Here is a 55,593-nt window from a genome sequence, read left to right on the forward strand (position 1 = left end):
TGGGCAGCCGGGAGGCGGCGATGAATCGAATCGTCACGATGTACCTCGGAGGAAGACCACGGCGTTGCCGACGAGTGAAGGCTCATTCTAACAGGAAGGCCGGGCAGGCTCACCGTATGCGTCACGGGGCTCATCCCAGGCGCCTTCGATGGGGTACAATGGCGCCCACATTTTCCGTGGACGAGTGTGCGCATGGAACTCAAGAACGACCGCTTTCTGCGCGCCCTGGCGCGTCAACCCGTCGACCGTACCCCGGTCTGGATGATGCGTCAGGCCGGTCGCTACCTGCCGGAGTATCGTGAGGTGCGGGCCCAGGCCGGCAGCTTCATGGATCTGTGCCGCAACCAGGAGCTGGCCTGCGAGGTCACCCTGCAGCCCCTGGAGCGCTATCCGCTGGACGCGGCCATCCTCTTCTCGGACATCCTCACCATCCCCGACGCCATGGGGCTGGGGCTCTACTTCGAGACCGGCGAGGGGCCGAAATTCCGCAAGCCGGTGCGCACCGCGGCCGAGGTGGACGCCCTGGCGGTGCCGGACGCCGAGCGCGACCTGGACTACGTGATGCGGGCCGTCTCGACCATCCGCCGCGAACTGGGCGGCCGGGTACCGCTGATCGGCTTCTCCGGCAGCCCCTGGACGCTGGCCACCTACATGGTGGAGGGCGCCTCCAGCAAGGACTTCCGCCACGTCAAGACGATGCTCTACGACGCGCCGGATGCCATGCACCGGCTGCTCGACAAGCTGGCCCACGCGGTCACCGACTACCTCAACGCCCAGATCCGCGCCGGGGCCCAGGCGGTGCAGATCTTCGATACCTGGGGCGGGGCGCTGTCGACGCCGGCCTACCTGGAGTTCTCGCTGCGCTACATGGAGCAGATCGTGGCCGGCCTGATCCGCGAGCACGAGGGGCGCCGGGTGCCGGTGATCCTGTTCACCAAGAACGGTGGCCAGTGGCTCGAGGACATCGCGGCGGCGGGCTCCGACGCCGTGGGCCTGGACTGGAGCACCGAGCTCTCCTCCGCCCGGGCGCGGGTCGGCCATCGCGTCGCCCTGCAGGGCAACCTCGACCCCAACGTGCTCTTCGCCCGTCCCGCGGCGATCCGCGCCGAGGTGGCGCGTATCCTCGACAGCTACGGCCAAGGCCCCGGGCACATCTTCAACCTGGGCCACGGCATCAGCCAGTTCACCGACCCGGACCACGTCACGGCCTTCATGGACGCCCTGCACGACCTGAGCCCGGCCTATCACCGCCAGATCGCCCAGGAGTGAACCGGCGATGGCGCCGGGCGTGACGAAAGATCAGGTGACATGGCGCCGCCTCTGGGCGGCGCTGGCCGTGCTGGCGGCGCTCACGATCGCCTGGGGCAGCCTGACCCCGGGCAGCGAGCTGCCCGCTTCGCTCCCCTGGGACAAGGCCAGCCACTTCATCGGCTACGGTGGCCTGGCGGGCCTGATCGGGCTCGCCGGGGTGCGCCTGCCCCTGGCCCTGCTGATCAGCGTGCTCTTCGGCGTGACCATCGAGGTCGCCCAGATCCCCGTGCCGGGCCGCTTCGGCGGCGACGGGCACGATATCCTCGCCAACACCCTGGGGGCGGCCTGTGCGGTGGTCGCGCTCAGGGTCCTGCGCCATCTGAAGGGGCGCCGCCCCACCCGGGGATAAGCCGGGAGGGGGCAGGCCGCGACGCCTGCCCCAGTCCCGCCCCTAGAGCCGCGGCTCGTTGGCCGCCGGCTCCGGCTCGTGCGGCCGGGCGAGGTCCAGGGTGGGCTCATCGGTGGCCCGGCGCACCACCCGCGGGGGGCCCACCACGTCCTCCTCGTCGGCGGCCCGGCGCGCCTCGCGGCTCCATTCGGCCTCGTCATACACCGCCGGGCGCCGTGCGTAGGAGCGGGTGACCACCGCGGCCGGGGCGAAACCCGGTCGCGGCGCCGCCTGGTGGTGGGGCAGCAGGGCGAGCTCGGCCACCAGGCGCAGCGCCATGGCGGCCAGCAGCCAGAGCCCGCCGCCCAGCGCCAGGGGGAGCCAGTCGTGGGGTGTCGCGTCGCTCATCGTGAGCCACGGCGCCTGGGGGACCAGCCACAGGGCGGCCGCGGCCAGCAGGCCGAGCTGCAGCAGCAGGTGGCAGGTCAGCACGGTGGCGCGAGCCAGCGGCCGGCGGGGAAACAGGAACTGTCGCATGGGGGATCCTCCCGGGGGAATGCACATCGCAGCGATGAGGCGCGTCGACCTCCGTGTCGGGCGAGCCGCGATGCTACCCCAGTTCCCGCCGCGCTGCAGTCCCGGCGTTGCCTGTTGACCAACCCCGGGGCGCTTGCCAAGGTGAAGTAGAGGCGAGGGCGGCTGTCCGTCGGACGGATCCTCGTCCACTCACCGGCATCGAGGAGCGACTATGACGACCTATATCGTGGTGGCGGATGCGGCGCGGGCACGCCTGTTTACCCGCGATGGAATCGCGATCAGCGAGCTGGATAGCCTGGTGCACGCCGAGGGGCGCCTGCACGAGGGCGACCTGGTCACCGACCGGGGCGGCGATGTCCACGAGTCGACCTCGACCACGGCCCGCAGCGCCGGCGGCGAGAGCGTGGCGACCCAGCACCACGAGGAGATGTTCGCCCGCGAGGTGGCCGAGCGGCTCTACCGCGCCCGCGTCGACAACAGCATGGAAAAGCTGATCCTGGTGGCCCCGCCGCGCTTCCTCGGCCAGCTGCGCGACAAGGTCGATGGCCCCACCGCCAAGCGGGTGATCCACTCCCTGGCCAAGGACCTGACCAAGGCCTCCGTCGCCGAGATCCAGGAGGCGGTTCGGGACCTGCGCTAGGCGCCCCCGCGCGATGAACGGCCCGGCCCCCTCGGCCGGGCCGTTGGCGTTTGGTCCTTTCGCGTCAGGGCACCTGGGGCAGGTCGATCTCGTCGCTGCGGCGAATGCCCTCGGTCATCTGCCGGCACAGCTTGAGGAACTCGCGCATGCCGGTGGCCAGGTACTTGTGGCGGTGCCAGATGAAGGTGAACTGGCGGCTCAGGTCGAGCTCCGGGGTGGCGATGGGCACCAGGCTGCCGCGGCGGAAGGCGTCGCGCAGCGCGAGCTTGGAGACGCAGCCGATGCCGAGTCCCGATTCCACTGCCCGCTTGATGCCCTCGGTGTGCTCCAGCTCGAGCAGGATGTTGAAGCGCCCGCGGCGGTGACGCGCGGCCTGCTCCAGGGTCAGGCGGGTGCCGGAGCCCTGCTCGCGCATGATCCAGGCCTCGCGCAGGAGCCGGTCGAGCTCCACCGGGCCGCCGTGGGCCAGCGGGTGGCGCGGCGAGCAGAACACGGCCAGCTCGTCCTCCACCCAGGGCTGGGTGATCACGTCTTCCTCCTCGCACTGGCCCTCGACCAGCCCCAGGTCGAGCTCGTGCTGGCGCACGCTCTCGATGATGGTGCGGGTGTTGCGCACCGAGAGGCGCACCCGGCTGCCCGGGTGGCGCTGCATGAAGTCGCTGATCAGCAGCGTGGCCAGGTAGTTGCCGATGGTCAGGGTGGCGCCCACGTCGAGGATGCCGATGCCCTGCTGGCCGCGCAGCAGCTCCTCCACCTCCTCGGCGCGGTCGAGCAGGGCCACCGCCTTGGGCAGCAGCTGGAAGCCCAGCGCGTTGAGCTTGAGGCGCTTGCCGAGGCGGTCGAGCAGCCGGCAGTCGAACTGGCGCTCCAGCTCGGCCAGGGCGGTGCTGGTCGCCGACTGCGAGAGCGCCAGGGCCCGGGCCGCCCGGGAGACGCTCTCGTGCTGGGCGACGGCGACGAAGACCTCGAGCTGACGCAGGGTGTAGCGCATGATGCTCCTTGGCGGGTTCGATACCGGGCTCAGTCTATCCAGAGTATAGATAAGCGTTATCCATACAATCCATTTAACAGATAATACCCCGGCTCTTAGAATTGCCGTATCGATCTACCAGGCAATTCTATTCGTTTTTGGAATATCAAAGGAGCCGGCATGAGCAAGTTTGCCCTCGAGGACGTTCTCAGCGTTCACCACTGGAACGACACCCTGTTCAGTTTCCGTACCACCCGGGAGCGCAGCCTGCGCTTCAAGAACGGCCAGTTCGTGATGATCGGCCTCGAGGTGAACGGCAAGCCGCTGATGCGGGCCTACTCCATCGCCAGCCCCAACTACGAGGACCACCTGGAGTTCTTCAGCATCAAGGTGCCGGACGGCCCGCTGACCTCGCGGCTGCAGCACCTCCAGGTGGGCGACCAGATCATGGTCAGCCGCAAGCCCACCGGCACCCTGGTCACCGACGACCTGCTGCCGGGGCGCAACCTCTACCTGCTCTCCACCGGCACCGGCCTCGCGCCCTTCATGAGCCTGATCCAGGATCCGGAAGTCTACGAGCGCTTCGAGAAGGTGGTGCTGGTGCACGGCGTGCGCAACGTCAACGAGCTGGCCTACGCCGACTTCATCCAGAAGGACCTGCCGGCCCACGAGTACCTGGGCGAGGAGATCAGCGAGAAGCTGATCTACTACCCCACGGTGACCCGCGAGGAGTTCCACACCATGGGGCGCCTGACCGACCACATCCGCAGCGGCAAGCTCACCGACGACAAGGGCCTGCCGGCCATCGATCCGAAGCAGGACCGCGCCATGATCTGCGGCAGCCCGGCGATGCTCGACGACACCAGCGCCCTGCTCGACGAGCTCGGCTTCACCATCTCGCCGCGGATGGGCGAGCCGGGTGACTACGTGATCGAGCGCGCCTTCGTCGAGAAGTAAGCGCCGAGCGTCGCCGAGCGCCACCGGCTGAGCGTCACGAATTCAAGGGCCCGCGATACTGTCGCGGGCCCCTTCGTTTGCGCGCTTTCTCGTCGAGCTGCCCGCGGCGGGGCGAGCGCTTCGCCCAGGAGCTCGGAGGCCGGCCAGCGGCTCGGCTCGTGGGCAGCGAACCCTCTGTTGTCCTTGTGATGCGTGCCGTGCCTGGCCGAGGGCCGTCGCCTCAGGCATCTCGGGTCAGCAGCAGTTCGACCCGGCGGTTGGCGGCGCGCCCCTCGCGACTGTCGTTGCTCTCCAGGGGCTGGGTGTCGGCGTAGCCGATGGCCCGCAGGCGCGACTCGGACAGGCCGCTCTTCACCAGGTGGCGCAGCACCGAGATCGCACGGCCGGTGGAGAGCTCCCAGTTGGAGGGGAAGCGACGCGTGGCAATCGGCACGTTGTCGGTATGGCCCTCGACCGAGATGCGCCCGTCGAAGTCCCGGAGCGTCGCCACCAGGCCCTGCAGCACGCCCTCCCCGCGGCGCGTCAGGCGCGCCTGGCCGCTGGCGAACAGCAGGTTGTTGTCGATGCGCAGGGTGATGCCGCCCTTGCCCTCGGCGACGCTGACCCCCTCCATCTCGAGGCCCTTGAAGCGCGGCTTAAGGCCCTCGTGGCGGGGCCTCAGGCCGGTGGCCCCGGGCGCCATGCCGCGGGCCACCGCCAGCGAGGCCGCCTGGGCGGCGGGCGAGATCGCCGGGTCGGCATGGGGGCTGTCGCTCCCGGCCTGGCCGTTACCCGCCATCGAGAGCAGCAGCACGAACAGGGTGATCAGCAGGGTCAGCACGTCCAGGTAGCTGGTCAGCCAGCCATCTCCATCGCCCTCGCCCTGGCCGGTGGGAGCGAGTGCCTCGCTGATCGACCGGTTATGCATGCTGGCCCTTCTCGCCCCGGTGCGGGCCCGCTTCACCCCCCTCTCGGCGTTCGGCGGGGCTCTGCGGGTCGCGGATCTCGTCGTGGTAGTTGGCGACGAAGGAGTTCAAGGTCTCCTCGATGAAGGAGGGCAGGCGCCGCTTGGTGATCAGCGAGATGCCCTCGAGCACCATGTTCATGGCGATCAGCCGCTCCTCGGTGCGCCGCTCCAGCTTCACGGCGATCGGCTTGAAGACCAGGTTGGCCAGCAGGATGCCGTAGAAGGTGGTGAGCAGCGCCACGGCCATGCGTGGGCCGATCACGTGCAGGTCTCCCGCCTCCATCACCTCCAGCATGTTCACCAGGCCCACCAGGGTGCCGATCATGCCGAAGGCCGGCGCATAGGTGGCCATGGTGCGAAAGATCTGGGCCTCGGCATGCTCGCGCGCCTTTAGCCGTGAGATCCGCCAGCGCAGAAGATCGAAGATCTCCTCTTCCTTGGTGTTGGCGATCACCAGCTGGATGCCGGTGCGCAGGAAGGGGTTGCGGGTGTGCTCCAGGGCGTTCTCCACCGAGCGCACGTCGCCCTTGAGCCACAGCCGGGAGAGGTCGACCAACTCGGCGATGTCGTCACGGATGTAGGTGTTCTCGCGCCGAAAGACAATGGCGACCAGTCGCACCACCCGCAGCACCTCCTTCAGGGGATAGCTGATGAAGGTCGCCGCCAGGGTACCGGCCACGACGATGGCGAGTCCCGGCAGGTTGATGAAGCTCTGCGGGGACTCGGCGGTAAAGAACAGCACGCTCGCGAGGAGCACGCAGCTGGCCAGTATGCCGATCAGTGTCGATGGATTCATTCACGGCTCCGGACCGTAGGTGAAAGGGGAAATACAGGGATTATCGGACGCCGTGCGGGATACTTTAACCCTCGCGCTTCAGGGCACGGACAGTCCTTTGGCTGGGGTGCTACTCTTTGCATCATAAAATCTGCTGGCAATGGCTCTCAAAAATAAGGTTCTTCGCAGATCAGCGTGAAACAGGCAGGGCTTGAGGCGAGGGCTGGATAGAGAAACGGCGGTGAATCCGAGTAAGCTGATATTCGCCAAAACGTCAGCCTACGGACACCGCCGTTGCCATGGATGCTACCCCGCTCAGCCTGTTCTGGAAAGGGTTCACTGTCGCCCACCACGAGTTCCTGGATCCTCAGACGCTACGGCTCCAGTTGGAGCCCGATGACCTGACCCCGCCTGTCTGCAGCGGCTGTGACCACGCCTGTTGCCTGGTCCATGACGTGCATCGCCGGCGCGTCCGCGAGGCGCCGCTGCTGATCTACCGAGTGGAGCTGGATGTCCCGGTGCGGCGCCTGCGCTGCCCGACCTGTGGTCCGACACGAGAGCGCATCGACTGGCTACCCGGGCGCTCGCCGGTCACCACCACACTGCGCCAGTGGGTGGAGCGCCTGGTCACGTTGCTGCCGATCCGGCATGTCGCGGATCTGGTCGGCTTGCACTGGCATACCGTCAAGACCATCGACAAGCAGCGCCTGCAACGCGACCTGCCGGCACCGGATCCGACACGCTTGCGGCGGCTGATGATGGACGAGTTTGCCCTGCACAAGGGACACCGCTACGCCACCGTGGTCGCCTGCGCCGACACTCAGCAGGTGGTATGGATCGGCGAAGGCCGCTCCCGCGAGTCGATCCGCCCCTTCTTCGCGTGGCTGGGCGAGGCACGAGAGCTGATCGAGGCCGTGGCCATGGACATGAACTCGGCCTTCGATTGTGAGGTGAAGGACCAGTGCCCCAACGCCGAGGTGGTCTACGACCGCTTCCACGTGGTGGCCAAGTACGGGCGCGAAGTGATGGATCGGGTACGCGTCGATCAGGCTAACCAGCTGCGCGACGACAAGGCGGCCCGCAAGGTGATCAAGGGCAGTCGTTGGCTGCTGCTGCGCAACGCCGACAATCTCAAGCCCGAGCAGGCGGTGAAGCTGGAGGAGCTGCTGGCGGCCAATGCGTCACTGACCACGGCGTACCTGCTCAAGGATCAGCTCAAGACCCTGTGGTTTGCCGACGACGAAGCCACCGCCCGAAACGCCTGGCAGGAGTGGCATGCCATGGCGACCAGCAGTGGCATCGAGGCCTTGGAACGTTTCGCCAAGCGGTTGGTCCCGTACCTCGAAGGGATCCTGTCCAGCGCCCGGCACCGGCTGAACACCAGCGTGCTGGAGGGCATGAACAACCGGATCAAGGTCATCAAGCGGATGGCCTACGGGTATCGCGACACGGCGTACTTCTTCCTGAAGATCCGTGCCGCATTTCCCGGCAAAGTGCGATGAACCAAAAATAAGTACTTCAGATATCAGTCTCAGGGAGTAATACCGCATGACAGGCCAGGGCGTGACGGAAGCCTTCACCATCGCACTGCATCCGATCCACGACGCCGACTACCGGCACGTCGCCGACCGGCTCGTCTACCCGCCGCCTGGTGACGGGGAGGAGGACCCGGTGGGCCACCTGGCGAAGGCGCTGAGCATCGTGATCTACGAGCTGGACGAGGCGCAGCGGCAGGCCGCCCGAACCCTGCTCATCGCGCTGCCCGGCGAGTGGCTGATGCGCCCGGAACTGCTGCCGACGCCGCCCGAGCGGGTGATCATCGGGGTGCCGGCCGAGCTCGAGATCACCCCGGCGGTGATCGAACGTCTCGAGCGTATCGCCGAGCGCCACTACCGCATCGCCGTGCCCGACCCGACGGGCCATCCCCTGGAGACCGAACTCTCGGCGCTGGCCGACATCGTCGAGATCGACGCCTCCGCGCCCTTCGACCTCGAACGCCTGCGCGCCCTCAAGGCGCGCGGCCACCGACTGCTGGTGGAGCACATCCCGGATCATGGGCGCCTCGAGCAGTGCCTCGAGCTTGGCTGCGACCTCGTCAACGGGCGCTACCTCTCCCAGCCGCACTACCAGGCCTCCCGGCCCCGGGGCCGCCACGGCAACCGGGCCGCCCAGCTGCGGCTGATCAACGAGCTCTACCGTGAGGACGCCGACCTGCTGCGCCTCCACGACCTGTTGCTGCAGATGCCCCACCTGCATGTCGCCATCCTGCATCGCGCCAACGCCAGCCACTTCGGCCAGCGCCAGCCCTCGTCGGACCTCAAGCGGGCGATGCAGGTGCTCGGGCTCAACGAGCTGCGCCGGCTGGTGATGACGATGTCGCTGGCCAGCGACCTGCCCTCGTCGCGGATCACCCTGCGCCTGGCGCTGATCCGCGGCTTCATGTGTCAGAACCTGGCGGAGCCCTTCCGCAACATCGACCCCGAGGACGCCTTCACCACGGGCCTGTTCTCGATGATGGGGGCGCTGCTCGAGGAGGATCAGGCGACGCTGCTGGCCCAGGTGCCGCTCTCCGACGTTGTCCAGCGCGCCCTGGCCCGCCACGAGGGGCCCCTCGGCGCCATCCTGGCGCTCTGCGAGGAGCAGGAGCGCATGCCCGGGGAGAGCGAGCCCGACCACCACCCGGCCGAGCGGCTCAGGGCCTGCTACCTCGATGCCCTGGAGAAGACCGCGGCCCTGATGGGGCGCCTCTAGCGTCCTGTCTCCCGCCTTCGGGCTCAAGTGACGCGCGGCGTCAGCCGGTCTCTGCGAGGCGCCCGCGCAGGCGGCTGACCGCCTGGCTGTGCAGCTGGCAGACCCGGGATTCGGAGACGCCGAGCACCGCGCCGATCTCCTTCAGGTTGAGCTCCTCCTGGTAGTAGAGGGCCATCAGCAGCTTCTCGCGCTCGGGCAGCGCCTCGATGGCCTCGACCAGCCGCTGGCGCTTCTCCTGGTCCAGCAGCTGCGCGAAGGGGCTCTCCTGGGCGCGGTTCTCGAGCCGCGACTCGCCGCCCTCGGCCATCAACTCCTCGAAGGGCAGGAGCTGGCCGCTGTTGGTGTCGTTGAGCAGGCGCCGGTAGTCGGCCAGCGGCATCTCGAGGGCCGCCGCGATCTCGGTCTCCTCGGGAGGGCGCCCCAGCTCCTGCTCCAGCCGGCGCACCGCCGCATCCACGGCCCGGGCGCTGCGCCGCACGCTGCGCGGCAGCCAGTCCCGGCTGCGCAGCTCGTCGAGCATGGCGCCGCGGATCCGCTGGCTGGCGAAGGTCGCGAAGCTGGCCCCCTGACCGGCGTTGAAGCGCCCCATGGCCTCCAACAGCCCCACGGTGCCGGCCTGGATCAGGTCGTCCAGCTCGATGCTGGCGGGCAGCCGAACCTGCAGGGCGAGCGCCTGGCGGCGCACCATCGGCAGGTACTCCGTCAGCAGTGCCCCCTGATCGATCTTCCCTTGTGCGGTATACATCCTCGTGCCTCACAGCTGGTCGACGGCGTCCCCGCGCTACGGGGGCGCCGCCGGGTTCGGTTTTACCGATGGTTCACGATCACCTGCAGCCCGCCGACCCTGACCGAGCGCCCGCCCCGGGGCAGCGAGAAGCGAAACGCCAGCGGCGCGTCGGCCACGAGCCCGGCCAGCGCGCGGGTAGTGCCGCGCCCGGCGGGCAGCGCCACGCAGCCCGCCGGGTGGCAGAGCCGCGCCTTCAGCTCGCGGCCCGGCGGCACCCGGTAGCGCCAGGCGACGCTGGTGATGGCCGCGCCCTCGGGCGGGGAGCCGCCCGGCCGAAGGGCGGCGGACGCCGTCTCGCGGCCGGCCAGGCTGACCGGGAACCCCGGCGCCTCGGCGACCCAGCTGCCGGCGGCCTGAAGCTCGCCGGCCACCAGCATCAGCACCAGCAGCAGCGCCAGGCCCGGCCAGCCTCGCCGTCCCGGGGGGAAAGGCGTGACGGGCCTCATGGCGCCATCACCAGCAGGTCGATGCCGAGGCACTGCCAGGCCGCCTGGCGCAGGTTGTTCAGGAGCCCCCGGCGGGGCAGCTCGGGGGCGTGCACGGCGAGCAGCCGGCGCGGCCCCTGTCGCGCGTGGAGCCGACGGAGCACCGCGAAGGCCCGGCGAAAGGCGTCCGGGTCGCTGCCGATCCACAGCGCCCAGCGCGGCTGCTGGTCCAGCAGCGCCGGCAGGTGCGGGCTGGTGACCGCCAGGGGCACCACCCGCCACCGCGCGGGGTCGCTCACCCAGCGCTGCCCCTGGGCCGCCCAGTGCTCGAGCAGCGCCGTGACCCGGCGCGCCTGGTCGGGCGTGGTGCCCGGCAGGCCGACCACGACCAGGGTCCTCGGCGGCGCCCCGGCGGGCGCGGCATGCGTGCGAGGCGCATCGGGGGCGCGCTGGCTGCCGGCCCACTGGCGCAGGCCCGCGGCCTGGTCGACGGCGCTCACGCGAGCGCCTCCCGGCTGGCCGCGCCGAGCTGGCGCATGGCGTCCCGGGCGCTGAACAGGGTCAGCAGCGCCTCGAGCAGGGCGGCGTCGCGGCGCCGGCGGCGGCCGGCCACCAGGCCCAGCAGCTCCGCGCGCAGGTCCCGGCCGGCCTCGTCGTCGACGTGATCGAGATGGCTCGCCTGGGCGGCGATGCCGGCGGCCAGCAGCAGGCGCAGCTCGGGGCGTGCCTGGGCGGGCAGCAGCGTTGTCAGGCGCTCCTCGGTGCGCTGGGTCTGCCGGGTGATGCCCTCCGCCTGCAGGTGGCTCAACAGCAGCGGGACGGCGTCGTCGGCGTGATCACAGGTCGTCAGCCAGTAGCGCCGCCCCTGGGGCTTGCCGCTCTCCGGGTCGCTTAGCTCGGCGAACCAGGCCGTCAGCGGGGTCGCCGCGATGGCGTCCCTGGTGCGGCTCGGTGCGGCCGCGACGTCGAGGCACGACAGGGCGACGCGGCAAGGCCGGCCGCCCAGGCGGGCATCGATCCGGGTGACGGGGCTCGCCAGCGCGGCGAGCTCGGAGAGCGCGTGTTGCTCGCCGCCGTGGCGGACCCGCTGGCCGGCGCGCACCTGGCTCGACCAGAGGGCCCTGTCCTCGCCGAGCCAGCGCCAGGCCTCGGCGTCCGGCAGGCCGGGCAGCAGGTGTACCCGCACGCCCTGGGTGTCCCGGGCCCGGGCCAGGCGGTTGGTCTGGCCGGCGGGCTGGCGATGGTGCAGGTCCGCCAGTCCCAGCCACTGGCCCCGGGCGTCGAGGCCCAGGTCGGGCATCGCCCAGTCGCGGCCCTTCGTGGAGCGTCGCGGCGCCCACACCGTGGCCACGCGCGCCTGGCGCTCGGTCGCCTGCCCGAGCAGCGCCTCCAGGCGCGAGGCCTGCAGCTCCTCCGGCAGGGCGGCGAGGTCCCACGCCGCCTCGAGGTCGGCGAAGCCCGTGAGGCCGCGACGCAGCCCGCCCAGGGCGGCGGCGAGCCGCCGTCCTTGCCCCAGCAGGTCGCCGGCCATCGCCCGGGGCCGCGGAGCCGCCGGCGCCTCGTCCAGGGGCAAGGGCGAGCGGGTGGCGAGCGCCTGGATGGCCAGCGCCCGGGGATCGGCCAGGGCCAGGTCCTCGGGGACGCGCTGGCCGTGGGAGACGAAGGCGAGGCGCAGGCCGTGGCGCAGGATCGTCTCGAGGGCGGGCGCCAGGCGGCCGGCCTCGTCCTGCTTGGTCAGCAGGCAGTCGTCGAGCGACGCCCCGGCGGCGTGGGCGGCCTGACGGTAGCGGCTCGCCACCTCCTCCAGGGTCTCTGGCTGGCTGGCGGCGTTGAGCGCCAGCACCATCCGCACCGGGACGCGCCCCTCCTGCAGCTGGGCGATCTGCTCGATGACGCGCTGGTCGCGCTGGCTCATCCCCACGGTGTCGACGATCACCCAGCGTCGCCCCTGGAGCCGCGGGGCCAGGCTGTCGATCGGCCGGTCCGGGGCGAGGGCGTGCATCGGGATGCCGAGGATCTCGGCATAGATCCTGAGCTGCTCGTGGGCGCCGATGCGAAAGCTGTCGGTGGTGACCAGGGCGACCCGCTCGGCCCCGTGGCGCTGCACGAAGCGCGCCGCCATCTTGGCCGTGGTGGTGGTCTTGCCCACCCCGGTGGGCCCCACCAGGGCGACGACCCCGGGCGGCCCGAAGAAGGCCTCCTCCTCCTCGAGGACCGCGAGCCGCGCCGCCAGGCGGCGCTGCAGCCAGGCCAGCGGGCGTTCGTCGTCCCCCGCCTCGGCGCCGTCGAGCTCGGCGGGCAGGGCGGCGAGCAGGTCGTCGGCCAGGGCCATGCCGAAGCCGGCCTCCCGCAGCAGGCGCCAGAGCCGCGTGCGGCCGTCCGGAGCGGGCGCGTGGCGTGCCTGCTCCCGGGACAGCAGGGTGCGCATGTCCTGCATCTCGCGCAGCAGCTGCGCGCTCATGCGCTGCAGGGCCTGGCCGTCGGGCGCCTCGCCGGCCGGCAGGGGCGGCGGTTCGATGGCGGGCGACGGCGCGCGGGATGCGGCGGGTTCGGAGGCCGACGCCGCCGCCGGTGCCGACTCGGCGGTCATGCCCTCCACGGCGTCGTCGGCCATGGCCAGGATCTCGACACCCTGCTCGGTGTGGCGGTTGGCCAGGATCAGCGCATCGTCGCCGAGGGATTCGCGCACCTGGCGCATGGCCTCACGGCTGGTCTGGCCCACGAAGCGAATGACGCTCATCTATCAGCGGCCTCCTACCTGGGTAGTGACGCGCAGGCTGCGGTCGTCGGGAATCTCGGCCTGGGACATCACCGCCAGATGGCGCAGGCGGCGGCGCAGGAAACGCGCCAGCATCGCCCGCAGGTGGTGCTGCACCACCAGCACCGGCGGCTCGCCGCTGGCCTCGTGGCGCTCCAGGGCCTGCTCGGTCTGGGTCATCAGGGTCTCGGCGAGGCCGGGCTCCAGGGCGCCGTTGCCGTTCATCGCCTGGGTCAGGATCTGCTCGAGCTGGCCGTCCAGGCCGATCACCTTGAGCTCCTCGCGGCCGGCGAACCACTGCTGGGTGATGCCGCGGCCCAGGGCGATGCGCACCAGCGCGGTGAGCTCGTGGGGATCCTGCTGCTGCGGGGCGTGCTCGGCCAGGGCGTCGAGGATGGTGCGCATGTCGCGGATCGAGACCTCCTCCTCGAGCAGGTTCTGCAGCAGGCGCTGCAGCACGGTGAGCGAGATGGCCTTGGGCACCACGTCCTCCACCAGCCCCTGCTGCTCCTCCTTGAGCTTGTCGAGCAGTTTCTGCACCTCGGCGCGGCCGAGCATCTCGGCGGCGTGGCGGTGCAGCAGGTGGTTGAGATGGGTGGCCACCACGGTACTGGCGTCCACTACGGTGTAGCCATAGACCTGGGCGTGCTCGCGCTGGCTGCTGTCGACCCAGACGGCGGGCAGGCCGAAGGCGGGGTCCTGGGTCATCACGCCCTTGAGCTCGCCGGTCACCTGGCCCGGGTCGATGGCCAGCCACTGCCCGGGGAAGGCCTCGGCGCGGCCGATCTCGGCGCCCTTCAGGGTCAGCAGGTAGGCGTTGGCGCCGAGCTCCAGGTTGTCGCGGATGTGTACCACCGGGGGGAGGAAGCCGACCTCCTGGGCGAACTTCTTGCGCACGCTCTTGATGCGGCCGAGCAGCTCGCCCTGCTGGCGGGCGTCTACCAGCGGGATCAGCCGGTGGCCGACCTCCAGGCCCAGGGTGTCGACCAGCTGCACGTCCTCCCAGCTCGCTTCCGGGGCCTCGGGGGTGGGGGGCGCTTCGCTGGCGATCTCCTGATCGACCAGGCGACGCTCCTTCTGGCGCATCAGCCACCAGGCGAGCCCGCCCAGCAGCGCGGTGAAGATCAAAAACACCAGGTTGGGCATGCCCGGCACCAGGCCGAGCAGGCCCATGACGCAGGCCGCCAGGATCATCACCTGGGGATTGACGAACAGCTGGCTGATCATCTGCTGGCCGACGTCCTGGTCGGTGGTGACCCGGGAGACGGTGACGCCGGCGGCGGTGGAGATCACCAGCGCCGGAATCTGCGCCACCAGGCCGTCGCCGATGGTCATCAGGGTGTAGGTGCGCGCCGCGTCGCCGAAGCCCATGCCGTGCTGGAGCATGCCGATCAGCAGGCCGCCGATGACGTTGACCACCATGATCACCAGGCCGGCCATGGCGTCGCCGCGCACGAACTTGCTGGCGCCGTCCATGGAGCCGTAGAAGTCGGCCTCCTGGGAGACGTCGGCGCGGCGCTGGCGCGCCTCGTCCTCGCCGATCAGCCCGGCGTTGAGGTCGGCGTCGATGGCCATCTGCTTGCCGGGCATGGCGTCGAGCATGAAGCGGGCGCCCACCTCGGCGATGCGCCCGGCGCCCTTGGTGATGACCATGAAGTTGATGATCACGAGGATCAGGAACACCACCAGGCCCACGGCGAAGTTGCCGCCGACCAGGAACTCGCCGAAGGCCTCGATCACCTTGCCCGCCGAGTCGCCGCCCTGATGGCCCTCCATCAGGATGATGCGGGTCGAGGCGACGTTGAGCGACAGCCGCAGCAGGGTGGTGAACAGCAGCACTGCCGGGAAGGCGGCGAAGTCCAGGGGCTTCTGGGTGAACATGCTGACCAGCAGCACCATGATCGCCAGGGCGATGTTGAAGGTGAACAGCAGGTCCAGGGCGAAGGGCGGCAGCGGCAGGATCATCATGGAGAGGATCATGAGGATCAGCAGCGGGCCCGCCAGCAGCTTCATGGGCACGTTGGCCATCCAGTCGCGCTGGCCCAGGTAGTGGTTCATCAAGGCCTTCATGGACCTGCCTCGTCAGTGTCGGCGTCGCGGGCCGGGACCTCGAGGGCGGCCGGCACCGGAAGGTTCTCGGGAGAGGGCGGCGCCTCGCCGCCCTCCTTGGCTGCGCGTTTCAGGCCGAAGGCCCAGGCCAGCACCTCGGCCACGGCGGTGTACAGGTCCGCCGGGATCTCGGCGTCGAGATCCACGTGGTGGTAGAGCGCCCGGGCCAGCGGCGGGGCCTCCAGACGCGGCACGCCGTGCTCCTCGCCGAGCTCGCGGATCCGGGCGGCCACCTCGTCGGCGCCCTTGGCGACGACCCGTGGGGCCGACATGCCGGTCTCCTGGTACTCCAGCGCCACCGCGTAGTGGGAAGGGTTGGTGATGATCACGTCGGCCTCCGGCACCTTGCTCATCATCCGCCCGCGGGCCATGGCCTGCTGCTGCTGGCGGATGCGCCCCTTGACCTGGGGGTCGCCCTCGGACTCCTTGTGCTCGCGCTTCACCTCGTCCTTGCTCATGCGCAGCTTCTTGGCATGGCTCCACAGCTGGTAGGGCACGTCGATCAGGATCACCACCATCAGGGTCAGCACCATCAGGCCGCTGGCCTCGGCGGCCATGCCCATCGCCTTGGCCAGCGCCTGCTGGATCGGCTGATCCATCAGCGCCATGAAGTCGCCGCGGTTCAGGTAGAGGAACGTCACGGCCACGCTGCCCACCAGCAGCGACTTGGCGACCGCCTTGGCCAGTTCCACCAGCGCCTGGACGCCGAACAGGCGCTTCAGGCCCTTGAACGGGTTGAGCTTGCCTAGCTGGGGCTTGAGCGATTTCGCCGAGACCAGCCAGCCGCCGAGCAGCGCCGGAGCGACCAGGGCCACTACCGTCAGCAGCAGGAACAGGGGCATCAGGGCGTAGAGCGTGCGCTCGCCGAGGTCCAGCGCGTTGGTGAGCATCGGCGTGGTGTCCATCGCCTGGCGCCGCTCGAAGAGGAAGGCCTGTTCCATGACTACGCCCAGCTGGTCGTAGAGCAGGCCCCCCATCGACCAGAGCCCGGCCACGCCGGCCAGCAGCAGCATGAAGGTGGCCAGCTCCCGGGAACGGGCTACCTGGCCCTCCTCGCGCGACTTTTCCCGTCGTCGTGGGGTGGCCTCCTCCGTCTTTTCCTGATCGCTGTCTTGGTCGGCCATGGCCATTCACCGGACGGTCGTGCGGACCCTGGCCATTGTGTCGCTGGGGGGGAAGGGGCGATGCGTCAAAAAGGGCCGGTAATCGCGGTCTTATCCGCGACTCTCGGCCCCATGGACACGAAGGGAAGGCGGCGCGAGGCTAGAAGCCGAGCTCGTCCAGCAGGTCGTCGACCTGGTCCTGGCCGGTGACGATGCCCTCGGCCTCGGGCTTGACCTGGGGCCCGTTCAGAAGCTCCTCCTCGCGCGGCCGCTCGCCGCCGTGTCGCTGGTCCGAGGCACGCTTCTGGAACTCCTCCCGCGCCTTGCCTTCGGGCACGGCGTCGATCAGCACCTGTACCAGCTGGTGCTCGATCTCGCGGATCACGTCCATCATCTTCTTGATCACCTGGCCGGTCAGGTCCTGGAAGTCCTGGGCCATCATGATCTCGAGCAGCTCCTGGTGGGTCGCCTGGGTCCGCTGGGGCACGTCGCCCAGGTACTGCCGGGTGTCCTGCACGAGCTCGCGTGCCTCGTCGAGCGCCTTGGGCTCGGCGAACCACTGCGCCCAGCGGGCGTCCAACGCCTCGGCCCGCTCGCCGAGATCGTCCTGCAGCGGCTGGGCCCGGTCGATGGCGTTGAGCGCGCGCTCGGCCGCCTGCTCGGTCATGGTCGCCACGTAGCTCAGGCGGTCGCGGGCGTCGGGGATCGCCTCGGCCGCCCGCTCGATCTCCTTGTCGAGCCCCAGCTCGCGCATGCTCTCGCGCAGCATGCGCGTCAGCTGCCCGATGCGCTGTACCAGCTCGTCGCCGGACTCCTGCGGAGGGTCCTGGGACGGCATCTCGTTGCTCTTCATCCTCGCTCCTTGGTGCCGAACCGCTGCCGGCCGCCTTACATGCCCAGTTTTTCGAAGATCTTGTTGAGTTTTTCTTCCAGGGTGGCCGAGGTGAAGGGCTTGACGACATAGCCGTTGGCGCCCGCCTGGGCCGCCGCGATGATGTTCTCCTTCTTGGCCTCGGCGGTGACCATCAGCACCGGCAGGTCCTTCAGAGCGTCGTCGGCGCGGATCTGCTTGAGCATGTCCAGGCCGTCGAGGTTGGGCATGTTCCAGTCCGAGACCACGAACTCGAAGCCGCCCGCCTTGAGCTTGTTGAGGGCGTCCTGGCCGTCCTCGGCCTCCTCCACGTTGGTGAAGCCCAGCTCCTTGAGCAGGCTGCGCACGATACGGCGCATGGTCGGGAAGTCATCCACCACCAGGATGCTCATGTTCTTGTCTGCCATCGGAAATCCTCTTGCTGTCATGGCCTGCGGAAGCCGGCACGTCGGTGCCGGCCGCGTCTTGTATCGAACGAATCAGAACTCTTCCCACTCCTCCTCGGCGGCTGCCTGGCGAGCGGGCCGACGTGGAGGCGTGGGGCTGGGCCGGGGAGTGGCGGCGGGCGCCTCGGTGCGCGGGGCGGGCGCGGTGGCGCGCTCGCCCTCGGCCAGCTTGAAGACCGCGACCGCCTGCTCGAGACGATCGGCCTGCTCCTCCAGGGAGGCGGCGGCCGACGAGGCCTCCTGCACCAGGGAGGCGTTCTGCTGGGTGACCTGGTCCATCTGGCCCACCGCCTGGCTGACCTGCTCGATGCCGTCGCTCTGCTCCTGGGAGGCCGCGGAGATCTCGTCCATGATGTCGGTCACCCGGCGCACCGAGGTCACCACCTCCTGCATGGTGGTGCCGGCCTGCTCGACCAGGGTCGAGCCCTCCTGGACCTGGGTCACGGAGCCCTCGATCAGCCCCTTGATCTCCCTGGCGGCATCGGCACTGCGGCTGGCCAGCTTGCGCACCTCCTCGGCGACGACCGCGAAGCCGCGACCGTGCTCGCCGGCGCGGGCCGCCTCCACCGAGGCGTTGAGTGCCAGGATGTTGGTCTGGAAGGCGATGGAGTCGATCACCCCGGTGATGTCGGCGACCTTCTGGGAGCTGCCGGCGATGCCGTGCATGGTCTGCACCACCCGCTCGACCACCTCGCCGCCGCGCTCGGCGGTCTGGGTCGCCTCCTGGGCGAGACCGTTGGCCTGACGCGCGTTGTCGGCGTTCTGGCGCACGGTGGCGCTGATCTCCTCCATGCTGGAGGCGGTCTGCTCGAGGGAGGCTGCCTGCTGCTCGGTGCGCGAGGAGAGGTCGTTGTTGCCGCTGGCGATCTCGCGGCTGCCGACGTGGATGGAATCCGTGCCGTCGCGCACGTCGGTGACGATGCGGATCAGGCTGTGCTGCATGTCGCGCATGGCGGTGAAGAGCTGGCCGATCTCGTTGCGGCTTTGCACCCGGATCTCTCCGGAGAGATCGGCCCTGGCAATCCGTTCCAGGGTCTCCACGGCGATGCGCAGCGGGGTGATGACGATCCGGTGCAGGCCGACGTAGATCAGTGCTACCAGCAGCGCGACCAGGCCCAGGAGGATGATCTCGGCCCGGTGCATCAGGGTCGAGGTGTCCTGATATTCCGCCAGCATCTGCTCGCCGCGTGCATCGGCGTAGCGCACGAAGTCGGTGAGGGCGTCGTCCTGGGCGTCGGCCGGCGCGTCCATCGCGTTGCGCAGCGCGTTGAACGCGTCGATGTCTTCCTGCCCGAGGGCCCGGGACTGCTGACGGGCGAGGGCGAGCATCTCGACGAAGGACGCCTCGACCCGATCGCCCAGGGCCTGGCCCTGCGCGGTGCGCGGGATGCTGGCGAAGGCCTCGAAGCGCGCCTCGGCGCGCTCGAGCTGGTCCTCCGCCGCGGCACGGTGCGCCTCGGCCTGCGCCTGCTGTCCGAGCATGAGGTGGTTGGACGCCACCTCGAGGTCCAGCAGGGTGCCGGTCAGCAGGGCATCCGCCCGGTTGATCTCGTTGAGTTGGGCCACGTTGATCCGGTCCAGGGTCGCGAGGGTGTCCTCGGCCGAGCGGCTGGTCAGCAGCCCCATGACGGCTATCGCGGCGATGAAGGCCACGAAGCAGACCAGCACGGCCAGCATGGCCGCGTGAAGGCTGATGTTGCGCAAGAGACGTGTCATGCCGACGCTTCCTTCTTGGTTGGGACCGGGCGCCTTGCCCGATGACGATATGCGTCCTGTCTAGACCCGCTGGGCGCGGCCCGAGGCCGCCGCGAGAGAGAGCAGGCGCGGTGCCATCGCGTCCAGGGGCAGTACCTCGCTCGCCGCGCCCAGGGCGACGGCCTCCCGGGGCATGCCGTAGACCACGCAGCTCGCCTCGTCCTGGGCGAGAGTGGCGGCCCCTGCCTGGCGCATCTCCAGCAGCCCGGCCGCCCCGTCCTTGCCCATGCCGGTCAGCAGCACGCCGATGGCGTTGCGACCCGCCTGGCCGGCGGCGGAGTGGAAAAGCACGTCCACCGAGGGGCGGTGGCGGTTGACCGGCGGGCCGTCGTCGAGGCGGGCGATGTAGTTGGCGCCGCTGCGCGCGAGCTTGAGGTGGGCGTCGCCGGGGGCGATATAGGCGTGGCCGGGCAGGATGCGCTCGCCGTCGGCGGCCTCCTTGACGCTGATCTGGCACAGGCGGTCGAGGCGCTCGGCGAAGGAGCGGGTGAAGCCCCCGGGCATGTGCTGGGTGATCAGGATCGCGGGACTGTTGGCCGGCAGCGGTTCGAGCACCTGGCGGATCGCCTCGGTGCCGCCGGTAGAGGCACCGATGATGATCAGCTTCTCGCTGGAGACCATCGGCGCCTTGAGCGGCTGGGGGCCCGGCGTATTCGGGCGCCGCGCCTGGTGCGGCCGAGAGCGGGCCGCGGCGCGCAGCTTCTCGGCGATCTCCGAGGCGTACTCCATCATGCCGTGGCGGATGCCCAGCGATGGCTTGGCCACGAAGTCCAGGGCCCCGAGCTCCAGGGCGCGCAGCGTCACCTCGGAGCCGGACTGGGTCAGCGAGGAGACCATCAGCACCGGCATGGGGCGCAGGCGCATCAGGCGCTCGAGGAAGTCGAGGCCGTCCATGCGCGGCATCTCGACGTCGAGCGTCAGCACGTCGGGGTTGTGGCGCTTGATCAGGTCGCGGGCCACCAGGGGATCGGGGGCCACGGCCACGACCTCCATGTCGGGCTGATGGTTGATGATGTCCGTCAGCAGGTCGCGTATCAGCGCCGAATCATCGACACACAGCACCTTGATGGGGTTGGCGCTCAAGGGATCTCTCCTGTTGTCTGGCGGCCCGCGGGGTGGCCGCGCGGACCGACCATGCCTCCTCTATCGGCCGCGGTCGGCAGGACTTTAACGGTCAGCGTGCGGGCATGCGGACGTAGACGGTCTGGCCGCGCAGGCGAAAGGCATCGGTGATGTAGGAAAAGCTCTCGGAGTGGCCGGCGAACAGCAGGCCGTCGGGCTTGAGCAGCGGCGCGAAGCGCTCCAGGATCCGCTTCTGGGTGGGTTTGTCGAAGTAGATCATGGTGTTGCGACAGAAGATCGCATCGAAGGGGCCGCTCACTGGCCACTGGGGGGCGAGCAGGTTGAGCGGCTGGAAGTCGATCATCTCCGCGATCTCCGGGCGAACGCGTGCGAAACCCTTGTGGGTGCCCTTGCCGCGCTGGAAGAAGCGCTTGGTGCGCGCCTCGTCGAGCTTGCACACCTGCTCCAGGGGATAGATGCCGGCCCGGGCCCGGGCCAGGGCATCGGTGTCGATATCGGTCGCCACGACCTCGGACTGGGCGGCGCGCGCGCCCAGCGTCTCCATCAGCGTCATGGCGATGGAGTAGGACTCCTCGCCGGTCGAGGCCGCGGCACACCAGATGCGGACCCTGCCCGGGCGTGCCCGCACGTGGTCGGCGAGCAGCGGGAAGTGGTGCGCCTCGCGGAAGAAGGCCGTGAGGTTGGTGGTCAGCGCGTTGGTGAAGGCCTCCCACTCGCGCGCCTCGGGCTGGCGCTCCAGGCGCGCCAGGTAGTCGGCGAAGCGGATCAGGCCGTGATGGCGCAGGCGCTTCGCCAGGCGACTGTAGACCATCTCGCGCTTGTGCTCGGCGAGCACGATGCCCGCCCGCTGGTAGATCAGCTGGCGGATCCTGGCGAAATCGGCGTCGGTCAGCTCGAGATCACGCTCGAGCCGACCTCCTCCCCAGCCGCCTTGCTCCGGCGGCATCTCGACGTTGTGGGACGCGCTCAAAACTCCTCCCACTCCTCGACCGGTTCGGGCTGGCGATTCCGGCGCCGCGGCGTGGCCGGCGCGGTCTCATGACTCGCGGACGAAGACGACGAGGACGCCTCGGCGCCGGCCTCGGTGCGCGTGCGGCGCTCGGCCAGGGAGGGCGCTCGCTCCATGCCCGCCCCTCGCAGGCGGAAGGCGGCGATGGCATTGCCGAGCAGCCCGGCCTGATGCTCGAGCTCGCCGGCGGCGCGTGCCGAGGCCTGGACCCGCTCGGCGTTCTGCTGGGTCACCTGGTCCATCTCCACCACCGCGGCGTTGATCTGACCGATGCCGTTGCTCTGCTCCTCGGAGGCGGCGGTGATCTCGCCCATGATGTCGTTGACCCGGGTGGAGGCCTCGAGGACGGCATTGAGGGAGCTCTCGGCGCGGCGCACCAGCTCGGCGCCGTCATCGATCTGGCGGGCCGAGCCGTCGATCAGCTCGCGGATCTCACTGGCAGCATCGGCGCTGCGGCCGGCCAGCTTGCGCACCTCGCCGGCCACCACGGCGAAGCCACGGCCCTGCTCGCCGGCACGGGCCGCCTCCACCGAGGCGTTGAGCGCCAGGATGTTGGTCTGAAAGGCGATGGAGTCGATGACGTTGATGATCTCGGTCATCTTGCGCGAGCCGGCGGTGATCTCGCCCATGGTCTCGACGACCTGGTGCATCAGCTTGCCGGTCTCCTGGGTGCGTTCGGCGTTCTCGGAGGCCAGGCCGCTGGCCTGGCGGGCGTTGTCCGAGTTGTGCTGCACGGTGGTGGTCATCTCCTCCATGCTCGAGGCGGTCTGCTGCAACGAGGCGGCCTGCTGCTCGGTGCGCGCGGAGAGGTCCTCGTTGCCCGAGGCGATATCCCGCGCCGCCGGGGTCACCACGCGGATGCCGCCGTTGACGTCGCCGACGATGCTGCCGAGGCTCTTGCGCATGATGTCCAGCGCCTCCATCAGGCGACCCAGCTCATCGCGACGGCGCGGCGGCACGTCGGCGGCGAGGTTGCCCGAGGCGATCTGCAGGGTGAAGGCCTGGGCCTCACGCAGCGGTCGCAGCATGGCGCGCAGGGTCAGGGTACCGATCACGATCAGGGCCAGCAGGCCGAGGCCCAGCATGCCGGCCTGGAGCATCAGCATCTGACGCTGCTCGGCGCGGGCCTCGTTGGCCAGCATGGCCGCATCGGCCTGCTTGCTCTCGATCATCGCGTTGATCTCTCTCGAGAGCGCCTCACCCATCGCCTGCATCTCCTCGATGTGCGGCGGCAGGTTGGTGAACATCTCGAACGACTCCTCGGTCTGGAACAGCGCGACGGCGCGTCCCAGCCCCTCCTCGAGGTAGCGGGTCAGCACCGCATCGAAGGCGTCGGCCTCGCCGCTCTGGTTGACCTCCCGGGCCCGATAGTCGTCCCAGATGGACGCCAGCTCCGCTCGGGTCTGCGCGAGCCGCTCGGCGTTCTGCTCCTTGGCCTCGATCAGTTCCAGGCGCTTCTCGCCCGCCAGCGTCTGGTGGGCCCGGGTCGCGAGCTGGTCGATCTGCTGCAGGCGGGCGACGTCCTGAAGGCCGTCGCGGTCCAGGGTCTGCAGGCGTTCGCCCGAGGCCTGAAGCCCGTAGAGCCCCATGGCGCCGCTCGCCGAGAGCAGCAGGCCGGCGATGACCACCATGGTCACCACTCGGGCCCGCAGGCTGCGCAGGTTGAGCCGGCCCAGGCGGCCGGCCAGTCCGCGGCGGCGCAGCTGGCCGCGCTCCAGGGTGAGGTGGCGCCCCTTGCCCTCGCGGATCAGGGCGTAGGCCTTCTCGGCCTGCTCGATCGCCTCGGGGCGCGGCTTGACCCGCACCGAGGCGTAGCCGACCACCTCACCGTTCTCGACCACCGGCGAGACGCTCGCCTCCACCCAGTAGTGGTCGCCACTCTTGTGACGGTTCTTGACCAGCCCCTTCCAGTGCTCGCCGGCCGCCAGGGTGTCCCAGAGGTTCTGGTAGGCCGCCTCGGGCATGTCCGGGTGGCGGACCAGGTTGTGGGGCGCGCCGATCAGCTCCTCATGGCTGAAGCCGCTGACCTCGATGAAGGCCGGGTTGGCGTAGGTGATGCGCCCCTTGAGATCCGTGCGCGAGATCAGGAAGTGCTCATCGTGGAGCGGGCGTTCCCGCTGGGTGACCGGCTGGTTGTTACGCATGCGATATCCCCTGCTGAGGTAATGGACTAGGCGTTTTGATTGTTATGGTCTGCCGCCGCTGGCGGCGTCGCGATCCGGGGCCTCAGAACGACTCCCACTCGTCGTCTCGTTCGCTCCGGGCGTGTTCCCTGTCACCGCCGCGGCGTTCCGGCGTCTGGCTCGACATCAGCGATGGCATCCAGCGCGCCAGGTCCTGGGCGTTGGCCTCGTGCGAACGGTCGACCTCGCGCTCGCCGCCCTGCGGGTCGATCCGGAAATGCGTCACGGCGACCTTGAGCCGGCTGGCCTCGGCCTCCAGCTGGTTGGCCGAGCTGGCCGCCTGCTGGACGAGCTCGGCGTTCTGCTGGGTGACCTGATCCATCTGGGTGACGGCCTCGTTGACCTGGGCGATGCCGTTGCTCTGCTCGCTGGAGGCGGCGGCGATCTCGTCCATGATGTCGCTGACCCGCTGTACCGCCTGGACGATCTCTTCCATGGTCTGGCCGGCCTGGTCGACGCTGGCGGTGCCGGCATCGACCTGCTTGACCGAGGCCTGGATCAGGTCGCGGATCTCGCTGGCGGCATTGGCGCTGCGGCTGGCCAGGCTGCGCACCTCCTGGGCGACCACGGCGAAGCCGCGGCCGTGTTCGCCCGCCCGGGCCGCCTCCACCGAGGCGTTGAGCGCCAGGATGTTGGTCTGGAATGCGATGGCGTCGATGGTGCCGATGATCTCCGCCACCCGGTGGGAGCCCCGGCTGATCTCGTGCATGGTGGTGACCACCTCGCCGACCACTTCGCCGCCCTGGCGGGCGGTGCGGGTGGCCTCGGTGGCGAGCTGGCTGGCCTGCTGGGCGTTCTCGGCGTTCTGGCCCACGGTGGAGGAGAGCTCCTCCATGCTGGAGGCGGTCTCCTCCAGGGAGGCGGCCTGCTGCTCGGTGCGCGCGGAGAGGTCGTTGTTGCCGCTGGCGATGCGCTGGGAGCCCTGATAGATCGCCTCGCCGCTGGTGCGCACCTTGCCCACCGTCTCGGCGAGCCCCTGCTGCATCTGCGCGAGCGAGTGATAGAGCCGCCCGATCTCGTTGTTGCCGCGGCGCGGGATCGCCTGGGCCAGATCGCCCTGCTCCATGCGCTCGAAGTAGCCGACCAGCCGCCCCAGCGGGCGGATGACGTTGACGGTCACGCCCCACAGCACCCCGACGATGGTCAGGGCGGCGATGACCAGGGCGGCGATCATCAGCAGTTGCAGCAGGCCGACCTGCTCGAAGAAGCCATTGTAGAGGGCGCGGCCGTTCTGCTCGGCGGCGACGAAGAAGGTCACCGCGTCGTCGTAGAAGGCCTGGGTGAGCGTCTCCACCGTGTCGTGCAGGATCGAGAAGGCCTCGGCGCTACCCTCGGTCAGCGCCTGTTGCTGGGGCCGCAGCCCCTCGTTCATCAGCGCCGTGAAGCGCTCCTCCACCGCGGCGATCCGGGCCTGCTGCTCCGCCTGGCGCGGCAGGGCCAGGAACTCCCGGAAGGTCGCCTCGACCGCGTCGAGCTCCTCGCCCAGCGACTCGGCCTCGGCCTTCACCGTCTCCCGCTCTTCCGGCCACACGGCCTGGGCGAGGCGCGCGTGGAGGTTGCGCAGCTCCATCTGCGCGAACAGCATCTGCGTATTGGCGCGATTCAGCGCCGAGACCTGGTCCACGTTGACCCGGTTGAGGGTCTGCAGCGACGACTCGCTGTAGCGCACGCTGTAGAGGCCCAGCCCGCTCAGCACCAGCACCAGGGCGGCGAAGACCGTGAGCACCAGGCTCCAGCTGACCCGCACGGTCATGTTGTCGAGAAGCTTCACACGATTCTCCTGTGGTCGGGCGGCCGTGGCCGCCCCGGTGATTGAAGGGCCGTCAGGCCTCGGCCGGCTCGCGCGTCTCGTGCTCCGCGGGCCTGGTGAGCCCGGCGGCCGGCGCGGTGTCCTCGTCGCCGGGCGTGGCGACGCGGAAATGCGCCACTCGTTCGCGCAGGTGCTGCGCCCTGGCCGTGAGGCGCCGCGCGGTGTCGGTGTTGCCCTCCACCAGGCCGGCGTTCTGCTGGGTCATGCGATCCATCTGGGTGACCGCCACGCCCACCTGCTCGATGCCCTGGCTCTGTTCTCGGGTGGCGGTGGAGACCTCGTCCATCAGGGCGCTGAGCTGGTCGATGTCCCGGGCCATGCCGGCGATCAGCGCATCGGTCTCCTTCACCTTGCGCGTGCCCTCGACGACCTTGGCGTCGGAGCGCTCGATCAGCGCCTTGATCTCGTGGGTCGCCGTGGCCGAGCGGCTGGCCAGGTTGCGCACCTCCTCGGCGACCACCGCGAAGCCGCGGCCGTGCTCGCCCGCCCGGGCCGCCTCCACCGAGGCGTTGAGCGCCAGGATGTTGGTCTGGAAGGCGATGGCGTCGATGGTGTCGACGATGGTGGTCATCTGGGTCGCGCTGTCGTTGATCTCGGTGATGGCGCCCACCACGTCCTCCATCGCCGCCCGGCCGCGTGCGGCGTTGGCGGAGGTGTCGCCGGCCAGGGTGCTGGCCCGCTCGGTGTGCTCGGCGTTGTGGTGCACCGTGGTCGTCAGCTCCTCCATGCTCGAGGCGGTCTCGGCCAGGGCCGCGGCCTGCTGCTCGGTGCGCGTGGCCAGCTCGTCGTTGCCGGCGCCGAGGGCGTCCACCTCGCCGTTCACGGCGTCGCTGTCGCGGTGGATTTCGCCGATGGTGGTGGCCAGGGCGCGGCGCATGCGCTCGATGTCGTAGAGCAGGCTGCCCCGGTCACCGCCGCGCAGCCGCACCTCCCGGGTGAGATCGCCGTCGGCGATGATGCCGACCGCCTCGGCGGCATAGCGCGGGTCGCCGCCCAGGGCGCGGGTCACGCCGCGGATCACCATCATCATCAGCAGGCTCACCGGCACGCCGATGACCAGCAGGGCCAGCAGGGTGCGGGTCAGCGAGGCGATGAAGGCGGCATCGATGTCGTCGATGTAGACGCCGGTGCCGACGATCCAGCCCCAGGGGGCGAAGCGCTCGTGGTAGGAGGACTTCGGGATGGGCTCGCTGCCCTCCTCGTGCTCCCAGAGGTAGTCGACGTAGCCGTCGTCCCGGGCGACGTCCTCGGCGAACTCGCGGAACAGGTAGCGGTCCTCGACGTTCTGGAAGTCGCCCACCTCGGTGCCCACCGGCAGGCGCGGATGGCTGAGCAGGGCATAGTCGTCGTCGAAGATGTAGAAGTAGCCGCGCCCCTCGTCGTAGCGCATGGCCTTGATCAGCGAGGCGGCCTGGGCCTTGGCCACCTCGGGGGCGAGCTCGCCGGCCGCGACCCGCTCGGCCTGGCCCTCGAGGGTCGACATCGCCAGGTCGACATAGACCTCGAGTGCCGCACGGCGCTCGTCGAGCATGGTCTGGCGGGTCTCCCAGGCGTTCCAGCCGACCATCAGCAGCATGGCCAGCCAGATGAGTCCGAGTGATCCCCACAGCTTTTGTGTTGTTGTCAGTTGCCGCATCGTGCCGCCTCTCGCGGGTCATTGGGTCATTGGGTCATCGCGTCATGATGGGGCCGGTCGAGGGTCATTCGCCGGCGGAGTCGACCAGGGCCATCTCCTCGCTGGTCAGCAGCTTGTCGATGTCGACCAGCACCAGCATGCGGTCCTCGAGGCTGCCCAGGCCGCTCAGGAAGTCGGAGGAGAGGGTGACGCCGAACTCCGGGGCCGGCTTGATCTGCTCGGGGGTGAGGGTCATGACGTCCGAGACGCCGTCCACCACGATGCCCACCACTCGCTCGCCGACGTTGACCACGATCACCACCGTCTGGCCGCCGTACTCGACGTGCTCGAGGTGGAACTTGATGCGCAGGTCGACGATCGGGACGATGATGCCGCGCAGGTTGGTCACGCCCTTGATGAACGCCGGGGCATTGGCGATACGGGTGACGTTCTCGTAGCCACGGATCTCCTGCACCTTGAGGATGTCGATGGCGTACTCCTCCTCGCCCAGCGAGAACACCAGGAACTCGCGGTTGTGGGCCTCGGAGGCGGCGTGCTCGGCGTTGCGTGTCAGGCTGGTCATGATGGGACTCCCTCGTTGCGGAACAGCGTTGAGTGATCGGAGGCGTGCTGCGGGCGACGCGCTTCCTTCTTGGCACGGTTGAGGCGGTGCAGGTCGGCGATGTCGAGGATCAGTGCCACGCTGCCGTCGCCGAGGATGGTCGCCGCCGAGACGCCAGGCACCTTGCGATAGTTGGTCTCGAGGTTCTTCACCACCACCTGCTGCTGCCCGATCAGGTCGTCCACCAGCAGGGCGTAGCGGCGCCCCTCGCCCTGGACGATCACCGCGATGGTCTCGTCGAGCTCGGTCTTGGCGTCCGCCACGTCCAGCGCCGCGTGCACGGCGACCACCGGCAGGTACTCGTCGCGGACCTTGAGCACCACGTCGTCGCCGGCCATGGCGTAGAGGTCCTCGCGGGAGGGCTGCAGGGACTCGAGCACGGTGGAGAGCGGCAGGATGAAGACCTCGTTGCCCACCTTGATCGACATGCCGTCGAGGATCGCCAGGGTCAGCGGCAGCACGATCCGCGTGGTGGTGCCCTGGCCCTTGCGGGACACGATCTCGACGTGGCCGCCCATGCCCTGGATGTTGCGCTTGACCACGTCCATGCCCACGCCGCGACCGGAGACGTCGCTGACCTCCTTGGCGGTGGAGAAGCCGGGGGCGAAGATCAGCTGCCACACCTCGTCGTCGCTCATGGTGTCGGAGACCGCCAGGCCGCTGTCGCGGGCCTTGGCGAGCAGCTTGTCGCGATCCAGGCCGGCGCCGTCGTCGATCACCTCGATAAGGATGTTGCCGCCCTGGTGCTGGGCCGAGAGGGTCAGGCGGCCGGTGCTCGGCTTGCCCGCCGCCTCGCGGGTCTCCGGGGCCTCGATGCCGTGGTCGAGGCTGTTGCGGACCAGGTGGGTGAGCGGATCGATGATGCGCTCGGTGAGGCTCTTGTCGAGTTCGGTGGACTCGCCCTCGGTGACCAGTTCCACGTCCTTGTCGAGCTTGCCGGCGAGGTCGCGGACCAGGCGCGGGTAGCGACTGAACACGTAGTCCATGGGCACCATGCGTACCGACATCACTGCCTCCTGGAGGTCCCGGGCGTTGCGCTGCAACAGGCTCATGCCGTTGAGCAGGCCGCCGTGGGCGACGCCGTCCAGCTCGCTGACGGTCTGGTCGAGCATCGACTGGGTGATGATCAGCTCGCCCACCAGGTTGATGATCTGGTCGACCTTGTCCACCGAGACGCGGATCGAGCTGGACTCCCCCCCCGCCTTGGCCTTCTTCGCCTTGGGCTTGCCGCCCTCCGGCCTCGCATCTGATGCCTTGGCACCCTCCTTCGGGGCCGGCGCTTGTGCGGCGTTCGCCTCGGCGGGCGTCTCCGGCGGGTGCGTCTCCCGGGCGGCGGAACCCCCGGGGACCGACGCCCCGGTGTGCTCCGGGGTCGCCTGGGCCTCCGGGGCGGCGACCCGGACCTCCAGCTGGTCGGGCTCGACGATGAAGCACATCACCGCCTCGATGTCGTCGCCGCCGGTCGTGGTCAGGAGCGTGACTTCGTAGCGGGTCTCGTCGCCGTGCAGCGCCTGCACCGTGCCGAGCTGGGCGAGCTCCTCCACCAGCAGGCCGCGATCCTTCTCGCCGACGTTCAGCAGGGCCACGGTCAGCGTCTGCTCGCCCGAGGCGGTCGACGCCTTCCCGGCGGCGGGGTTGCACTCGGGCTCGGGCGCTGCCTGCTCCGGCTCCGACGGCGCCTTACTCGGGGCGGCCGGGGTGCCGCTGGCCGCTTCGAGCTCCTGGCCGATCTCCTCCAGCGCCAGCTGCTGCAGGGTCTGGCAGATCCGCGCGAAGGCCTCCTGGTCGGGCACTTCCTCGTTGCGATAGGCGTCCAGCTGGTCGTGGAGCATGTCCTTGGTTTCCAGAAAGGTGTCGACGATGTCCCGGCGCAGGGTCAGCTCCCCGCGGCGCGTGTGATCGAGCAGGTTCTCGAAGAGGTGCGTGGTCTTCTGCAGCACGTCGAAGCCGAAGGTGCCGGCGCCGCCCTTGATCGAGTGCGCGGCCCGGAAGATGGCGTTGAGCTGCTCGGCGTCCGGCGCCTCGAGGTCGATCTCGAGCAGGTGGCGCTCCATGTCGGCGAGCAGCTCCTCGGCCTCCTCGAAGAAGGTTTCATAGAAATCGGTGATATCCATGCGCGTATCCCCACCCAGGAATGGTTGTCGCCCCTCAGGGTCGTGGTTATTCGTTACCGAGCGCTTCCTGCAGGCTGCGGTTGAATCGCTCCAGCGGCGCCTCGTCGCCGACGCTTCCCGGCGGCCGGCCGAGCGGTGACGGCGTACCGGCCCCGTCGAGCACGCCCGGCGAGCGGATGCGCGTGGCGACCTCGCGGAACAGCACCAGCAGCTCGATGCGGCGATTGACGGGATCGCTGGCCTCGCTGCCGGGCATCACGATCCGGTCGGCGAAGCCCGAGACTCGCAGCAGCTTGGCCGGGTTGAGTCCTCCGGCCACCAGCTCCCGGCGCGAGGCGTTGGCGCGGTCGCTCGAGAGCTCCCAGTTGCCGTAGCCGCGGTAGCCGTTGAGATAGGCCAGGCTGTCGGTGTGGCCGCTGATGCTGAGGTCGTTGGGCAGCTCGTTGAGCAGCGGCGCCATGGTGCGCAGCAGGTCGCGCATGTAGGGCGCGACCCGGGCGCTGCCCAGCTCGAACATCGGGCGCTGCTCGGTGTCGAGCAGCTGGATGCGCAGGCCCTCGGGGGTCATGTCGAAGCGCAGTTGCTGCTGCAGCTGGCGCAGGTCCGGATCCACCGCGATGGCGCTCTCGATGCGCTGCTGGAGGTCGCGAAAGGCGCGGCGCTGCCGATCGCTGGGACGGGTCTGGGTGCGCAGGTCGATGCGGGCCCGCTCGCCTTCTGCATGCACCGGGTCGGGGCCGCCGCCCGGGATCACGTTGGGGCTGCGCGCTGCGCCGTCACCGCCGCTGATGGCGGTCAGCAGCGGGGTGCGAAAGTACTCGGAGATGGCCTCACGCTGGCGCTGGTCGGACTGCGAGAGGATCCACATGACCAGGAACAGCGCCATCAGGGCCGTCATGAAGTCCGCCAGGGCGATCTTCCAGCTGCCGCCGTGGTGTCGATGGACGACCTTCTTGCGGCGGATGATGATGGGTCTGCGGTTCTGACTCATGCGCCGCCGTCACCCGCCCGGGCAGTGCGAACGTACTCCTCGAGCTCACTGAAGCCGGGGCGCTCTTCGGTGTGCAGCGCCTTGCGGCCGAACTCCACGGCGAGCTGGGGGGCATAGCCGTGGAGGCTCGCCAGCAGGGTGACGCGCATGCACTGGAGGATCTTTTCCACCTCCTTGGCCTGACGCTCGACGCGACTCGCCAGGGGGTTGACGAAGCCGTAGCCGGCGAGAATGCCGAGGAAGGTCCCGACCAGGGCGTGGGCGATCATCTGGCCCATCTCGTCGGGGGCCGCATCGGCCGTGCTCAGCGCCTTCACCACGCCCATCACCGCCGCCACGATGCCGAAGGCCGGCATGGCGTCCCCCACCTTGGCGATGGCATCGGCCGGGACATGGGCCTCCTGTTCGAAGGCCTCGATCTCATGGAGCATCAGCTCGTCGAGCTCCATGGGATCCATGCTGCCGCTGACCATCAGGCGCAGATAGTCGATGAGGAAGGCCATGATCAGCGGGTCGGCGAGGACCCGGGGGTGCTCATTGAACAGCACGCTCTCCTGGGGATTATCGATGTCGCGCTCGATGCCCAGCATGCCGTCGCGGCGAATCTTCGTGAGCATCTTGTACTGCAGCGCGAGCAGCTCCATGTAGAGCGCCTTGTCGTACTTGTTGGAGCGGCGCAGCCGGCCGAAGATGCGAAAGGTGGCCTTGATCGCCTTGCCATTGTTGGCGGCGATGAAGGCGCCGATGCCGGCACCGCCGATCATCAGGAATTCCGTCGGCTGAAAGAGCGGACCCAGGTGGCCGCCCGCCAGGGCGAAGCCCCCGAACACGGAGAGGATGACGACGAGGTAGCCGATGGGTATTAACACTGCCGGTATCCCTAGCGAGACGATGAATGATGGTCTTCATCGGATATCGGCGGTCACGCGCGAGACTTGAGGGGGCGTGCAACTCGTGGCGGAAAAGTCGCGGTGGCGCTGCAGCGCGCGGCCGGGCCTGTGGGGTCAGGCCCGGCGGTGGTCGAGCGTTGCCGGCGTCGGCTCGGGCTCCGCTTCCTGCCGGCGCTTACGGGTCTTGCCGGCTCGCGAGGGGGGCTGACAGATGCCGCAGACATAGTCATGGGTCGGGCTGTGGGCGTGCGCCACGAAGTGGCCGCCACAGCGGGTGCAGGCCGAGAGCTGCAGCAGGTCGCTCTCGAAGAAGCGCACCAGGGTCCAGGCGCGAGTCAGGCCCAGCACCGTGTCGGCGCCGTCGATCTCCACCTGCTCGGCATAGAGCCGATAGGCCTTGATGAAGGCCTCCATACGCTCGCAGCCCTGATCCTCCTGGAGGCGCAGGAAGACGTTGTAGAACAGTGAGGAGTGGATGTTCGGCATCCAGGTGATGAACCAGTCCGTGGAGAAGGGCAGCATGCCCTTGGGCGGTGACATGCCGCGTATCTCCTTGAACAGGCGGATCAGCCGGGCCCGGCTCAGGTCGGTCTCGGTCTCCAGCACCTGCAGGCGGGCGCCGAGTTCGATCAGATCGATGGCCAGCTGCACCTGCTGCATTTCCTCGACCAGGCTCTTGCAGGACATCGCCTACTGCTCCCCGGCGGGCGAGGCCGCCGATCGGGACGCCATCATCAGCGATGCGTGGAACTGGCTGAGGCCCTGTTCCCGGGGATTATGGGTCAGCTGGCGCAGCTGTTCGGCGCTGTCGTGCCCGAAGTGGCAGAGCAGCTGGTTGATGCGCGATAGCCGCGTCAGCTGGCGCGCGTTGAGCTCCTGAAGGAGATCCGCCAGTTCGTCGTCGATCTTGAGGCGAAACTTGGCCGTGGCCCGATCCTCGTTGATCAGGCGCTGAGCGAGCAGGAGGTAGGCGAGGTTCATCTCATGAATCTCGTCGATATGGCTGTTGATCTGCATGACTTCCTGTCGACTCCCAACCGTGATGGCATGGACGTGCGCCGATGACCGCTGCTCCGCTATACCAGCGCGGCATGGCCGAGCAGCGTCTTCCGGGGGGGAGTATTGTCAGCGCTTGGGGGGGGATGCAATCGTGCGGCAGGGCATTCTGGCGTGGGGCGATCGCCAGAATTGGTGTTACCTAATAAAAAAGATGAGGAAAATCATGCTTCTTGGACTGTATCTCCAAAATTAAATCAAACTTAGTTTTTTACAAAAGCTTACATAGATTGCCGCGATGAAACCCATAGCGATTGCCTATTGCGCTAGCTGACTGGCGGCGGCGCTGCCTCGGGCGCTTGTTCATATACCCAGACCAGCAGCTCCGCGATGACCTGGTAGAGTCGCGGGGGGATCGCCTCATCCAGGTCCAGCTGCATCAGCAGGCCGACCAGCTCCGGCGCGTCATGCACGTGGATCCCCTGGCGGTGCGCTTCGGCGATGATGCGCTCGGCCAGCTCGCCATACCCCTGGGCCACGACTCTTGGGGCGTCATTGGCGTCGTGGTAGGCCAGGGCAACGGCCTGGCGGCGTCCCCGCGTGGGATGATCGCTCATGGCGTCGACTCCTCCATCAGTGGGCCCAGCTCGACCTGGATCGTGCCGAAGCCATGGCCGGCCAGTCGGGCACGGAGGCTCTCCAGGTCATGTTCGAGTCGCTGCCGGCTCGACTCGCGGGCCAGGCGCAGGTCGATCTCCACGCGCTCCGCGTCCATCCATAGCGAGGCCGTCAGGCGGCCGAGTCCGTCGACCTCCAGGTCGATCTCCGAACGCCAGCCGCGCTGCTCGGCGTCCCGGCGGCTGGAGTCGTCCTGCTCGCCGCTCGGGCGGTCCTGGTGCCCCGGGGGCAGCTGAATCACCAGTGCCATGAAGAGCCCACTCCAGACGTCGCCCTCCCAGCGCAGGGCGGGCGTCACCAGCATCTCGAGCTGGTGGCGAACGATGCCCTGCAGACTCTCGTGAATCGGTGGCCCCGCAGGGGCTCGCGGTAGTGGCTCGGCCATTGGCTCGCGGGCGGCGGCGGCCGGTGCCGCCGCGGGCGCGGCGTTGGCCGGGGGCGGCGAGGCGAGGGGAGCGCCGGTCGGCGGTGCCTGTGGTCCAGGGTTCGCCCCGCGGGGCAGGGGTGCGCCGGGAAGGAAGGGCAGGTCGCGGGGGCCGGCAAGCCCGCTCGGGGCAGTGTCGCCCTGCCGCGCACTCGTGAGGGTGAACGGCAGGGTTCGCCACATCTGGGGCTCTTGCTGGAGCTGCTGGCGAGGCATCTCTCCCTTGAACCAGCGGGCCAGGTGCGACTCGTAGAAGAGCCCGCTGTGGCGGATGCTCTCCTCCAGGCGAGCCGCCACACCGGCCGGCGTCGGTGCCTGTCCGGCCGGCAGCAGCTGCGTCGCGGGGCTGACCGAGGAGGGCGGCGCCGGAAAGCGTACCAGCAGGTCGGCGATGGTGAGTGCGGAGCGGCTGAGGTGGGTCTGGGTCGAAGCGGGTGACGGCCCCGGGGTCGTCAGCGGCTGAGAGGGGCGATCCGATGCGGCTCCCGGGGTGCGCCCCGCTCCCGGTAGCGGCGTCGACGGGTGCCGGGCATCGAGGCGCGAGTCGCTGTGCAGGGCCTTCGGTGCGTCGGCGGGCGAGGTCGGCTTGACCGGCTGGTTGAGGTCCTTGGGCGGCTGGGTATCGACGCGCTTGCCCAGCACCTGGTGCAGCAGGGTATCCAGCAGCGGGGTGATGCCGCTCACCGGGCGCGGCTGCCTTGGCCGGGATGGCCCGGCTCGCCGACATCATAGGCGCGGTGCAGCTTGCGCTGTCGCTGGGCGGCCCCGATCAGTTCGCTCAGCTCGTCGCGACGCTCGATCAGGCGCGTGCGGATCTCGAGGTCATTCTCGAGGATCTCCTCGAGCAGCGTCGCCTTGCGGGCTCGATGCTCGGCGTCCAGCGGGTGTCCGGCCTCGAGCGCCGCCAGCTGCTCCACCAGCACGAGATAGGTGCTCTCCTGGTCGATCAGGGCCGGCCAGTCGGCGTCGCGCGCCGCGCTCAGCATGTGGCGGGTGCGCGACAGCAGCGCCTCGTAGTACTCGACCAGGGCCTGCTGGCCGATGGGTTCTCCGCCGTACTCCATGCTCACTGTCCCGGTGCCTTGTCGCCGATCTCACGCCAGGCCGAGGCGATATCGTTCAGCAGCGCCTCGGCCTGGTTCAGGCTCTCGACGTCGTTGCTCCGGTTGGCCGACAGCAGCAGGCGGGCGACATAGTCGTAGAGGGAGGCGAGACGCTCGGCGATCTCCCCGCCGCGCTCGGCGTCCAGGGCGGCCAGCAGGCCGTTGTTGACGATATCCAGCGCCTTGGAGATCGCCTTGCCCTTCTCGGCGACGTTACCGTCCTCGAGGTGGATGCGCGCGGTGCGGATGGACGCCTGGGCGCCATCGAACAGCATCACGATCAGCTGATGGGGACTCGCGGACATCACGGCGCTCTCGACGCCGACCTTGGCATAGGCGCTGGCCCCGCGTCCGTAGGCGGCGGCTCCTCGCATGGCGCTCATAGGCTGCATGCTCCTGTCGTTAAGGCCTCGCTATCGGGCCGGGGGTGGGAGGTCCATGCGGAAACGTTCGACATGGTGCTTCTTCCTGCGAAGGCGACAGTCTGACAAGTCGCGCGCCCCCTGTAGTGGTGAACAGCGTCGGTCAGGCTCGTCATTTCTGGGTATCGGCCATCCCGGCGCCGACTTTAGCCTGATACGGGCAGTTCCTCCTGGATGCTGCCGAGCCGCTGGAGGCCGATGCCGTCGCATACCTCGCCGAGCGCCGGCCCGGGCGGCTCGGGGGCGTCGGCCAGCTGCACCTGGTCGGGTCGCCCCTGTGCATCGAGGGAGCGGACCCAGGCCAGCTGGCCGCTATCGAAGCGGATCAGCGAGCCGATCGGATAGAGGCCGAAGCGTTGGATGTAGCGCTTCACCCAGCGCTGGTCGAACCGCTCGGGATGAGTCAGCAGGTGACGATAGACGGCGTCGATCCGCCAGGCGGGGCGATCCGGCCGGTCCCGTCGCATGGCGTCGACGGCGTCCACCACCGCGGCGGCCCGTGCCAGCTCGTGCAGGCGATCCCCGGTCAGACCGCGCGGGTAGCCGCTGCCGTCCAGGCGCTCGTTGACGTTATGGGCCACCGATTCGAGGATGTTGGCGGAGAGCCAGTGACAGCGCCCCATGCGACGCATCAGCTCCTCCACGTGGCCCTGCATCTGGCGCCACTGCCGCTCGTCGGGATGGCTCAGCTCCCAGTACTCGGCCGGCCATCGGGCCTTGCCCAGGTCGTGCACCATGGCGCTGGCCGCCATGGCCTTGCTCAGCTCCCGGGGGATGGGCGGCTGGCCGGCCAGATCCAGCAGGTAGACGCTCATGGCCAGGCCGTGGCGCACCAGTCGGGACTCGTGCTGTAGGCAGCGGGTGGCGAAGAGCAGGCCGTCACGATCCTCGTCGTGAAGCAGCAGCATGCGATCGGCGTGGCGCGACAGCTGTATCGCGTCCACCTCGCCGCCCTGCTGCAGTTCGAGCAGCTGGGCATCCAGGTAGCCGGCGATGCGCGCCAGCCGCTTGGTCATGGGGGTGGCGTACTCCTGGGTGTTGCGCCGTCCCACGGTAGGCGGCGATGCGGCCTGGGTCTGGAAGAGCAGCGACGGCAGTCTCGACGCCTCGCTGCCCTCGGCATAGCGCGCGGACTCGCGCTCGATCTCGCGGACGAAGAACCAGAGCTGGCGCTCCTGCTCACTGCTCGGGCTGGCGAAGCGGAAGCCGGCCAGGATCACCTGGCGGGCGGTATCCACGGTGTGGTGGCGCGGCGAGGCGCGCACCGAGAAGCGGGTGTCATTGGGGAAGCAGAGTTCCACCTCCAGCGGCTGGCTGGCCTCCGCCAGGATGGCGCTGGCGCTGAGGTCCAGCTCCAGCTGGCAGCCCTCCAGGGAGAGGTCCTTGAGGTCCCCCTGGACCGAGCCGTCCTTGCCATCGCGAAGGATGGCGCCCACCTCCATGCCGAGCCGCAGTCGGGCCCGAAAGGAGGCGCGACGCTGCAGTACCTCGAGGTGGTAGGGGAAGGGGCAGGTGCAGACCAGGCGCCCCTCCGCCTCGTGGCATTCGTGCGCGGTCAGCATCGGGGTGCGCATCATCTTGCCCTCGACCTGGCCCAGCAGGCGAAACGGCTGGCCGCGCTTCAGTTCGCCGGCGACCTCGCGGATGGCGCTGATGTCCAGGGTCAACAGGGCGGCATCGGGCTGCTGCTCCGCGACCAGCACCGGAAGCGGCTTGCTGCCCGGGGCGTCCACCTGCAGGGATGCCCCGCCCGGTTCGATCAGCGTCTGCAGCAGCGTCTCGATTTCCGCGGGGCTCTCCACGCGGGTGTAGCCATGCTCTTGCTGGACCATCCTGTCCTCTTGCTCGCCGGTTTCTCCTGCTGCTGATATCGGCGGCATGGCGGGCATCTTTAGGCGGAGGTCTCAAGTTCGGCGGTGAGCGGCCGATAACCTGAGTCGCCAGCTGGGTCTTTCCGGTCTCTTCGAGATCCAGGGTGCGATATCATGATGTCCTCGCCGGAGCGCGACGTTCCGGGCGGGACAGGGTATTCCTGGCCTAGTCTGTTTGAGACCATCACCTCCGGGAGTTGCCCGTGTCCAACGACAGTGGTGAAGCGCCGCCTCAAGCTCCCGTCGGGCAGGAGGGAGCCACGCCGATGCGGCATCCGGCCCTGCTGTTTCGACTGCTGCTGGAGCACGTCCCGATGGCCGTGGTGGCGCTCGATGCCAGGGACGAGGTGCTGTGGACCAACCCCGGCTTCCTGGCGCTGCTTGGGGCCGACTCGAACCTCGTCGGCAGGCGTCTGACCGATATCCTGCGCATGGTCACCTGGCTCCCCGTGCAGCCAGAGGGTGAGCACCACTCGCCGGGCCTCTGCTGGCAGCGTGTCTGGCTGGCCAGCGAAGGGCGCGAGGCGTCGAGGGTGGTGCTGATGGCCGAGATGCTTCCGGAGGATGCTCCGGCGGACGTGGCCAGGCTGCTGGCCTTCGTGGATCTCCAGGACGGCCAGGTGGAGGCCGTGCCGCCCCTCTCGGACCCGCACACCGGCCTGGCCAGTCAATGGGTCTTCGAGGACCGCCTGCGCCATGCGACGGCGCGGGCGGATCGTCATGCTCAGCCCCTCGCCGTGCTGATGATGCGGCTGGATCGGGCCGACGAGATCCGGCGCTCCTGCGGCGAGTCGGCCATGGCGACCCTGACGGCGCAGATCGGCCGCCGGCTGGCGGGCACGCTGCGCGACGAGGACAGCATCGTCTACCTGGGCGGCGATCGCTGGGCGGCGCTGGTCGAGCATCCGGCGTCGGCGGAGAGCCTGCAGGCCGCCGCACTGCGCTGCCTCGAGGCCATGGAGGCGCCGTTCACGCTGAGTCGTCCGCCAATGCTGCTGACGTTGTCCGTCGGCATTGCCCTCTATCCTGACGACGGCGTCACCTCGGAACAGCTGATGGCCCGCGCCGCTCAGGCGCTGGAAGCGGCGCGGCCGGCAGGCTATGCCTTCTACGACCGGGGCCTGAAGCAGAGGCTCTCGCGGCGCATGGCGCTGCGCCGCCGCCTGCAGGAAGCCCTGCTCTCCCCCGATCGCCACTTCGTCGTGGTCTACCAGCCCCAGGTCGATCTGGCCAGCGGCCGCTGCGTCGGCGTCGAGGCGCTGGTGCGCTGGCGACACCCCGAGCGGGGCATGCTACCCCCCGACGATTTCCTGCCGATGGTGGCCGAGATGGCGCAGATGGTCCGGCTCGACCGCTTTGTCATCGAGCGGGTCATCGCCCAGCACCATGACTGGCAGGCCACCGGTGGCCCGCTCTCGGAGCTGGTGATAGCGGTCAATCTCGATGCCAGCCTGCTGGAGCAGAATGTCTTCGACGGTCGTCCGCTGGACCGTTTCCTGCGGGAGTGCGGTGGCGATCTGGACTGGCTGTCGCTGGAGATCGATGCGCGATCGCTCTCGTCGCAGGCCGAGGCCCACGGACTGCTGCTGCGCCGCCTGTCCCGGATGGGCGTAGGGCTGGTGGTCGACAACCTGGGCGAGTCCCCGGTGGATCTGACGCGCCTGGCAATGCTGCCGGTCTCGCAGGGCAAGATCGGCCGCGAGCTGGTGCACGGGCTGACCGATAGCCGTCCCTTTGCGCGCCAGGCGGTCAGCGCTCTCGCACAATGTCTGAAGGCGCTGCAGCTCGGCAGCATCATGGTCGGGGTGGAGTCGACCGAGGAACTCGCCGCGGCTCGGCGCAAGGGCGTCGGCCGTGTTCAGGGCAACCTGCTGGGGCCGCCGATGGCGGCCGACGCCCTGGCCACCTGGCTGGCGGAGCGTCCCGACCGATGGGTGCTGCGGGAATCGTGATGAAGTTCGCCGTGCCGGAGGCGGCGGCCTGAGGCGGCAGGAGGCATCAGGCGGAGGTGTTCAACCGTCGCTGCCCTATGGTGGCCCGCCCGTCGGCGGCGTAGACGGACTTCTCGGCGATGCGGTGGATGTAGTCGAGCATCTGCTGGTTGTGCGCCATGCGCAGGCCGATCAGGCGGCCGTTGCGCTCGTTCAGCCGGGCGGTGCGGGCCGCCATGTCGAGGGTGGCCTGCCACTGCGCGAGGCAGCCGGCGTCCTCGGCCGCCTGGCGGGCGCCGCTGGCGTCATCGGCGTAGCCGAGCTTGCGCTGCACCTTTGCGCGACTCGTCTCGGTCTCCTCGAGGCGCTGCAGTAGCCTCGCCTTCTCCTCGGCGATCTCCTCGAGGCGTGTGCCATCGATCGTGCCGTTGAGCAGCTGCGCCTGCTCGTGGTCGAGCAGGTTGGTCAGGGCCCCGAGCCGGGATTGCTGCTGCTCGAGCAGGCGCTGCAGGCTCATTCGCCGCGCTCCTCTCCGCTCAGCAGGTCCTGGACGCTGGCGATCAGGCCGTCGGCGATGCGCTCGGCCCGCACGTCCAGCCGTCCCTCGCGAATGGCCTCGCGCAGCTCCTCGACGCGTGCGGTGTCGATGTCCTGGCTGGCGTCCGTGGCGCCCTGGCTCAGGTGGGTCGTGGCGGAGGGGCCGGCGTCCTGTCGCTGGGTGCGCTGCGTGCCTTCTGCCTTGCGGCTCTCGTCACGCGGCTCCGCCTGGCCGGCACGCGGCAGGGGATGGAGGTTGTCGATTTTCACGGTGATGGCCTCGTGACCGATGTGTTGATGAAGGGTATCGGCCGAAGAATCGCGAACTTTAGTGCGGCGTATGGCATGCAGCCGGTGTGGCAGAGTGTGTAAGCGAAGCGCTTAAAAGTCCACGGCCAGGCGCCCCTCGCCGACGATCCGCGCCTCGAGGATCTCGCGGCCGGCGAGGCGCACGCGGATCCGCTCTCCCCGGCCGCCCGCCGCCAGCGCCTCGCCGTTGCGCGTCACCCGAAAGCCCGCGCCGCGCGCCTCGATCACCACCTGCTGTCCCCGCCTGACCAGCGGCCGCGTACGCAGATGGTAGCGCTGCAGCGTCTGGCCCGCCGCCAGGGTGCGAGTGGCCTGCTGGCCGATCGCCCGGTCAAGGTCGAGGACTGCCTGGCGGGGCAGTCGATCCAGGCGGCCGGCGACCAGGGTCAGGTCCGCCGGGCGGATCGTCTCGCCGGCACGCACCTCTCGCGCCAGTGTCACGTAGTGCCCGGTGACCGAGATCTCGGCCTGCAGGTAGCGCACCCGGCCGTCATCGCCGCAGCGCACGCCCACGGCGACGCGACCCGCCGGCCTGTCGGCGGCGCGGGGCAGGAAGATGTCGGGCTCTGGGCAGGTGGGCAGGGCGGCCCGTGGCGGATGCACCTCGACGGTGACCTCGTCACCCGCCTTGTCGCCCGGTCGTGCGGCGCGCTCCAGCAGGAAGTCGTTGACCTTGGCCAGCAGGACCTCATCGCCGGCACTTTCGGCGGCATGGCTCGGTCCGGCCAGCAGCAGGGCCATCGCCAGCAGGCGAGCGGCGTGCCGGAGGCGGCGAAGTGATCGGCGGTGGCGCAGCATGTCGTGGCCAGGCTTGGGAGTGATGCCACGATTCTAGCGGTCGTCCCCGCGGCGAAACTCGTGAATTGGCCCTCCGAATGTCGGCTGTTCGTGCCTTTGTCATGACAGGGGCTTGGCTATTCTCCATCGTCGACTCACTACCTTTTGCGGGGAGCGCCGAGATGATCGATCGGCTCGAAGCCTCTTTGAACTTCCACCAGCAGGCCCTGGGGCTGCGCCAGGAACGCCAGAAGGTGCTGGCCAGCAACATCGCCAATGCCGATACGCCGGGCTACAAGGCCCGCGACATGAACTTCGCCAGCGAGCTCAACAAGGCCGTGCAGCAGGGCGGGAGCGAGGGACTTTCGCTGTCGCGGACCTCCTCGCGCCATCTCGAGGGCCAGGGGCTGCCTTCGGGCTCGCGCGACCTGCTCTATCGGGTGCCGGCCCAGCCGAGCCTCGACGGCAACACCGTCGACATGGACCGCGAGCGCACCCAGTTCGCCGACAACTCGGTGCGCTACCAGGCGGCGCTGACGATCCTCAACAGCCGTATCCAGGGCCTCAAGAAGGCCATGCAGCCCGAATAATCCAGGAGCGACCCCATGTCGATGTTCTCCATCTTCGATATCTCCGGCTCGGCCATGAGCGCCCAGTCGCAGCGCATGAACGTCACCGCCAGCAATCTGGCCAACGCGGACAGCGTCGCCGGCCCCGACGGCGAGGCCTACCGGGCCAAGCAGGTGATGTTCGAGAGCCGCGCCCGGACCCGCGACGGCATCGGCGGCGTGGGCGTGCGCGAGGTGGTGGACGACCCCTCGCCCATGCGCCAGGAGTATCGCCCCGGCCACCCCCTGGCCGACGAGGCGGGCTACGTGACCATGCCCAACGTCGACCCGGTGGGCGAGATGGTCAACATGATCTCCGCCTCGCGCTCCTACCAGGCCAACGTCGAGGTGATGAACACCAACAAGCAGTTGATGCTCAAGACACTGACCCTGGGCGAGGGATAACCACATGGCGAGCACCATCGGTAGCGGCGTGATCAATGGCATCAACGGTGGCGCCGCGGGCGGCGCGAGCCTGAGCGCCAAGCAGTCGGACGAGCTGCGCAACAACTTCATGACCATGCTGGTGACGCAGCTGCAGAACCAGGATCCGCTCAGTCCGATGAAGAACGAGGACATGACCGCCCAGCTGGCGCAGATCAACACCGTCAGCGGCATCGAGGAGCTCAACGAGTCGATGGCGGCGATCACCGGCCAGATCGACGCCGGCCAGACCCTGCAGGCCACCGGACTGATCGGCAAGGGCGTGCTGGTACCCGGCGATCGCGTGCTGTTGAACCGGGGCGAGGCGGCCGAGGGGGAAGAGGCCGAGGTGACCACCACGCCCTTCGGCATCGAGCTCGACCAGCCCGCCGACAACGTCATCGTCACCATCACCAACCAGTCCGGCCAGGTCGTGAACCGCTACGAGACGGGCTCGGCCAGGGCCGGTGTGGAGTCCTTCAGCTGGGACGGCCAGACCAGCGATGGCCAGGCCGCCACCGACGGTGCCTACCGCGTCAGCGTCGAGGCCACCCGAGGGGACGAGGCGGTGCCGGTCGAGACCCTCAACTACGCCGTAGTGGGCAGCGTCACGCCGCCCACCGATGGCGGGCAGGTTCAGCTCGACCTGGGGGCCGTCTACGGCCGGGTCGGGCTCTCGGATATCAAGCAGATCCTCTGATGACGGGCCGCTCGATCACGAGCCGTTCTCCGTTCGATACTCAGCCAACGCAGGGACAGTGACATGGGTTTCTCACAAGCGCTCAGCGGCCTGAACGCCGCCTCCTCCAGCCTCGACGTGCTGGGCAACAACATCGCCAACTCCCAGACCGTGGGTTACAAGAGCTCCAGCGCGCAGTTCGCGAGCGTCTTCGCCGGCGCCAAGGGCTTGGGTACCAAGGTTTCGACGGTGATGCAGGACTTCGGTGCCGGCAATATCGAGGCCACCGGACGCAGCCTCGACCTCGCCATCAGCGGCCAGGGCTTCTATCGCTTTCAGCAGGACGGTGAGGTGGTCTATTCGCGCAACGGCCAGCTCAGCATGACCGCCGATGGCTTCCTGGAGAACGCGCAAGGCGCACGTCTCATGGGCTACGGTCTCAACGCTCAGGGTGAGGTGCAGGTCGGTGGTCAGCCTGAAGTGTTGAACATCTCGTCGGAGGAGTTGGCGGCGAGGGCCACCTCGGATGTCTTTACGACCCTGAATCTCGATGCACGAAACATTGCTGGTGACGGCCTGAGTCAAACTCAGGTAACGACTAACCTGAAGAACCCTGAAAATATTGCTAATCAAGAGCAGCTTGATTACCACTATGCCAATAACTTCAGCGTGTATGACTCTTTAGGCCAGGCGCACAGCGTCTCGATTTACTACGAGAAACGACCCGAAGCCGAGAACTCTTGGCTTGCGAAGGTCGTTATGGATGGGTATTACGACATGAAGTCTGATCCGGTAGGCAAGGCGACCGGAGAAGTAACCAGCGCCGCTGAAAAAGGCGCCGACGTATCGAAGAGCTCGGCGGATGCGCTGATTAGCTCGATGAAGGAAACAGAGTCCAGTCTTTCGTCCCTTAAGGCTGCGATGAGCACGGCAGCGGCAACAGCTGCAGCAGAACCGGGTGCGGATGCCGATTCGGTCAGAAAAGCCGTTAATGACGCCGCAGGGCAATTTGCTTCTTCTGCAGGCTTCACGTTAAGCGATGTCTTGGATAAATATCTGAACGGGCAGAAAATTGAGCCAGCACAAAATGCAGTGTTGGCCGCTTATGTCGATAAGATAAATACCGATATGGATGCAGAGACAACGAGTGCCGATGTTGTCACTGCAGTCGACAATGTTGATCCTATGACCGAAGCGACCGTTGTTAGCGAGTTCGGGAGGTTCGTGGACTCCAAGTCGGCATCGATCATTTCAGGATCCGATGCCGAATATTCAGAGGTTGCGACCTCCTCTTTGGCTGCTATCAAGAGCGCTCTTGGTGGAAGTGATATCAGCACCGACGTGGCGAGTGCTCAAGGCATCGACGTGGATGCGGATGCAGCGACGGTTGCCGCCGTTCAGAAAGTGGTAAGCAACGTCGCGAACGATGCTCTAATCGGTATCAATGATCCGGAAATTATCAGTGCCGTAAATGCCGTTGAGGCAGCGGATGACGGCGCATCAACAGTTTCAGCCATTGTGACCGCCACATCGGCAGCAGATCCAGGTGAAGCCTTCGAGGCCTTCGGTACCAACGACTTCGTCGTAGAGTTCAATGAAGATGGCACATTGAAACGTGTGGGGCAGCCGGAGCTGACAGATAACGGGATCGAATATTCCGATGTCGCTAACAACGCTCCCCAGATTTCATTCGCCAGCGATGCAACGACTCCCCTCGGTGGAGCAACCAATGAGTTGAAATTCAACATCGATCTGGGGAATACGACACAGTTTGGTAACAACTCGCAGGTTGGAGAGCTCACTCAAAACGGTTACGCCTCAGGCTCGTTGGTCGGCATCACTATCGAGGATGATGGCACCGTGATGCGCAACTACACCAACGAACAGTCCCAGGCGGCTGGGCAGATCGTGCTGGCCAACTTCCGCAACCCCGAGGGGCTAAAGGCGGTAGGTGACAACGCCTGGACGGCCACGGAGGGGTCGGGCCAGGAGCTGGTGGGGGTCGCAGGCACCGGTCTGCTGGGCAGCATCCAGTCCGGGGCCATCGAGACCTCCAACGTGGACCTGGCCAAGCAGCTGGTGGACATGATCGTCACCCAGCGCGCCTACCAGGCCAACTCCCAGACCATCAAGACCCAGGACGAGGTCCTCCAGGCCTCGATCAACCTGAGTCGCTAAGGCGGGAGCCGAGCCATGGATCGCATCCTCTACACCGCCATGAGCGGCGCCCGGCAGAGCATGGAGCAGCAGTCGGTGGTCAGCCACAACCTCTCCAACGTGGACACCGTCGGCTTTCGCGCCCAGCTGCATGCCATGCGCGCCGTACCGGTGCAGGGCGACGGCGCCCTGCCTACGCGGGTCTCGGTCGCCGCCTCGACCCCTGGGGCGGACGTCGCGCCCGGCCCCATGAACCGCACCGGCCGGGCGCTGGACGTGGCGATGGAGGGCGATGCCTGGCTCGCCGTGCAGGCGGCGGACGGCACCGAGGCCTACACCCGGCGCGGCGACCTGCAGGTGGACAGCGACGGCCTGGTGACCAGCGTCGGCCGCCCGGTGATCGGCGAGGGCGGCCCCATCCAGGTGCCGCTGGGCGCCCAGCTCTCGGTGGGCAGCGACGGCACCCTGAGCGCCATCGCCCAGGGCCAGGGGCCCGACGCCCTGGTCGCCGTGGGCCGCCTCAAGCTGGTCACGCCCGACGAGGCGGGCGTGGTCCGCGGCGATGACGGCCTGTTCCGGGCCCCGCCCGGCGGTGATGACGCTCCGGCGGTGCTGCCCGCCGACGACGAAGCCCGCCTGGTCAGCGGTGCCCTGGAGGGCAGCAACGTCAGCGCCGTGGACGCCATGGTGTCGATGATCGACGTGGCGCGGCGCTACGAGATGCAGACCAAGGTCATCAGCACCGCCGACGAGAACGCCCAGCGTGCCAACAGCCTGCTCTCCCTGAGCTGAGACGCCCCGAACACGAGGAACCCCTAGATGATCAAGTCACTGTGGACGGCCAAGACCGGCCTGGAGTCCCAGCAGGTCAAGCTGGACGTGATCTCCAACAACCTGGCCAACGTCAACACCAACGGCTTCAAGCAGTCCCGGGCGGTGTTCGAGGACCTGCTCTACCAGAACCTTCGCCAGCCCGGCGCACAGAACGACGTCCAGAATCGCCTGCCGTCGGGCATGCAGGTCGGCACCGGCGTGCGTCCGGTGGCCACCGAGCGCCTGCACACCCAGGGGGGGCTGGAGCAGACCGGCAACTCCCGTGACCTCGCCATCAACGGCCAGGGCTTCTTCCAGGTGCTGATGCCGGACGGCACCACCGGCTACACCCGCGACGGCAGCTTCCAGCTGGATGCCAACGGCCAGATGGTCACCGCCAACGGCTATCCGCTGGAGCCGGCGATCATCATCCCCGAGAACGCGCTCTCGGTGAGCATCGGCGAGGACGGCATCGTCTCGGTGAAGCAGCCGGGCAGCGCCCAGTCCAACGAGGTGGGCCAGATCACCGTCTCCACCTTCGTTAATCCCACCGGGCTCGAGAGCATCGGCGGCAACCTCTACACCGAGACCACCGCCTCCGGTCCCCGCAACGAGGGCATCCCCGGTCTGAACGGTGCGGGCCGGCTCTCCCAGGGCTACGTCGAGACCTCCAACGTCAACGTGGTGGAGGAGATGGTCAGCATGATCCAGACCCAGCGAGCCTACGAGATCAACAGCAAGGCGGTGAAGACCAGCGACGAGATGCTGGCGCGCCTCGCCCAGCTGTAACGACGAGGAGGAGCGCGGGTGAGAGAGGGAGAGCGGTCATGAAGGCCGGAAGGTTCGACGGCGGGCGATGCCTGCGCGGGCTCTGTGTCCTGATGATGGTGCTGCTGGGCGGGTGTGCCCAGGTGCCACGCGCCTCGGTGGTCGGCGAGCAGGAGCAGATCATGATCCCGGACCGGCCGGTGCCGCGGGCCAACGGCTCCATCTATCAGGCGCATCGGGGCTACCAGCCGCTGTTCGAGGACCGCCGGCCGCGCATGGTGGGCGACATCCTGACCATCGTGCTGGACGAGGAGGTCAGTGCCAGCAAGAACGCTCGCTCCAACGCCGATCGCAACGGCTCCTCGAGCCTCGGCTTCGACCAGCAGGCCGACGCCATCGAGCAGCTGACCGCGCTCGGCTTCGATATCTCCGCCTCCGGCGAGAGCGACTTCGAGGGCGGCGGCGGCTCCGAGGCCAACAACTCCTTCACCGGCACCATCACCGTCTCGGTGGTGGAGGTGATGAACAACGGCAACCTTAGGGTGCGCGGAGAGAAGCAGATCGCCATCAATCAGGGCACCGAGTTCATCCGCTTCGCCGGGGTGGTCAATCCGCGCACCATCACCGGCCAGAACACCGTGCCCTCGACTTCGGTGGCGGATGCGCGCATCGAGTACGTCGGCAACGGCTACATCAACGAGGCGCAGCACATGGGCTGGCTGCAGCGCTTCTTCCTCAACGTCTCGCCCTTCTGATGGTGATCGCATGAACTTCGGCTCGGTCCGCACGATGTCCCGCCGCGCGCCGTTGAGGCTTTGCTCGATGGCGCTGCTCCTGTGCTGCCTGGTCGCGCTGCCGGTCCAGGCCGAGCGCCTGCGCGAGCTGGCCGGCTTTGCCGGGGTGCGCGACAACGCCCTGGTGGGCTACGGCCTGGTGGTCGGCCTGGACGGTACCGGCGACCAGACCATGCAGGCGCCCTTCACCGGCCAGAGCCTGACCAACATGCTCTCGCAGCTGGGCATCACCGTGCCCCCCGGCACCAACATGCAGCTGCGCAACGTGGCAGCGGTGATGGTCACCGCCGACCTGCCGCCCTTCGCCCGGCCGGGGCAGCGGGTCGACGTGGTGGTCTCCTCGGTCGGCAACGCCGACAGCCTGCGCGGCGGCACCCTGCTGATGACGCCGCTCAAGGGCGCCGACGGCGACACCTACGCCATCGCCCAGGGCAACCTGCTGGTGGGCGGCGCCGGAGCCTCCGCCGGCGGCGCCAGCGTGCAGATCAACCAGCAGGCCGGCGGGCGGATCAGCGGCGGCGCGACCGTGGAGCGCGAGGTGCCGCTGGCGCTGGGGGCCAACGGTGGGCTGCTCGAGCTGGAGCTTAACAGCAGCGACTTCGGCACCGTCCAGCGGGTGGTCAGCGCCATCAACCGCGAGTTCGGCCGCCTCGTGGCCGCCGCCCGCAACGGCCGGGTGATCGCCCTGGACGGCCCCCGGGACGCCAACGCCCGGGTCAACTTCATGGCGCGCGTCGAGAACATCGAGGTCACGCCCCCCGAGGCGCCGGCGCGGGTGGTACTGAACTCCCGCACCGGCTCCATCGTGCTCAACGGCGCCGTCACCCTGCGCCAGGCGGCGGTGGCCCACGGCAACCTCTCCATCGTCATCGATACCGACGTGGGCGTCAGCCAGCCCAACCCCTTCGGCGGCGGCGAGACCGTGGTGGTCGAGGACACCGAGATCAGCATCCAGCAGCAGCCCGGCACCCTCAAGGTGGTGGAGGGCGCCAACCTGCTCGACGTGGTGGATGCCCTCAACTCCCTGGGCGCCACGCCAAACGACCTGATGTCGATCCTCGAGGCCCTCAAGGCGGCCGGATCGCTACGCGCCGAGCTGGAGATCATCTGATGAGCCTGAATGCTCCCGACACCATGGGCGGGCAGTTCGCCCTCGACGTCCAGGGCCTCGAGCGGATCAAGCACAGCGCCCGCCAGACCCCGGGCGAGGGGCTGGACGCCGCGGCCAGGCAGTTCGAGGCGCTGTTCGTGCAGATGATGATGAAGAGCATGCGCGACGCCGTGCCCTCGTCGGGCCTGCTCGACAATCGCCAGACCGAGTACTTCCAGGAGCTGCTCGACAAGCAGTGGTCCCAGGGCATCGCCGAGCGCGGCGTCGGCCTTGCCGAGCGGTTGACGGCGCAGCTCGAGGGCCGCCACGGCGGCGCGACGCCTTCCCGCGATGGAGAGCTCGAGGCGTTGATCGCCGGCATTCCCCGCGGCACGCCGCGCCCCCTCGAGAATGCCCTGCGCCCGGAGGAGAGCGGCGAGGTGGAGACCGCCGCGATGCCGGCCTCCTTCCTCGACGCGCTCCAGACCACCGCTCCGGTGGATACCGCCTCCGAACCTCGTGACGACCGACCTGCCCACGTGCGCGACTTCCTCGAGCGCCTGGAGGCGCCCGCCCGGGCGGCCAGCCGTGCCTCCGGTGTGCCGGCCGAGCTGATCCTGGCCCAGGCGGCGCTGGAGACCGGCTGGGGCCGCCACGAGATCGCCACCCCCGGCGGCGGCAACAGCCACAACCTCTTCGGCATCAAGGCCGGCAGCACCTGGCGGGGCGAGACCACCGAGATCCTCACCCACGAGGTGATCGACGGCCGGCGCCAGGCCGTGCGCGACCGCTTCCGGGTCTACGGCTCCTTCGAGGAGGCCTTCACCGACTACGCTCGACTGATTGGCGACAATCCGCGCTATGCCGGCGTGCTCTCGGCGGGCAGCGCCGACCAGGCCGCCCGGGCCCTGCAGCGGGGCGGCTACGCCACCGACCCGGCCTATGCCGACAAGCTGATCGCCGTGATGGACACCCTCGGCCCGCTGGCTGGCGACAGGACCCTGGCGAGCCGCGGGCCCGTCTCGCCCTACGCCGCTTCGTACTGATCCGCGCTCAAGAGTGCCGCCGCGCCGCCGATAAGAGGTCTATCGGCCTAAGGAAATCACGCCATGAGTATCTTCTCCACAGGACTGAGCGGCCTCAACGCGGCCCAGAACGCCCTGGCGACCACCAGCAACAACATCAGCAACGTCTTCACCCCGGGCTACAACCGCGAGGTGACACTCCTCGGGCAGAGCTCCACCGGCGGCGGGGGCGTTCAGGGCAACGACATCCAGCGCCAGTTCAACGACTACGTCGCCTCGCAGCTCAACGCCGCCACCAGCAAGTCCAGCGCGCTTGAGACCTATGCCAACCAGGTCGGCCAGATCGACAGCCTGCTGGCGGATCGCGAGGCGGGCCTCGCGCCCCTGATGCAGAACTTCTTCTCCTCCCTGGAGGACCTGGCCAGCGCCCCCTCGGACCCGGCGGCCCGCCAGGGCGTGCTGGGCTCGGCCGATACCCTGAGCGCGCAGTTCCGCTCCTTCGACGGCTACCTGCAGGACATGCAGGAGGGCATCAACGGCCAGATCGCCGACGAGGTCACCCAGATCAACAACACCACCGAGCAGCTCGCCGGCCTCAACCGCGAGATCGCCCTGGCCCGGGCGCGCAGCGGCGAGGCGCCCAACGGCCTGCTCAACCAGCGCGACCGGCTGGTCAACGAGCTCAGCGAGCGCATGGACGTGCGACTCAACATCCAGGACGGCAAGACCTACAACGTCAGCCTGCCCAACGGCCAGCCGCTGGTCGCCGGCACCCAGCAGTTCACGCTCGAGGCGATGGACTCCCCCGTCGATCCGGAGCGCACCGTGCTGGGCTATCGCGACTCTGCCGGGACCCTGGTGGCCCTGGACGAGGACACCGTCACCGGCGGCACCCTGGGCGGGCTGATGGAGTTCCGCGCCGAGACCCTGGACAAGACCCAGAACCAGATCGGCCAGATGGCCGTCTCCCTGGCCGTGGCGTTCAACCAGCAGCACGCCAGCGGCGTCGATCTCGACGGCGAGCAGGGCGGCGCCTTCTTCGAGATCGGCCAGCCCCGGGCGTATGCCCAAGAGGGCAACGTCGGCAGCACCAAGGTCGCCGAGACGGCCTTCGATGCCGCCAATATCGATCGGCTCAGGGCAACCGACTACACGGTGAGAGTCACCAATACGCCGGTGACGGGAGCTGCCGATTTCGAGGTGATCCGCAAGGACAGCGGCGAGGCCCTGGGCAGTGCCGATATCGGCTTCGATGCTACCTCCGGCGAACTGAGCTTCGGCGGCGTGACCCTTACCTTCGACGATACCGCAGTGATGGCGCAGAACGACCGCTTCGAGGTCCAGCCGGTGCGGCGCGCGGCCGGCAACCTGGAGAGCGCCATCGCCGACCTGGACAAGATCGCTGCCGGGGGCCCTGACGGTGGCAGCGGCAATAATGAAAATGCCCTGGCCCTGCAGGACCTGCAGGACGATAGCATCGTGAGCGGCTCGGCCAGCCTGAGCGGTGCCTACGGCGCCATGGTCAGCGACGTCGGCAACCGCACCAATATCGTGCAGGTCAATCTCGATGCCCAGCAGGGCCTGACCGACCAGCTCAAGGCCGTGCAGCAGTCGGAGTCTGGCGTGAACCTGGACGAGGAGGCGGCCAACCTGATCCGCTACCAGCAGTTCTACCAGGCCAATGCCAAGGTCATCGAGACGGGGACGACGGTGATCGACACCATCCTCGGTCTGCGCAACTGATTGTCGGAGAGCCCTAGATGCGTATCAGCAGCGTCACCATGTTCGAGCAGAGCGTCTCGTCCATGAATCGCCAGCAGAGCGATTTTCTCAAGGTCAGCCAGCAGATCGCCAGCGGCCGCCGCGTGGTCAACCCCTCCGACGATCCTCAGGCCGCATCACGAGCCGTGGGCGTCGACCAGGCCCGGGCTGTCACCCAGCAGCATGCGGATTCCCGGGTCAGTGCGCGCAACGCCCTCGCCCAGACCGAGAGCGTGCTCAACAGCGTCAGCGACGCCGTCACCAGCGCCAAGACGCTGCTGGTGCAGGCCTCGAGCGAGACCCTGAGCGATGCCGATCGGCAGTCGGTGGCCTCGGAGCTGCGCGGCGTCTACGAGACGCTGATCGGCCAGGCCAACGCCACCGACGGAAACGGTCGCCACCTGTTCGGCGGCTATAACGACAGTACCGAACCCTTCGTCAAGCAGGGCGGCAAGATCGCGTACGTGGGCGACGACAACGCCCGCGAGCAGCGTATCGACGCCTCGCGGCTGATGAAGGTCAGCGACAACGGCGAGGCCATCTTCCAGAGCGTGCCCAGCGGCGCCGGCCACGTGGCCACCGCGGAACCTGGCAACACCGGCAGCGTCACCTTCAAGGGGCCGCAGATCGTCGATCAGGAAAGCGTGAAGCCCAACCAGGCCTACACCATCACCTTTTCTGGCGATGCCGCCTCTGGGTACGCGTACGAGGTGCAGGACGGTAGCGGCAATCCTCTCACCCCCGCCATCGCCGGGGGCTACGACCCCGAGAGCGACGAGCCGGTGCGCATCGAGTTTGAGGGCCTCGCTCTGGAGCTCGAGGGTGAGCCGTCAGCGGGCGACAGCATCGCGGTCAACCCCGCGGATCAGGGCAACACCAGCCTCTTCGCGACGATCGAGAATGCCCTTGACGTGCTCGAGAATCCGACCGATAACGCCGCCGACCAGGCCGCCCTGCGCAACACCCTGAGCACCTCGATGCGCGAGCTGGACAACAGCCTGGACAACGTCCTGACCACCCGCGCCTCGGTCGGCGCGCGCCTCAACGAGCTTGACGTGGTCGACTCCGTCGGGGGCAACCGCATGCTCAACTACGAGCAGACTCTCTCCGACCTGGTCGACCTCGACTACGCCGAGGCGATCGGCGAGTACAGCCTGCGCCAGGTGGGCCTGCAGGCCTCCCAGAAGGCCTTCGCCGACATGAAGGGCATGTCGCTCTTCCAGTTCCTCTAGGCCGTTCCAGCTCCGCCAGCCCACAGCGCCCCGCGCCGATCCGGCCGGGGCGTCGTCGTGTCAGCCGGCCATCGGCAGCGGCGCCAGGGTCTCCAGCAGGTTCTGCAGGAAGGCCAGTCCCCGGCTGAACAGCCGCTCCAGGAAGCTTGCCAGGTCGGTCATCAGCACCATCAGCAGGATCAGGCCCACCGTCAGCGAGGTCGGGAAGCCGATGTTGAAGACGGTGAGCTGGGGCGCCGATCGGTTGAGGATGCCCAGCGAGAGGTTGATGATCAGCAGCGAGGCCACCAGCGGGAGGGCCAGCAGCAGGCCGGCGGTATAGATGGTCCCGCCGTAGCGGGCCAGCATGATGAAGGCCTCCGGGTTGAAGCGGCCGATGCCGATCGGCAGGGTCTCGAAGCTCGAGACCAGCACCTGCAGCACCATCAGGTGGCCGTTGAAGGCCAGGAACATCAGCAGCGTGACCATGTAGAGGATGCGCGACAGCACCACCATGTTGGTGCCGCTGGAAGGGTCGAAGAAGGTGGCGAAGGCGAGACCCATCTGCAGGCCGATGAAGTCCCCCGAGGCCTGCACCACGACGAGCATCACCCTGACCGTGAGCCCGATGGCGGCGCCGATCAGCAGCTGCTCGACCAGGATGCCCAGGCCCGCCCAGGAGACGAGCGGCACCTCGGGCATCGGCGGCAGCACCGGGGCGATCACCACCACCACGGCGCCGGCCAGGCCCAGCTTGGCCTGGCGCGGTACGCTGGAGTGGCCCCACAGCGGGGCGCTGAGCATCAGCGCGGTGATGCGCGCGAAGGGCCACAGGAAGGCGACGAGCCAGCCGTGCAGCTGGGCGAAGGTGACCTCCACCATCAGTGGGCACTGCCCTTCACGAGATCATCGCGGGGATGTTGCCGAACAGCTCGCGGGTGAAGGTCATGATCAGGGTCAGCAGCCAGGGGCCGGCCAGCACCAGCACGGCGAACACGGCGAGGATCTTGGGGATGAACGACAGCGTCATCTCGTTGATCTGGGTGGCCGCCTGGAACAGGCTGACCAGCAGGCCGGTGGCCAGGGCGGTGATCAGCAGCGGGCCGGCCAGCAGCAGCGTGACGCGCATGCCCTGGTAGGCGATGTTCATGACCTCTTCCGGTGTCATCGTGGTCTCCTCTCACGGCCGCGCGCGGTGCGCGGTATCCCGACATCTGGCCTCACAGATAGAAGCTCTCGGCCAGCGAGCCGATGATCAGCTGCCAGCCGTCGACCAGCACGAACAGCATCAGCTTGAACGGCAGCGAGATGGTGATCGGCGGCACCATCATCATGCCCAGCGACATCAGCACGCTCGCCACCACCAGATCGATGATCAGGAAGGGGATGAAGATCGTGAAGCCGATCTGGAAGGCGGTCTTCAGCTCGCTGGTGACGAAGGAGGGCACCAGTATCCGCATCGGCACGTCCTCGGGCCCCTGCAGCTCGCCGATGTCGGCCAGGCGGGCGAACATCGCGAGGTCGGGCTCCCGGGTCTGGGCCAGCATGAACTCGCGGAAGGGGCCCTGGGCGCGGGCGAGGAACTCCTCGAAGCCGATGGCGTCGTTGGCGAGCGGCACCCAGGCCTCGGCGTGCACCTGGTCGAGCACCGGGGCCATGATGAACAGGGTCAGGAAGAGCGCCAGCCCAAGCAGCACCTGGGTCGGCGGGGTGGCCTGGGTGCCCATGGCGGTGCGCAGCAGGCTCAGCACGATGATGATGCGTGTGAAGCAGGTCATCATCAAAAGCACCGCCGGCAGGAAGGCCAGCGAGCTGAGCAGCAGCAGGGTCTGCAGCGACAGCGACCACTGCTGCCCGCCGTCCTCCATCGGTCGGCTGACGATGCCGGGAATCTGCTGGGCCAGGGCCAGGGAGGGCGCGGCCAGCAGAAGTGCCACCGCCAGGGTCACCAGCACCCGTCGCGACACCCGCCGCCTCATGACGGGTCCCGTCCGCCGAGGCCGGCGTTGTGGCGGATCGCCTTGGCCAGCCGCGTGGCGAAGGCGTCGCCCGGCGCGAAACCCGGCCCGCCCGGCGAAGTGTCCTGCCCGGCGTCGACCGGCGCCGGCAGGTCGTGCAGCTTGTTGACCTGGCCGCCGCCGACGCCGAGCACCAGCCAGCTCCCCTCGACCTCGACGATCACCACGCGCTCCTTGGTGCCCACCGCGGCGCTGCCGACCACCCTCAGGTGGCGGCCGTGGCGCTGGTGGGGCAGCCCCCAGCGGCGCAACACCGCGGTGGCCACCAGGATGATTACCAGGATCAGCGCCAGGGCGGCGGCGGTCTTGCCCAGGGTCGCCATGCCGATCAGCGACTCGCCGCCGGCGACGACGGCGTCCAGGTCGGCGGCGGGGGTGTCGGTAGCGGCCGCGCTCATCGATTGAGCTTCTGGACCCGCTCAGAGGGGGTGATGATCTCGGTGATGCGGATGCCGTACTTGTCCTCGACGACCACGACCTCGCCCTGGGCGATCAGGTAGCCGTTGATCAGGATGTCCATGGGCTCGCCGGCCAGGCCGTCGAGCTCGATCACCGAGCCCTGGGCGAGCTCCAGCAGCTGCTTGATGGTGAGCTTGGTGCGACCGAGCTCCACGGTGAGCTTGACCGGGATGTCCATGATCATCTCGAGATCACGGCTCGCCGCCGCGCCCTGGCCGGCCTCGAGGGGCTGGAAGACGCTGCTGCCGGCGGATCTGGCGGCGGGCGCCTCGGCCTGTGGTTCCGAGGTCGGCTCGGCCGACTCAGCGGCCGCCTGCTCGGCCATCGCCTCCGCCCAGGGGTCGTCGTCGGCGTCGGGCGCTGCGCCCTGCTGCTCCGACATGGCGGCGGCCCAGTCGTCGTCGCCGATGTTCTGATCGGGCTTGTTGGGATCAGTCATGAGAGGATTCCTTGGGTTTCGGCCTGGCGCCCTTCACGAAGGCGTCGGTCGGCGCATGGCCGGCGGCATGGTCGAAGATGCGCAGCACGCGCAGGGCGTGCTGCTCGTTCTGGCTGCCGTATTCGCACTCCATCACCGGCACGCCATCCACGCTGGCCGTCACCGTTTCGGGAAGCTCCATGGGCAGCACGTCGCCGGCCTTGAGGGCCATGACATGGTCGATGCGGCTCGGGATATCGGTGAAGTGGGCGACCAGTTCGACCTCGGAGTGGCGGATCTCGCCGGCGATGCGTCGAGTCCAGGTGCCGTCCTGGTCCTTGCTGCCGTCGCTCAGGGGGTTGGTCAGCAGGTCGCGCAGCGGCTCGATCATGGCGTAGGGCATGCAGATCTGGAAGCTGCTGGCCAGGTTGCCCACCTCGAGGTTGAAGCTGGTATTGACCACGATCTCGTTGGGCGAGTTGGTGATGTTGGCGAACTTCGACTGCATCTCCGAGCGCAGAAAGCCGATCTCCAG

At 68.7% G+C, this 55,593-nt stretch carries 57 protein-coding genes (2 of these 57 running past the window's edge); 18 read left to right on the forward strand and 39 right to left on the reverse strand.

Annotation, left to right across the window (positions count from 1 at the left end; genetic code table 11):
• A protein-coding gene (ribA, locus tag FIU83_RS00260; protein ID WP_152482209.1) for a GTP cyclohydrolase II crosses the window boundary here: on the reverse strand, positions 1–37 show its start. Its footprint begins 599 nt before the window's first position; 37 of the gene's 636 nt are visible here — the first part of the coding sequence; it begins with the start codon at positions 35–37; its stop codon lies beyond the left edge, outside the window.
• 155 nt (positions 38–192) lie between these two features.
• Between ribA and hemE the strand changes: the two genes are divergently transcribed.
• Positions 193–1,269, forward strand: a complete 1,077-nt coding sequence (gene hemE, locus FIU83_RS00265) for a uroporphyrinogen decarboxylase (protein ID WP_152482210.1) — start codon at positions 193–195, stop codon at positions 1,267–1,269.
• Positions 1,270–1,303: 34 nt separating this feature from the next.
• A complete protein-coding gene (locus tag FIU83_RS00270; protein WP_253939507.1) occupies positions 1,304–1,660 on the forward strand; it encodes a VanZ family protein in 357 nt (118 codons plus the stop codon).
• Positions 1,661–1,702: 42 nt separating this feature from the next.
• On the opposite strand, the gene FIU83_RS00275 is transcribed toward FIU83_RS00270, so the two are convergent.
• Positions 1,703–2,176, reverse strand: a complete 474-nt coding sequence (locus FIU83_RS00275) for a hypothetical protein (RefSeq protein ID WP_152482212.1) — start codon at positions 2,174–2,176, stop codon at positions 1,703–1,705.
• Positions 2,177–2,387: 211 nt separating this feature from the next.
• Here FIU83_RS00275 and FIU83_RS00280 point away from each other — a divergent pair, with 211 nt between their 5' ends.
• Positions 2,388–2,816, forward strand: a complete 429-nt coding sequence (locus FIU83_RS00280; protein ID WP_152482213.1) for a host attachment protein — start codon at positions 2,388–2,390, stop codon at positions 2,814–2,816.
• 64 nt (positions 2,817–2,880) lie between these two features.
• On the opposite strand, the gene FIU83_RS00285 is transcribed toward FIU83_RS00280, so the two are convergent.
• Positions 2,881–3,807 carry a LysR family transcriptional regulator gene (locus tag FIU83_RS00285; protein ID WP_152482214.1) on the reverse strand — a complete coding sequence of 309 codons (927 nt, stop codon included), beginning with the start codon at positions 3,805–3,807 and terminating at the stop codon, positions 2,881–2,883.
• 159 nt (positions 3,808–3,966) lie between these two features.
• On the opposite strand from FIU83_RS00285, the gene FIU83_RS00290 reads away from it, so the two are divergent.
• Positions 3,967–4,743, forward strand: a complete 777-nt coding sequence (locus tag FIU83_RS00290) for a ferredoxin--NADP reductase (RefSeq protein WP_152482215.1) — start codon at positions 3,967–3,969, stop codon at positions 4,741–4,743.
• A 220-nt stretch (positions 4,744–4,963) separates the two neighbouring features.
• Here the strand turns inward: FIU83_RS00290 and FIU83_RS00295 are convergent, their stop codons facing one another.
• On the reverse strand, positions 4,964–5,650 hold the full coding sequence (locus FIU83_RS00295; protein WP_152482216.1) for an OmpA family protein: 687 nt from the start codon (positions 5,648–5,650) through the stop codon (positions 4,964–4,966).
• Positions 5,643–6,485: a motility protein A gene (locus FIU83_RS00300; RefSeq protein WP_152482217.1), complete on the reverse strand. Its 843-nt coding sequence runs from the start codon at positions 6,483–6,485 to the stop codon at positions 5,643–5,645. Before FIU83_RS00300 ends, FIU83_RS00295 begins: the two co-directional genes overlap by 8 nt.
• Before the next feature lie 278 nt (positions 6,486–6,763).
• Between FIU83_RS00300 and FIU83_RS00305 the strand changes: the two genes are divergently transcribed.
• On the forward strand, positions 6,764–7,966 hold the full coding sequence (locus FIU83_RS00305; protein WP_152482218.1) for an ISL3 family transposase: 1,203 nt from the start codon (positions 6,764–6,766) through the stop codon (positions 7,964–7,966).
• A gap of 46 nt (positions 7,967–8,012) precedes the next feature.
• Positions 8,013–9,215, forward strand: coding sequence for an EAL and HDOD domain-containing protein (locus FIU83_RS00310; RefSeq protein WP_152482219.1), 1,203 nt, complete (start codon positions 8,013–8,015; stop codon positions 9,213–9,215).
• Positions 9,216–9,255: 40 nt separating this feature from the next.
• Here the strand turns inward: FIU83_RS00310 and FIU83_RS00315 are convergent, their stop codons facing one another.
• From FIU83_RS00315 to FIU83_RS00435, 25 genes are all read right to left on the reverse strand, one after another.
• The gene (locus tag FIU83_RS00315; RefSeq protein ID WP_152482220.1) at positions 9,256–9,960 is read right to left on the reverse strand and encodes an RNA polymerase sigma factor FliA; all 705 of its coding nucleotides are present in this window, start codon (positions 9,958–9,960) and stop codon (positions 9,256–9,258) included.
• A gap of 62 nt (positions 9,961–10,022) precedes the next feature.
• On the reverse strand, positions 10,023–10,448 hold the full coding sequence (locus tag FIU83_RS00320) for a flagellar protein FlhE (RefSeq protein WP_152482221.1): 426 nt from the start codon (positions 10,446–10,448) through the stop codon (positions 10,023–10,025).
• Positions 10,445–10,927 (reverse strand): hypothetical protein, encoded by a 483-nt coding sequence (locus FIU83_RS00325; protein WP_152482222.1) that lies wholly within the window; start codon positions 10,925–10,927, stop codon positions 10,445–10,447. The genes FIU83_RS00320 and FIU83_RS00325 overlap by 4 nt, the downstream gene beginning before the upstream one ends.
• Positions 10,924–13,167, reverse strand: coding sequence for a flagellar biosynthesis protein FlhF (gene flhF, locus FIU83_RS00330; protein ID WP_152482223.1), 2,244 nt, complete (start codon positions 13,165–13,167; stop codon positions 10,924–10,926). Before flhF ends, FIU83_RS00325 begins: the two co-directional genes overlap by 4 nt.
• Positions 13,168–13,170: 3 nt before the next feature.
• Complete coding sequence (gene flhA, locus FIU83_RS00335; protein ID WP_152482224.1) at positions 13,171–15,255, reverse strand: flagellar biosynthesis protein FlhA; 2,085 nt, start codon at positions 15,253–15,255, stop codon at positions 13,171–13,173.
• Positions 15,252–16,418 carry a flagellar biosynthesis protein FlhB gene (flhB, locus tag FIU83_RS00340; RefSeq protein ID WP_152482225.1) on the reverse strand — a complete coding sequence of 389 codons (1,167 nt, stop codon included), beginning with the start codon at positions 16,416–16,418 and terminating at the stop codon, positions 15,252–15,254. The genes flhA and flhB overlap by 4 nt, the downstream gene beginning before the upstream one ends.
• Positions 16,419–16,557: 139 nt before the next feature.
• Positions 16,558–17,250, reverse strand: coding sequence for a protein phosphatase CheZ (gene cheZ, locus FIU83_RS00345; protein WP_152482226.1), 693 nt, complete (start codon positions 17,248–17,250; stop codon positions 16,558–16,560).
• Between the two features lie 35 nt (positions 17,251–17,285).
• The gene (gene cheY, locus FIU83_RS00350; RefSeq protein ID WP_152482227.1) at positions 17,286–17,675 is read right to left on the reverse strand and encodes a chemotaxis response regulator CheY; all 390 of its coding nucleotides are present in this window, start codon (positions 17,673–17,675) and stop codon (positions 17,286–17,288) included.
• Between the two features lie 72 nt (positions 17,676–17,747).
• Positions 17,748–19,430 (reverse strand): methyl-accepting chemotaxis protein, encoded by a 1,683-nt coding sequence (locus FIU83_RS00355; protein WP_152482228.1) that lies wholly within the window; start codon positions 19,428–19,430, stop codon positions 17,748–17,750.
• A 60-nt stretch (positions 19,431–19,490) separates the two neighbouring features.
• Positions 19,491–20,552, reverse strand: a complete 1,062-nt coding sequence (locus FIU83_RS00360; RefSeq protein WP_152482229.1) for a chemotaxis response regulator protein-glutamate methylesterase — start codon at positions 20,550–20,552, stop codon at positions 19,491–19,493.
• Positions 20,553–20,643: 91 nt separating this feature from the next.
• A complete protein-coding gene (locus tag FIU83_RS00365) occupies positions 20,644–21,498 on the reverse strand; it encodes a CheR family methyltransferase (protein ID WP_152485188.1) in 855 nt (284 codons plus the stop codon).
• 20 nt (positions 21,499–21,518) lie between these two features.
• Positions 21,519–23,705 carry a methyl-accepting chemotaxis protein gene (locus FIU83_RS00370; protein WP_152482230.1) on the reverse strand — a complete coding sequence of 729 codons (2,187 nt, stop codon included), beginning with the start codon at positions 23,703–23,705 and terminating at the stop codon, positions 21,519–21,521.
• 82 nt (positions 23,706–23,787) lie between these two features.
• Entirely contained in the window at positions 23,788–25,515 is a 1,728-nt protein-coding gene (locus tag FIU83_RS00375) for a methyl-accepting chemotaxis protein (RefSeq protein ID WP_253939508.1), read from the reverse strand.
• A 52-nt stretch (positions 25,516–25,567) separates the two neighbouring features.
• Entirely contained in the window at positions 25,568–27,190 is a 1,623-nt protein-coding gene (locus FIU83_RS00380) for a methyl-accepting chemotaxis protein (protein WP_152482231.1), read from the reverse strand.
• Positions 27,191–27,254: 64 nt separating this feature from the next.
• A complete protein-coding gene (gene cheW / locus FIU83_RS00385) occupies positions 27,255–27,752 on the reverse strand; it encodes a chemotaxis protein CheW (protein ID WP_152482232.1) in 498 nt (165 codons plus the stop codon).
• A complete protein-coding gene (gene cheA, locus FIU83_RS00390; protein ID WP_152482233.1) occupies positions 27,749–29,905 on the reverse strand; it encodes a chemotaxis protein CheA in 2,157 nt (718 codons plus the stop codon). Before cheA ends, cheW begins: the two co-directional genes overlap by 4 nt.
• A 46-nt stretch (positions 29,906–29,951) precedes the next feature.
• Entirely contained in the window at positions 29,952–30,896 is a 945-nt protein-coding gene (gene motB / locus FIU83_RS00395; protein WP_152482234.1) for a flagellar motor protein MotB, read from the reverse strand.
• Positions 30,893–31,765: a flagellar motor stator protein MotA gene (motA, locus tag FIU83_RS00400; RefSeq protein WP_152482235.1), complete on the reverse strand. Its 873-nt coding sequence runs from the start codon at positions 31,763–31,765 to the stop codon at positions 30,893–30,895. The genes motB and motA overlap by 4 nt, the downstream gene beginning before the upstream one ends.
• A gap of 135 nt (positions 31,766–31,900) precedes the next feature.
• Entirely contained in the window at positions 31,901–32,473 is a 573-nt protein-coding gene (flhC, locus tag FIU83_RS00405; RefSeq protein ID WP_152482236.1) for a flagellar transcriptional regulator FlhC, read from the reverse strand.
• 3 nt (positions 32,474–32,476) lie between these two features.
• Complete coding sequence (gene flhD, locus FIU83_RS00410; protein WP_152482237.1) at positions 32,477–32,803, reverse strand: flagellar transcriptional regulator FlhD; 327 nt, start codon at positions 32,801–32,803, stop codon at positions 32,477–32,479.
• A gap of 305 nt (positions 32,804–33,108) precedes the next feature.
• Positions 33,109–33,399, reverse strand: a complete 291-nt coding sequence (locus FIU83_RS00415; protein ID WP_152482238.1) for an EscU/YscU/HrcU family type III secretion system export apparatus switch protein — start codon at positions 33,397–33,399, stop codon at positions 33,109–33,111.
• A complete protein-coding gene (locus tag FIU83_RS00420; RefSeq protein WP_152482239.1) occupies positions 33,396–34,568 on the reverse strand; it encodes a flagellar hook-length control protein FliK in 1,173 nt (390 codons plus the stop codon). The genes FIU83_RS00415 and FIU83_RS00420 overlap by 4 nt, the downstream gene beginning before the upstream one ends.
• Complete coding sequence (locus FIU83_RS00425) at positions 34,565–34,948, reverse strand: flagellar protein FliT (RefSeq protein WP_152482240.1); 384 nt, start codon at positions 34,946–34,948, stop codon at positions 34,565–34,567. The genes FIU83_RS00420 and FIU83_RS00425 overlap by 4 nt, the downstream gene beginning before the upstream one ends.
• Positions 34,949–34,950: 2 nt before the next feature.
• Complete coding sequence (gene fliS / locus FIU83_RS00430) at positions 34,951–35,370, reverse strand: flagellar export chaperone FliS (protein WP_152482241.1); 420 nt, start codon at positions 35,368–35,370, stop codon at positions 34,951–34,953.
• A gap of 185 nt (positions 35,371–35,555) precedes the next feature.
• Positions 35,556–37,241, reverse strand: coding sequence for an HD domain-containing phosphohydrolase (locus tag FIU83_RS00435; RefSeq protein WP_152482242.1), 1,686 nt, complete (start codon positions 37,239–37,241; stop codon positions 35,556–35,558).
• A 305-nt stretch (positions 37,242–37,546) separates the two neighbouring features.
• Between FIU83_RS00435 and FIU83_RS00440 the strand changes: the two genes are divergently transcribed.
• Complete coding sequence (locus tag FIU83_RS00440) at positions 37,547–39,232, forward strand: EAL domain-containing protein (RefSeq protein ID WP_152482243.1); 1,686 nt, start codon at positions 37,547–37,549, stop codon at positions 39,230–39,232.
• 46 nt (positions 39,233–39,278) lie between these two features.
• Here the strand turns inward: FIU83_RS00440 and flgN are convergent, their stop codons facing one another.
• The 3 genes from flgN to flgA form a co-directional block, all read right to left on the reverse strand.
• On the reverse strand, positions 39,279–39,728 hold the full coding sequence (flgN, locus tag FIU83_RS00445) for a flagella synthesis protein FlgN (protein ID WP_152482244.1): 450 nt from the start codon (positions 39,726–39,728) through the stop codon (positions 39,279–39,281).
• Complete coding sequence (flgM, locus tag FIU83_RS00450; protein WP_152482245.1) at positions 39,725–40,018, reverse strand: flagellar biosynthesis anti-sigma factor FlgM; 294 nt, start codon at positions 40,016–40,018, stop codon at positions 39,725–39,727. The genes flgN and flgM overlap by 4 nt, the downstream gene beginning before the upstream one ends.
• Positions 40,019–40,129: 111 nt before the next feature.
• Complete coding sequence (gene flgA, locus FIU83_RS00455) at positions 40,130–40,855, reverse strand: flagellar basal body P-ring formation chaperone FlgA (protein ID WP_152482246.1); 726 nt, start codon at positions 40,853–40,855, stop codon at positions 40,130–40,132.
• A gap of 161 nt (positions 40,856–41,016) precedes the next feature.
• On the opposite strand from flgA, the gene flgB reads away from it, so the two are divergent.
• From flgB to flgL, 11 genes are all read left to right on the forward strand, one after another.
• Positions 41,017–41,424, forward strand: coding sequence for a flagellar basal body rod protein FlgB (gene flgB, locus FIU83_RS00460; protein ID WP_152482247.1), 408 nt, complete (start codon positions 41,017–41,019; stop codon positions 41,422–41,424).
• A gap of 15 nt (positions 41,425–41,439) precedes the next feature.
• On the forward strand, positions 41,440–41,847 hold the full coding sequence (flgC, locus tag FIU83_RS00465; protein ID WP_152482248.1) for a flagellar basal body rod protein FlgC: 408 nt from the start codon (positions 41,440–41,442) through the stop codon (positions 41,845–41,847).
• Positions 41,848–41,851: 4 nt separating this feature from the next.
• Positions 41,852–42,565: a flagellar hook assembly protein FlgD gene (locus tag FIU83_RS00470; RefSeq protein ID WP_152482249.1), complete on the forward strand. Its 714-nt coding sequence runs from the start codon at positions 41,852–41,854 to the stop codon at positions 42,563–42,565.
• Between the two features lie 63 nt (positions 42,566–42,628).
• On the forward strand, positions 42,629–44,722 hold the full coding sequence (locus FIU83_RS00475; RefSeq protein ID WP_152482250.1) for a flagellar hook-basal body complex protein: 2,094 nt from the start codon (positions 42,629–42,631) through the stop codon (positions 44,720–44,722).
• A 15-nt stretch (positions 44,723–44,737) separates the two neighbouring features.
• Positions 44,738–45,493, forward strand: coding sequence for a flagellar basal body rod protein FlgF (locus FIU83_RS00480; RefSeq protein WP_152482251.1), 756 nt, complete (start codon positions 44,738–44,740; stop codon positions 45,491–45,493).
• 27 nt (positions 45,494–45,520) lie between these two features.
• Positions 45,521–46,303 (forward strand): flagellar basal-body rod protein FlgG, encoded by a 783-nt coding sequence (flgG, locus tag FIU83_RS00485; RefSeq protein WP_152482252.1) that lies wholly within the window; start codon positions 45,521–45,523, stop codon positions 46,301–46,303.
• Between the two features lie 38 nt (positions 46,304–46,341).
• Positions 46,342–47,037: a flagellar basal body L-ring protein FlgH gene (locus tag FIU83_RS00490; protein ID WP_152482253.1), complete on the forward strand. Its 696-nt coding sequence runs from the start codon at positions 46,342–46,344 to the stop codon at positions 47,035–47,037.
• A gap of 67 nt (positions 47,038–47,104) precedes the next feature.
• The gene (locus FIU83_RS00495) at positions 47,105–48,187 is read left to right on the forward strand and encodes a flagellar basal body P-ring protein FlgI (protein WP_216645044.1); all 1,083 of its coding nucleotides are present in this window, start codon (positions 47,105–47,107) and stop codon (positions 48,185–48,187) included.
• Positions 48,187–49,212, forward strand: a complete 1,026-nt coding sequence (gene flgJ / locus FIU83_RS00500; protein WP_152482255.1) for a flagellar assembly peptidoglycan hydrolase FlgJ — start codon at positions 48,187–48,189, stop codon at positions 49,210–49,212. The genes FIU83_RS00495 and flgJ overlap by 1 nt, the downstream gene beginning before the upstream one ends.
• A 63-nt stretch (positions 49,213–49,275) precedes the next feature.
• Entirely contained in the window at positions 49,276–50,934 is a 1,659-nt protein-coding gene (gene flgK, locus FIU83_RS00505) for a flagellar hook-associated protein FlgK (RefSeq protein ID WP_152482256.1), read from the forward strand.
• A gap of 17 nt (positions 50,935–50,951) precedes the next feature.
• Positions 50,952–52,184: a flagellar hook-associated protein FlgL gene (gene flgL / locus FIU83_RS00510; RefSeq protein WP_152482257.1), complete on the forward strand. Its 1,233-nt coding sequence runs from the start codon at positions 50,952–50,954 to the stop codon at positions 52,182–52,184.
• Between the two features lie 60 nt (positions 52,185–52,244).
• Here flgL and fliR read toward each other — a convergent pair whose 3' ends face one another.
• The 6 genes in view from fliR to fliM are tightly spaced (at most 52 nt apart) and all read right to left on the reverse strand, a layout consistent with a single transcriptional unit that may run on beyond the window.
• Positions 52,245–53,045: a flagellar biosynthetic protein FliR gene (gene fliR / locus FIU83_RS00515; RefSeq protein WP_152482258.1), complete on the reverse strand. Its 801-nt coding sequence runs from the start codon at positions 53,043–53,045 to the stop codon at positions 52,245–52,247.
• 16 nt (positions 53,046–53,061) lie between these two features.
• A complete protein-coding gene (gene fliQ, locus FIU83_RS00520; protein ID WP_152482259.1) occupies positions 53,062–53,331 on the reverse strand; it encodes a flagellar biosynthesis protein FliQ in 270 nt (89 codons plus the stop codon).
• 52 nt (positions 53,332–53,383) lie between these two features.
• Positions 53,384–54,142 (reverse strand): flagellar type III secretion system pore protein FliP, encoded by a 759-nt coding sequence (gene fliP, locus FIU83_RS00525; protein ID WP_152482260.1) that lies wholly within the window; start codon positions 54,140–54,142, stop codon positions 53,384–53,386.
• Positions 54,139–54,579 carry a flagellar biosynthetic protein FliO gene (fliO, locus tag FIU83_RS00530; RefSeq protein ID WP_152482261.1) on the reverse strand — a complete coding sequence of 147 codons (441 nt, stop codon included), beginning with the start codon at positions 54,577–54,579 and terminating at the stop codon, positions 54,139–54,141. The genes fliP and fliO overlap by 4 nt, the downstream gene beginning before the upstream one ends.
• Positions 54,576–55,079 (reverse strand): flagellar motor switch protein FliN, encoded by a 504-nt coding sequence (gene fliN, locus FIU83_RS00535; RefSeq protein ID WP_152482262.1) that lies wholly within the window; start codon positions 55,077–55,079, stop codon positions 54,576–54,578. The genes fliO and fliN overlap by 4 nt, the downstream gene beginning before the upstream one ends.
• Positions 55,072–55,593 carry the 3' portion of a flagellar motor switch protein FliM gene (gene fliM, locus FIU83_RS00540; protein ID WP_152482263.1) on the reverse strand. 522 nt of this gene lie beyond the right edge of the window, so the window shows 522 of its 1,044 coding nt (coding positions 523–1,044); its start codon lies beyond the right edge, outside the window — the gene reads right to left on this strand; its stop codon occupies positions 55,072–55,074. Before fliM ends, fliN begins: the two co-directional genes overlap by 8 nt.

Origin of the sequence: Halomonas sp. THAF5a (genome assembly GCF_009363755.1) — a bacterium.
Classification (GTDB): Bacteria; Pseudomonadota; Gammaproteobacteria; order Pseudomonadales; family Halomonadaceae; genus Halomonas.

Bases quoted from the DNA above. Each gene is read 5' to 3' on its own strand.
- FIU83_RS00275 (WP_152482212.1), bottom strand. From the start codon at position 2,176: ATGCGACAGTTCCTGTTTCCCCGCCGGCCGCTGGCTCGCGCCACCGTG.
- FIU83_RS00380 (WP_152482231.1), bottom strand. From the start codon at position 27,190: ATGCGGCAACTGACAACAACACAAAAGCTGTGGGGATCACTCGGACTC.
- flgK (WP_152482256.1), top strand. From the start codon at position 49,276: ATGAGTATCTTCTCCACAGGACTGAGCGGCCTCAACGCGGCCCAGAAC.
- FIU83_RS00365 (WP_152485188.1), bottom strand. From the start codon at position 21,498: ATGCCGCCGGAGCAAGGCGGCTGGGGAGGAGGTCGGCTCGAGCGTGAT.
- motB (WP_152482234.1), bottom strand. From the start codon at position 30,896: ATGAGTCAGAACCGCAGACCCATCATCATCCGCCGCAAGAAGGTCGTC.
- cheY (WP_152482227.1), bottom strand. From the start codon at position 17,675: ATGGCAGACAAGAACATGAGCATCCTGGTGGTGGATGACTTCCCGACC.
- flhA (WP_152482224.1), bottom strand. From the start codon at position 15,255: ATGAAGGCCTTGATGAACCACTACCTGGGCCAGCGCGACTGGATGGCC.
- fliR (WP_152482258.1), bottom strand. From the start codon at position 53,045: ATGGTGGAGGTCACCTTCGCCCAGCTGCACGGCTGGCTCGTCGCCTTC.
- FIU83_RS00415 (WP_152482238.1), bottom strand. From the start codon at position 33,399: ATGAGCGATCATCCCACGCGGGGACGCCGCCAGGCCGTTGCCCTGGCC.
- flhF (WP_152482223.1), bottom strand. From the start codon at position 13,167: ATGAGCGTCATTCGCTTCGTGGGCCAGACCAGCCGTGAGGCCATGCGC.
- FIU83_RS00435 (WP_152482242.1), bottom strand. From the start codon at position 37,241: ATGGTCCAGCAAGAGCATGGCTACACCCGCGTGGAGAGCCCCGCGGAA.
- flgC (WP_152482248.1), top strand. From the start codon at position 41,440: ATGTCGATGTTCTCCATCTTCGATATCTCCGGCTCGGCCATGAGCGCC.
- fliP (WP_152482260.1), bottom strand. From the start codon at position 54,142: ATGAGGCGGCGGGTGTCGCGACGGGTGCTGGTGACCCTGGCGGTGGCA.
- FIU83_RS00305 (WP_152482218.1), top strand. From the start codon at position 6,764: ATGGATGCTACCCCGCTCAGCCTGTTCTGGAAAGGGTTCACTGTCGCC.
- cheZ (WP_152482226.1), bottom strand. From the start codon at position 17,250: ATGAAGAGCAACGAGATGCCGTCCCAGGACCCTCCGCAGGAGTCCGGC.
- FIU83_RS00355 (WP_152482228.1), bottom strand. From the start codon at position 19,430: ATGACACGTCTCTTGCGCAACATCAGCCTTCACGCGGCCATGCTGGCC.
- FIU83_RS00495 (WP_216645044.1), top strand. From the start codon at position 47,105: ATGGCGCTGCTCCTGTGCTGCCTGGTCGCGCTGCCGGTCCAGGCCGAG.
- fliN (WP_152482262.1), bottom strand. From the start codon at position 55,079: ATGACTGATCCCAACAAGCCCGATCAGAACATCGGCGACGACGACTGG.
- FIU83_RS00480 (WP_152482251.1), top strand. From the start codon at position 44,738: ATGGATCGCATCCTCTACACCGCCATGAGCGGCGCCCGGCAGAGCATG.
- FIU83_RS00440 (WP_152482243.1), top strand. From the start codon at position 37,547: ATGCGGCATCCGGCCCTGCTGTTTCGACTGCTGCTGGAGCACGTCCCG.
- flgJ (WP_152482255.1), top strand. From the start codon at position 48,187: ATGAGCCTGAATGCTCCCGACACCATGGGCGGGCAGTTCGCCCTCGAC.
- FIU83_RS00470 (WP_152482249.1), top strand. From the start codon at position 41,852: ATGGCGAGCACCATCGGTAGCGGCGTGATCAATGGCATCAACGGTGGC.
- hemE (WP_152482210.1), top strand. From the start codon at position 193: ATGGAACTCAAGAACGACCGCTTTCTGCGCGCCCTGGCGCGTCAACCC.
- FIU83_RS00320 (WP_152482221.1), bottom strand. From the start codon at position 10,448: ATGAGGCCCGTCACGCCTTTCCCCCCGGGACGGCGAGGCTGGCCGGGC.
- FIU83_RS00310 (WP_152482219.1), top strand. From the start codon at position 8,013: ATGACAGGCCAGGGCGTGACGGAAGCCTTCACCATCGCACTGCATCCG.
- flgN (WP_152482244.1), bottom strand. From the start codon at position 39,728: ATGAGCCTGCAGCGCCTGCTCGAGCAGCAGCAATCCCGGCTCGGGGCC.
- FIU83_RS00300 (WP_152482217.1), bottom strand. From the start codon at position 6,485: ATGAATCCATCGACACTGATCGGCATACTGGCCAGCTGCGTGCTCCTC.
- flgB (WP_152482247.1), top strand. From the start codon at position 41,017: ATGATCGATCGGCTCGAAGCCTCTTTGAACTTCCACCAGCAGGCCCTG.
- FIU83_RS00425 (WP_152482240.1), bottom strand. From the start codon at position 34,948: ATGGAGTACGGCGGAGAACCCATCGGCCAGCAGGCCCTGGTCGAGTAC.
- flhC (WP_152482236.1), bottom strand. From the start codon at position 32,473: ATGTCCTGCAAGAGCCTGGTCGAGGAAATGCAGCAGGTGCAGCTGGCC.
- flhB (WP_152482225.1), bottom strand. From the start codon at position 16,418: ATGGCCGACCAAGACAGCGATCAGGAAAAGACGGAGGAGGCCACCCCA.
- fliO (WP_152482261.1), bottom strand. From the start codon at position 54,579: ATGAGCGCGGCCGCTACCGACACCCCCGCCGCCGACCTGGACGCCGTC.
- FIU83_RS00290 (WP_152482215.1), top strand. From the start codon at position 3,967: ATGAGCAAGTTTGCCCTCGAGGACGTTCTCAGCGTTCACCACTGGAAC.
- flgG (WP_152482252.1), top strand. From the start codon at position 45,521: ATGATCAAGTCACTGTGGACGGCCAAGACCGGCCTGGAGTCCCAGCAG.
- cheA (WP_152482233.1), bottom strand. From the start codon at position 29,905: ATGGATATCACCGATTTCTATGAAACCTTCTTCGAGGAGGCCGAGGAG.
- FIU83_RS00295 (WP_152482216.1), bottom strand. From the start codon at position 5,650: ATGCATAACCGGTCGATCAGCGAGGCACTCGCTCCCACCGGCCAGGGC.
- FIU83_RS00280 (WP_152482213.1), top strand. From the start codon at position 2,388: ATGACGACCTATATCGTGGTGGCGGATGCGGCGCGGGCACGCCTGTTT.
- FIU83_RS00285 (WP_152482214.1), bottom strand. From the start codon at position 3,807: ATGCGCTACACCCTGCGTCAGCTCGAGGTCTTCGTCGCCGTCGCCCAG.
- flgL (WP_152482257.1), top strand. From the start codon at position 50,952: ATGCGTATCAGCAGCGTCACCATGTTCGAGCAGAGCGTCTCGTCCATG.
- flhD (WP_152482237.1), bottom strand. From the start codon at position 32,803: ATGCAGATCAACAGCCATATCGACGAGATTCATGAGATGAACCTCGCC.
- FIU83_RS00490 (WP_152482253.1), top strand. From the start codon at position 46,342: ATGAAGGCCGGAAGGTTCGACGGCGGGCGATGCCTGCGCGGGCTCTGT.
- fliS (WP_152482241.1), bottom strand. From the start codon at position 35,370: ATGAGCGCCATGCGAGGAGCCGCCGCCTACGGACGCGGGGCCAGCGCC.
- FIU83_RS00315 (WP_152482220.1), bottom strand. From the start codon at position 9,960: ATGTATACCGCACAAGGGAAGATCGATCAGGGGGCACTGCTGACGGAG.
- fliQ (WP_152482259.1), bottom strand. From the start codon at position 53,331: ATGACACCGGAAGAGGTCATGAACATCGCCTACCAGGGCATGCGCGTC.
- flgA (WP_152482246.1), bottom strand. From the start codon at position 40,855: ATGCTGCGCCACCGCCGATCACTTCGCCGCCTCCGGCACGCCGCTCGC.
- FIU83_RS00475 (WP_152482250.1), top strand. From the start codon at position 42,629: ATGGGTTTCTCACAAGCGCTCAGCGGCCTGAACGCCGCCTCCTCCAGC.
- cheW (WP_152482232.1), bottom strand. From the start codon at position 27,752: ATGACCAGCCTGACACGCAACGCCGAGCACGCCGCCTCCGAGGCCCAC.
- FIU83_RS00370 (WP_152482230.1), bottom strand. From the start codon at position 23,705: ATGCGTAACAACCAGCCGGTCACCCAGCGGGAACGCCCGCTCCACGAT.